The sequence below is a fragment of the Shewanella sp. NKUCC05_KAH genome (genome assembly GCF_019345585.1).
GTDB classification, from domain to species: Bacteria; Pseudomonadota; Gammaproteobacteria; order Enterobacterales; family Shewanellaceae; genus Shewanella; species Shewanella oncorhynchi.
Map to the genome: position 1 here is coordinate 1 of NZ_JAHKQZ010000004.1, position 57,671 is coordinate 57,671.

Sequence of the window (57,671 nt, forward strand, 5' to 3'; positions counted from 1 at the left end):
GCCTTGTGGAACCACCTGATCCCATCCCGAACTCAGAAGTGAAACGCAAACGCGCCGATGGTAGTGTGGGGTCTCCCCATGTGAGAGTAGGTCATCGCCAAGCGCCTAATTTAGGTTAACGTGTAGACGTTAAGCTAAAGGAGCGGTAGTTCAGTTGGTTAGAATACCGGCCTGTCACGCCGGGGGTCGCGGGTTCGAGTCCCGTCCGCTCCGCCAACATTAAGAGATAAGCCTCATCGAAAGATGAGGCTTTTTTCGTTATGGCGTTGTGGATATTTCGTGTCAGTGACGCTAATGCTTCGGGCTCGAAGCATGTGGTTATCCTCATACTCGGCTATCATGTAGATGAAATCCTTATCAGAATATGAAATTTTTGTTTTAAAGCTAAACCAATTCTATTAATTAGCAAAATTTATCCATTCCCGAAAGCATAACTGAGTCATCCTCTGTAGCTCCTTAATGCATTCAGGCTATCGAGCATTACATAACAATATCGCCATACCTATTGAAACAACGATTTGCCAATGTGTGCTGTCTCGGCCATGGCTAAGTCTGCTCTATCGGATTCAATTTGATTCAAACGGTTGCTGTCTAATGGGGCTAGGACGTGTTCCTGTAGTAGTCCAAAGCCATGCTACTTCATTTTCAAAACGATTGAGGGAAAGGATAGATAAGCGCACAGATGCAGCAAGGTGCGCTTATGAAGGAGGGCTACTGGTTGTGCTCAGAATGTTTGCGATGGAGAACTTCAAGTAGTTCATCTTCGAGTTCGAAGCGTGTTTCCATGTTATGGGCGAGCTCAGATAGGTCTTTATCGAGTTGATACAATACGAAATCGTCTTGTGTTTCCGCATATTTATCGTTGAAATCTAATGCTGCATTCGTGGTTGGCGTTATCTTGGGCAATACTTGTTGTGCGAGCGTTTTGCTTGATTCGCCATATTCACTGCAGGCATTAACGACTTTATCATAGACCTCGAAATGTCCTTCGGAGACATAGTCAACTAATAAGTCACAGAAAGATTTAACATGTTCGAACGAGGGAAGTGATTTTTCTGATTTACTGTAAGGAGGAAGCCCAGCAATTTGGCAGTAATGCACTAACAGTTTTCGACGGTTTTTTAGCCATTGATCAATAAGCTTATTTGAACCGCCCCACTTCTGTTCTGCTTTTTCGAGTTCTCTCAGCATGATGCATTCCATTTAAGTGCCAGCACATAACTCTAATGTAGGGACAAGTTGCTAATCGATCAACTCTTTTCATGCGAATTTGCGAGAATGACGAAATGGACAAACCAGCTGTTTCGTATCGAAAAATGCAAATAAAAAGCCCAACGATAGAAACCTATCGTTGGGCGAGTAAAGTTTATAGCAGGCTCGATGCGACGAGCTTCTTGATTGTTCTTGCTAGCGCAGACTTTTTATACCAAAGGCGGGGAACCGGCGCAACTTTTTTCTGTCTGAGTGTGACTTCGTTACGAATAAATGAGCAGTATGTTAGCTGGATAACATTTTCCGGTTTATGCGGTCAAATCGACGCCAATGATGGGGAATAGCTCACATAAATTTGCACATAAAGGTTACATTATTCGCGTAAATGCTAAACTACCGACCCAGCGGATCTCAATAAGACTAGGAACCAAGCCCAATGGCAGAATTAAAGAATGATCGTTATTTACGCGCCCTACTAAAAGAGCCTGTCGATGTGACCCCTGTGTGGATGATGCGTCAAGCTGGCCGTTATCTTCCTGAATATAAAGCCACTCGCGCTCAAGCGGGTGACTTCATGTCTTTGTGTAAAAATCATGAGCTTGCCTGTGAAGTCACGCTGCAACCTTTACGTCGTTATGATCTCGATGCGGCGATTTTGTTTTCCGATATCCTAACAGTGCCCGATGCTATGGGTTTAGGTTTGTATTTTGAGGCGGGTGAAGGCCCACGTTTCGAACGCCCAACAGACACTATCGATGCGATCAAAAAGCTCTCAATTCCAGATCCAGAAGATGAGCTGGGTTATGTGATGAAAGCCGTTAGCACTATTCGCCGTGAACTGAATGGTGCAGTGCCGTTAATTGGCTTTTCTGGTTCACCTTGGACCTTAGCGACTTACATGGTTGAAGGTGGTTCGAGCAAAACCTTCGAAAAAATTAAGAAGATGGCTTACGCTGAGCCAATGGCATTACACATGCTGTTAGATAAATTAGCCGATTCAGTGATCTTATACCTGAATGCTCAAGTTGCTAACGGTGCGCAATCTTTGATGATATTTGACTCATGGGGCGGTGCGTTATCGCACTCTGCTTACCGTGAGTTTTCTTTGCGTTATATGCAGAAGATTATTGATGGTCTGACACGCTTTGCCGATGGCCGTAAAGTGCCAGTGACGCTGTTTACTAAAGGCGGTGGTTTGTGGCTAGAAGCGATGGCAGAAACTGGCTGTGATGCACTAGGTTTGGATTGGACGGTAGACATTGCCGATGCCCGTCGTCGTGTCGGTCATAAAGTTGCATTGCAAGGCAACATGGACCCATCCATGTTGTATGCGCCAATTCCACGTATCGAAGAGGAAGTTGGCCATATTTTAGCGGGTTATGGTGAAGGTACTGGCCATGTATTTAACCTAGGCCATGGTATTCATCAGCATGTCGATCCAGAACATGCTGGCGCCTTTATCAAGGCGGTTCATGCGCAATCAAAGCAATACCATAAATAATTTTTGGTTTGCGAAACAGGCCCGCTTGCGGGCCTGTTTTATATCCGACATTTGAATTTGATAGCGTTGGAGCTTCTGGCGAAGGTATCTTTATGGATTAGCGTATGCGGTGGTTTCTATCGTCTGCGAGCTTAATGAGTCTTACTTTTAAACAACGACTTGAATTCCCTATATTCACATACTGATTATGTGTGAATTATCTTGATAAAAAAGTAAAACTTATAATCGTTTAATTTATAAATTTTAATTTAAATCAAAGGTATAAAATTGATTTAATTGCATGAAAATGTCTACTTTAGCAACGACTAAAGCGAAGTGATGTTTAATACTATTCGCAAATAAGATATGTTGCATGGCGCAGTGAAGGATTATGCAAGGCCGTCAATCAATTTAGTCATAACAAGCCGTGGTAAGAGATGCACATTGGCAAGAAAATAATGGTATTTATTGCGGGCTTTTGTCTCCCTGCGGTGGTAATTGTCTCCTATTGTCTTGGTTATTGGTACGACCATCGCGTCGAGCTATTACGTCAAGATAGTGCTAACCGTGAGCTTGCCAATATCCAGCAGCAGTTTCAAATTGATGTCGATCGCTTAACCTTTCTCACTAATATTTATGCCTTACCTTTGTCTCAATTAGATGAATATCAACTTAAAAAGCTTGAATCCTCGTGGCGCGATAGCTCAATGTCAGCCAATCTGAGTTGGTATATTCTACGGCAGGGTGAATTGCACCCTTTTTTCCCCAATGAACGTCCCTTTGAGAATGATAAGTTACGAGAAATCGCCAGTGCTATTGTCAGTGCCGATAAGCCCAGTGTTGCTGGCGCTTATTTGATGGGTAAGTACGCTTATGTCGTTACTTCCGTGGCTTCTGCGCCCAATGAATCTGTGCTGCTGGTACGCCAACTGACTGATAAAGACTTACTGGAATATGCTCAGGCCTTATTGGTGACTAAGGTGAGCATGAGCCATTCTCGCGACGTTACGCCAACAGTTGATGGTGCACACAGTGACGCGATAACCATTCCAAGCCTGTTAAAAGATAAGCCTGTCTACCTGCAAGTACTGTTTTCCGATGGTCCCTTTAGAGAGGTTAAATTTCAACTCGATTGGGTATCGCTCGGATTTATTCTCTTTGGTGTGTTTATTGTTGGCCTTGGTTATATTTGGCTGCGTTCGGGCTTACTCAAACCCTTTAAAAATCTGATGCATCAATTGGCGCTGGTCGATCCTATGTCCAGTGTATATCAACCCGTTACAAGCGAGGGTAATGAGGAATTAGAAGTGCTCGCCAGCCGTGTTAATAGCTTGCTGGCCAGAATTTATCAGCAAAAAGAACGCGCGAAAATCACCTTAGAATCCATTGCTGAAGCGGTGATTTTGACCGATGTCGATGCCAACGTGATTTATATGAATCCGCGGGCCGAGTTGCTTCTCGATGTTGCTAGTTGCTATGCCATAGGTCAGAGCCTTGCGAGTCTGTTAAAGGCTGGGGAGCAGTTGAATCAGGCGGTTTTTACCTGCATTCGTCTCGAAGAATCGGCACCGCAGGTCGAGAAAATCAAGCTATTAACTGCTTCGCCTCGGATTATGGAGCGCAGTATCAGCAATCTGCGCAATCACGATAAAGAAATTGTTGGTACTGTCGTGGTATTGCGGGATATCACTCAAGAAGAGTTGCTTAAACACCAGCTACAAAAAAGGGCAAATTTCGATAGCATTACAGGGCTGCTAAACCGTCAGGCATTTGATGAGCAGTTACCCCAATTTGCCGCCTCAGCTAAAACCATCGCCGTTTGTTATCTCGATTTGGAGCAATTCAAGTTGATTAACGACAGCTGTGGCCATACTGCAGGCGATCGTATGCTTGCTATGGTGGCTAAGGCAATGCAGGCTTGTCTTGGGCCACAGGAGCTATTGGCGCGCCTTGGTGGCGATGAGTTTGGTTTAGTGATTTGTAATCGTAGTGCCTTATCTGTGGCGCAATTACTGAAGCAAATGATCGCGCAAGTCTCCATGCAAGTGTTGAACGATAAAAACTGTAATTATAAAGTTGGCCTCAGCATAGGTGTTGCCTTTGGCCGAGCCCCCTATATTGATGCACAAGAGTTATTAAAAGACGCTGATATCGCCTGCATTGCCGCTAAAGCTAAGGGGGCTAATCAAATTCATTTTTACGATGATAAAGATAAAGAGCTCACCTACCAAAGAAATGCGCCTAAATGGGCGGTACGTATTGCGCAAGCGATTGAAGAAAACGAACTAATCCTGTATTACCAACCGATCCGCGGACTAGGCAGTGGTCCGCAGCGACAACGAATGGAAATCCTGTTACGAATTCAAGAGCCCTGTGGCCGCATTTTGGCGCCAGCGCAGTTTATAGCCGCCGCTGAACGTTTTAAGTTGATGCCAGATATCGATAAAGAAGTCATCCGCAAAGCTTTTTTATGGTTGTCTTTGAACCCCGTGCTTTGGCCTGATCATTGTATTTCGATCAACCTTTCGGGCAATAGTTTAGGTGCCGAAGGTATGGTGGAATATATCGCCCAGCAGCAACACATTTTTGATATTCCAAGCCAATGTATTTGTTTTGAAATTACTGAAACCACCGCGATCCAAAATCGCAATCGTGGTATGGAAATGTTGAAGCAGTTACGTAAACTTGGTTTCTCATTTGCACTGGATGATTTTGGCAGTGGTTTTGCCTCTTATGGCTATCTGCGTGAGCTGCCCGTGGATTATGTCAAAATCGACGGCTGTTTTATTAAGAATCTCGCCGTGAATGCTAAAGACTACGCCATCGTTAAATCGATTCAGGATGTTTGTCGGGTTATGGGAATCGAGACTGTTGCTGAATTTGTTGAGAATCAGGATATTATTGACAGGTTGTTGAGCATAGGCATTAATTATGCGCAAGGTTATGCGATAGGGCGCCCGCAACCCTTAGCTAATTATCGTGAGCAATATGAGATGAGGCTTGCACAACGCGCCTGAAGGATTGCGCTTTTAGCGTGATTATGCCAATTTAGCAAAAGGCGTAATTAACATAGCGATAACAAAGGAATGACTATGGATGGACTCACTGGCAAGGTCGTGATCATCACGGGTGCCTCAGAAGGTATTGGTCGGGCGCTCGCAGTGGCAATGGCGCGAATGGGCTGCCAACTGGTGCTCAGTGCGCGTAATGAAACACGTCTCGCCTCACTCGCTTTAGAAATCGCTAATTATGGTCCGCCTCCTTTTGTATTTGCCGCCGATGTCTCCAGCCCAGAACAGTGTGAAGCCTTAGTTGAAGCTGGAGTTGCGCATTATGGCCATCTCGATATTTTGATTAACAATGCTGGCATGACTATGTGGTCACGTTTTGATGAACTGACTCAGCTCTCGGTGCTTGAAGACATAATGCGGGTGAATTATCTTGGTCCTGCGTATTTAACCCATGCCGCGTTACCGCACTTGAAAGCCAGTAAAGGTCAAGTGGTGGTTGTGGCGTCAGTCGCTGGATTAACTGGCGTTCCTACTCGCAGCGGTTATGCCGCTTCTAAACATGCTGTGATTGGTTTTTTCGATTCTTTGCGGATTGAATTAGTGGATGATAATGTGGCCGTAACTGTTATTTGCCCCGATTTTGTAGTGTCACAAATTCACAAACGTGCCCTCGATGGTGCAGGTAATCCTTTAGGCAAATCTCCGATGCAGGAAGCTAAGATACTGACGGCTGAGCAATGCGCTAATATGATGTTGCCAGTGATTGCAACTCGAGGCCGTCAACTGATTACTTCACTTCGCGGTCGTTTGGGGCGTTGGCTTAAGCTGATCGCACCAGGCTTAATCGACAAAATTGCCCGCAGGGCGATCGCCTCCGGGCACTAAAGTCTTTGCCACTACAAGCTATTTGCCACTCTTATTGAGGTGCTTAATGATTGATTGTTCTGCCTCACTTTGGGTCGCTTTGTCCCCATCGATATCGATAGTCACAGTCGCGTTATGGCCCGTCATATCCTCTGCAATATGAAACCAATCTGGATGCCAGTAAAAGCTGGCTCCTTCTAGGGTTTGCCAGTTATGTACGCCTGATTTTTCACCTTGATAAATAAGATCTTTTATCGAATAACCCATATATTTACCCCATTAATTTCATGATTGTTAAAAATATAAGAAGCTAAATGGTGCACGTCATCTTAACCTAGGTGTGTGCTTTACATCACATTTTCAGGTAAACATAAACCCCGCCAGAGCGAGGTTTATGAATAGCGTTAGTATCTTAGCGAGATTAAGGTTTAGCACACTTATGGTTTGGTGCACTGGGTTGGCGAACCCACGCCTTTCCACTGTGTAGTGCCATCAGTGAGTGACAGGGGAACAAAGGTTAAACCTTGGCTCATATTGGCGGGTGGCAAGTCGGTTTCTAACTCATACATGCCCATGGGGATAGCCCCTGATGTGGCATTGGCGGCTGTTTGCGCGGTCGCAAGGCTTGAGTAGTGCAGGCCTAACATATCGAAATGGCTGCGCCAATCTTTGCCTGTGAGCTGACTCAAAGACACCAGCATAAAGTCGTTGCCCGGAATATCTTTCACCGTTTTGCCACCGTAGATACTATTGCCTTCAAACGAAAATTGGCTAAAGCCCAGTTTGCTACGATTCGCTTCCCAATCACTGGCGTTATTCGCATATTTACCGAAAATACGACTGTGTTGATACAGCAAGGTAAAGAGATTAAAGCCATTGTTCAGAGTGGTGCCGTCACTGAGCGTCATGCCGTGAGCCTTAAGCGCCATTTGGATGTAAAACGCCATGCGATAACCGTTATGGACAGCATAAGCATTGCTGGCCCAAGGCGCAGTGTATCTGTCTTCACCAGCATCGAGCACCTTACAATTGGCGCCAAACACTACGCGTTTACCACGGGTGTCTGTTGTACCTGCGGCATCGGACATAAACACATAAAAGAGATCCTTGTGGTTCATGTGACCATCGGTCACTGTGCCTGTATTGCCGTCGCGCAGATAATGGGTTTTCCACTTCACCACATAGGGGAAGATATTGTTGGAGTTTTCCCCTGCGCGGCTGCCATAACCTGCCCAGTTATCATGATCACTTGCCGCAGCATATTGCACATTGAGACGGTTAGTTTGTAGATTGTGGCCTAACTCATGGTTATCACCCCAACCCGTTGGGTCGATATTCCATGCTGCATCCCAAGGGTTACCGCTACAACCTCCACCGCATTGGGCATTTTGGTCATAATTCGCGTGTTGAATGATAGTGCGGGTATGCAGACTATTATCGATACAGTCGTCGCTAAACAGTCCTTTGCAGGCCGCTAGCACATCGGCGGGTAAGGATTCACTTAAGCTCTTGCCTTGGATCTTAAGTCCCGCAAGGGTGTAAACACTGTTGATATGGTCATCGACAATACTTTTGAGTAGCGCGTTTACATCGGGTACATCCCCGCCGATGGTGTTTAAAAAGCGGTCGCGACGCAGATGCTGCTCGGCACCATCGGTACGTAAGTCCACATGGGGTAATTCGGTATTTTGGATGCGATCGTTAAAGGCTGCTATTTCTGCAGGGTTTGAAAAATCCATAATGGTCGGATGTTTAGCCACATGCTCAGCGCTGACTTCGACACTTAACGCGCCGCCATCAGCACTCGAAGTATCGATATACAGATAAATCGGCCCGCCGTAGGGGGAAGAAAATTCAAGACTTTGTCCTTGAGCTAAGCGCAGGCGTTGCTGCGCCAACTCCAATGGACCGCGGTAGATTTTCTGCTCATAGGCACGGTTAGTATTGCGTCTGTGGTAGTTGAGTTTGATCTCCACATTTGCAGCGCTGCTATCGAGACGAGTCAGTTTAATGGTTTGTCCTGGCAGCGCATACCAGCCTGTGGTCGTCCATTGGCCTGCATAGGGCACGCTAATGGTTTTACGTTCAGTGACAGTCGCAGGATAAGCGTAGTGTGCATTGCTGCCCTTGCTGAGGTTAGCTCTGTCGGTAACATATTCACCTAAATCTGGCTGGGCTAAGTTATGGCTACGGGCATAGCTGACGGTCCAATCGGCAAACAGGGCCTGCTGCCACTGGGCGTATTCGCTGTAGGCTATGGGGTAGTCAATCTCGCTGCGATACTTATCGGCGAGCAGCAGTCCGGCCTTCATCAAGGGGAAGTCTGTTTTGGTAAACACATCGATAGCATGGGTATCTAAGGTTTCAGCATTGGCTCGATACCAATCGGCACCCGCCTTGAATGAGTCAACAAAGGCGGCAGCATTACAGCTCAAGTAATTACCGCCACAGTCGTTGAGTACTGAGGTGTCGAAGCGGCCTTCGTTAAGCTTACCGAGCAAATTATTCACTTTGGCCAGGGCGGTGTCTTCGACCAAAATGTCGGTCACACTGAGGTTATTGGTATTGAGTTTTGACCAGTAATTGCCAGAGGTAGAAAGCCCCATCTCAAGGTAAAGTGGCGACAGTATTGGGCTTTCATTACGCCAGTAGTTAGAGAGCAACAAGGGAATTCCTGCCGCTTTGGCCTTGGCGATCGCGGCTTTTATGCCTGCAAAACCGAGTGACTGACGGTCTAAGTCACTAATGATAATCAGATCCGGTTTCAGTGTGTTGATACAGTTGCTTAACTCGCTGTAGTCACAGGTATTTGCTGTATTAATGCTATGGGCTGCGGGGTAGTTGTTTGTAAGCCAAGTGCGGATCCCTTCATTATGGGGAAAGTACCAACTGTCAACCTTGCTCGGCATTTGGGCGGTCACTATGCTGAGGCCGTCTTTTTTATCGGCACCTTTGGTCAGCCAGCCTAAAAGATTTTTCAATAAAGTATCAGTTTGCGCCGAAGTGTTGACAGAAAATAGATTTCCTCCCATGGCCGCATATCTTTGCCCCTGTTGCTCGCCCGCCATCACTAACCCACGAACGGCGCTTTCCCCACTGCCATCGACATTTGATGGCAAGACTGTAAAAGTGTTCTCCGGCATAAAGCTCGAAAAGGTAATTGAGTCATGGGTTGGATGCCAAGAGATGCTGCTACCGACACCTTGATATAGCTGATTTATCTGGGCTTTACGTTTGATGTCGATATTAGCGAGTTCGGCGATGCTGAAATCAATTAACTCACTCGCATTGGCAAGCCTGTGGTCTTGGTGCTTAATGGCATTTTCGGCATTACTGATAAATGTCGGCGTGATAGTGCAATCGGCCGTCATGGCCGCAGTGGTGTAAGTCAGCACATTGAGTGTGCCACCACAGCCAGTAATGCCCTCAAGTGTAAAGCCGGTATCGGCTGTAATGCTAAAAATAGCGCTTTTGCCAGACTCCACTTTTTGGCTGCTTGGACTCAGTGCGCCACCTATTACCGATAGGCTGCTGGCGGTGTATTGCACCAGCGCGGGAGGTTGGACTGGCGGCTGAGTGGGTGTTGTCGTGCCAGTATCTTCTGAGCCGCCACCGCATCCGCTAAGCAGTATGGCAATGTAGGCATAAAGTAGTCTAATCCTCATGGGAGTCCTTGAACCTTGTGTATTTAACATTTGGTTGACATTGTATCTTGTTGCTCCTGTTTTCAATAGAATTAATTATATAATTTTATTGAAAATCATGATGTTATATTTGACGCTTGTCAAAAAACAGGCACAAAAAAACCGGCTTCTTGCCGGTTTTTTAATAGAGATATTAATTAATCTTGCTGTTCACGTGCGATTGCGCGATAACCAATATCGGTACGGAAATACACATCATCCCAGTGAATTTCATCAACCAATTTATAGGCGGCTTTTTGCGCTTCGGTGACTGTGTTACCCAGTGCCGTCGCACACAATACGCGACCGCCGTTGGTAACGACGTGGCCGTTTTTCATCTCAGTGCCCGCATGGAACACTTTGCCATTGTTATCGCCAAGGCTGAGACCCTCGATCACATCAAATTTACGATACTCATCCGGGTAACCGCCAGCGGCTAATACCACGCCCACGGCTGCGCGCTCGTCGTATTCAGCTGTCACTTTATCGAGTTCGCCACGGGTGGCGGCTAAACAGAGTTCCACTAAGTCTGACTTTAAACGCATCATAATCGGCTGAGTTTCTGGATCGCCGAAGCGGCAGTTGTACTCGAGCACTTTGGCGCTGCCATCGGGCGATATCATCAAACCCGCATACAAAAAGCCTGTGTAGACATTGCCTTCTGCCGCCATACCATCAACCGTTGGGCGAATCACGTTTGCCACAGTCCAATCGTGTACCGCTTGAGTCACCACAGGTGCTGGCGAGTAAGCGCCCATGCCGCCAGTATTTGGGCCGTAATCGCCGTTATCACGGGCTTTATGATCTTGGCTGGTCGCCATTGGTAGAATGTTTTTACCATCTACCATCACGATAAAGCTGGCTTCTTCGCCCTTGAGAAACTCTTCAATCACTACGCGCGAACCCGCTTCGCCAAACTTGTTACCGGCGAGCATGTCATCAATTGCGGCATCGGCTTCAGCTTGGTTTTGGGCGATGATCACGCCTTTGCCTGCGGCTAAACCATCGGCCTTGATCACCACTGGATAGCCTGTGGTCGCCGTTAGTTCACCTACGTAGGCTTTGGCATCGCTGATCTCGGTACAGTTTTTGTAACCCGCCGTTGGAATATTGTGGCGGGCTAAAAAATCCTTAGTGAAGGCTTTTGAACCTTCGAGTTGGGCTGCGGCCTTAGTTGGGCCAAAAATCGCTAAACCTGCGGCATTGAAAGCATCAACGACACCGATCACGAGCGGCGCTTCAGGGCCGACTATGGTCAGTTCAATCTTATTGGTTTTCGCAAAATCGAGCAGAGCAGGGATGTCGGTGGCGCTGATCGCCAGATTTTCAACATTAGGTTCTAGGGCTGTGCCCGCATTGCCGGGTGCTACATAAACGGTATCAACTTGAGCCGATTGAGCGGCTTTCCAAGCTAGGGCATGTTCGCGGCCGCCGCCACCAATGATTAACACTTTCATGGTTAAAACTCCCACACATCGCAAAGGAAAAGGCCCTAATCGCTAGGGCCAAGTTTGATTTAAGTTGTTATCAATGACGGAAGTGACGCATGCCTGTCATCACCATTGCCATGCCGTGTTCGTCCGCAGCAGCGATGATTTCAGCATCGCGCATTGAGCCGCCCGGTTGGATGATACAGCTAATACCCGCAGCCGCTGCGGCATCGATACCGTCACGGAAGGGGAAAAACGCATCGGATGCCATTACAGAGTTCACCACTTCTAGCCCTTCATCGGCGGCCTTGATGCCAGCAATTTTAGCGCTGTAAACGCGGCTCATTTGGCCTGCGCCGACACCGATAGTCATGCCGTCTTTGGCATAAACGATGGCGTTAGATTTAACGAATTTCGCCACTTTCCAGCAGAACATTAAGTCTTTCAGCTCGCTTGCAGTAGGTTGACGTTTAGAAACCACTTTGATGTCTTCTAAACCGACCATACCTTGGTCGCGATCTTGCACCAGTAAGCCACCGTTAACACGTTTGTAGTCTAAGGTTTGGGTCTTAGTGTTCCACTGACCACATTCCAATAAACGCACGTTGGTCTTCTTGGCAACCACATCGCGCGCCGCTTGGCTAACGCTTGGGGCGATAATCACTTCAACGAATTGACGCTCAACGATCGCACTCGCCGTCGCAGCATCTAATTCGCCGTTGAAGGCGATAATGCCACCGAAGGCTGAGGTTGGGTCAGTTTGATAAGCGCGGTTATAGGCATCGAGCAAGTCTTTACCTAAGGCCACACCACAGGGGTTAGCGTGCTTAACGATAACACAGGCTGGCTCGTTGAATTCTTTTACGCACTCAAGAGCGGCGTCTGTATCGGCAATGTTGTTGTAAGACAAGGCTTTGCCTTGCAACTGAATCGCGGTAGCCACAGAAGCTTCATCAATTTTAGTGTCAACATAGAAAGCCGCCGCTTGATGGCTGTTTTCGCCATAGCGTAAGTCTTGTTTCTTCACTAATTGGGTGTTGAAAGTGCGTGGGAACTTAGAATCAGCAAAGCATTCGTCCGTGCTGTGTGCAGGAACCATAGTACCGAAGTAGTTGGCGATCATGCCATCGTAACCCGCAGTGTGCTCAAAGGCCGCAATCGCTAAGTCGAAACGTGTCGCATGGATCGTGCTGCCATTGTTAGCCGTCATTTCTGCAAGTACGCGATCGTAATCGGCCGCATTAACGACTATGGTAACGTCTTTGTGGTTTTTTGCCGCCGCGCGCACCATAGTTGGGCCGCCAATATCGATATTTTCGATAGCGTCTTCTAAGGTACAACCGGCTTTAGCCACAGTTTCAGCGAAGGGATAAAGGTTAACCGCAACTAGATCGATGGCATTGATATTGTTATCGGCCATCACGCTTTCATCAAGACCGCGGCGCGCCAAAATGCCGCCGTGCACTTTAGGGTGCAGCGTCTTAACGCGACCGTCCATGATCTCAGGGTGTCCTGTGTAATCAGATACTTCGATAACAGGCACGCCGTTATCCGCTAACAGGCGAGCGGTGCCGCCAGTTGATAACAGTTCCACACCTTGGGCGTGAAGTGCTTTGGCGAACTCGAGAATTCCGGTTTTATCTGAAACGCTTAACAGCGCGCGACGAATGGGTCTGGCATTATTTGCAGCAGTCATTTGGGTACAGGGTCCAGTTATTTTAGTTTCAAGGATCTTTCGGAAAACAGAACAGCCTTAACGTTGTACTGCTTTCCAAAAGTCCCTTGGTCCTATTTTTACTTTATTAGCTAACTTTTTATCCCTTCGTCACAGCGCGCGTATTCTAGCGTAAAACTCGATTTACGGGTGTTTTTTCTGCGTGATTTCACAATATTCATATCAGAACAAAGCGGCATTGCCGTGTTGGCTTTCAGTAAAGTTAAAATTACCTCTTGACCTTGGAGTAGGCTCCAAGGTTTATACTTGCATTATTGAGTTGTATGCTGGAAATGATCCCTGAGTTGTGGGCTATTTCGCAAAGGATGAAGACATGTATCGTATTGGTGAATTGGCGGATTTATGTGAGGTGAAAGCCGACACGTTAAGATTCTACGAGAAGCACGGCCTACTCGCGCCGTCGAGCCGTACTGAGTCTGGCTATCGAGTATATACCGAGGCCGATGCTGCGCGATTACGCTTTATTTTACGGGCGAAAGCTGTGGGTTTTACCCTCAATGAAATCAGTGAATTGCTGTCAATTGAACTCGATAAATCTAACCGAGTCTGTGCCGATGTAAAAGGCATGGTTGATTGTAAATTGGCTCAAGTACAGGCCAAAATTGCTGAGCTGAATCATTTTCAAGCGAGTTTACAAAGCTTGTCTGATGCTTGCTGTGGTGGGCCACGTAGCGCCGAACATTGTTCTATTTTAGAGGCGTTGGAGTCCAGCACTGAGCGGGTACGCGTTGAGCATCACTCTCATAATGTAAATCAGCATCAAGCGCAGAATAATCACGGCAAAGCCATTTATGAAGAGTCAGGGAATTAGTTATGTTACTGAAGAATTTTATTGATCTGTTTTTAGACTCGGCGCCTTGGTTATTACTGGGCCTGATTTTAGCTGGGCTATTAAAAGTATTCGTGCCAATGGCGTGGATGCAAAAGCAGCTCGGTGGTCACGGTTTTAAAACCGTAGTGAAAGCGGCGCTGCTTGGCGCACCTTTACCTTTATGTTCTTGTGGGGTTATTCCTGCGGCGGTAGGATTGCGCCGTTCTGGTGCCTCTAAAGCAGCAACGACTTCCTTTTTAGTGTCGACGCCAGAAACGGGCGTCGATTCAATCGCGGTTTCTTATGTGTTACTTGGCCCCTTTATGGCGATCGTCAGACCGATAGCAGCGATTACCAGTGCGATTGTGGCGGGCTTACTCGTTGGTCGCGATGATGACGATGGCAAGTCAGTGGTTAAGGTAGAAACTCAATCAGATAAGCCATTAGAGGGTGAGGCGTCTTGCTGCGCCTCAAAATCAGTGGCTCAGCCAGAGATGGTAAAAGCCGAAGCGGTTAAAAGCTGCTGCTCATCGACTACGCCTGCGATAACGCCCGTAAAGTCTTCCTGCTGTGGTAATGACAATGTTGATGCACCTGCAGCCGAGCCAAAGCCGAAGATCAAAATGACGCCTATGGCGGCGCCGAGCTTAATGGCGGGTCCTTCAAGTGTTATGGCTGTTGGCGGTCAAACCATGGGATCTGCTCAAACTATGGGTTCTGTGGTCAAGGTTAACGCTGCTAAAGCAGAAAGCGTGGGGTCATGTTGTGGCAGTCAAACCACAGAGTCTGAAAAAATAGTGGTGGTGAAAAAAGGCGCTTGCTGTGGTGGCAGTGCTAAGGATGCTGAGCAGGTGAGTACTAACACTGCAGGCGATAGCTGCTGTGCCTCTACTCAAGATATGGCGACTGAATTTAAGTCGCAATCGGTACTCAGTCGTATCGGAATTGGCCTTAAATATGCGGCAACGGATTTAGTGCGTGATACTACGTTGTGGCTGCTGGTGGGCTTATTTTTCGCAGCTCTGGTACAAACCTATGTGCCGGCTGACTTTTTGGCTAAATGGGGCGATGGCATTCTGGCTATGCTAGTGATGGTGCTCGTTTCTGTGCCTATGTATATTTGCGCGACCGCATCGACACCGATTGCCGCTGGATTATTACTGGCGGGAGTGTCACCGGGTGCTGTACTCGTGTTTATGATGGCAGGTCCGGCAACCAATATCGCGACTTTAGGCATAGTGGCTAAAGAGCTAGGTAAACGTGCGCTGTGGGGCTATCTTGGCGGTGTGATTGGCGTGGCCTTAGTGGCCGGTATGTTGGTCAATTATCTGGTTAATACCTTTGGTTTTGTGGTGATGCCACAAATTGGTGAAGAGCACCAAATGTTACCTCAATGGTTAGTGGCAACCTCTGGCATAGTGCTGGCGTTACTCATGGCAAAAGTGGTCTTTGAGAAGATCCCAAGAAGCTGGGTTCGCCGCAACGATTGCTGTTCTTAGTCGATTCATATTCCGCTAAGCAATATCAAACACATAAACATCCCAGTGTTGTTGCTAACACTGGGATTTTTTATGGGATTGATTTGCAAACCTATCAGTATTTGTTTGCTTTTTTAACGTCGATAAACGTAGGCGGCCTGTCGGCTTCAGCCTTGTTAATTGATTAGGATGGGAAGGAGCTTATCTCCGCCAAGGTTAAGTTGCGCCATTTCCCTACATCGATATCTAAGGCCACTGCGCCAATTTGCGCCCTGTGTAGGGCAACCACTTTATTGCCCACGGCGGCAAACATCCTTTTGACTTGATGAAACTTGCCTTCGGTGAGCGTGAGTAGCACGGTTTTTTCATCCACTTGCTGCAGTGTTGCTGGCAGAGTGAGGGCGGTTTCGCCCTGTAGATTTAGCCCAGCGGCAAACTTTGCGGCTATGGCTGCAGTCGCTTCGCTGTCGAGTGGATCTCGCAGTTGAACACGATAGATTTTTTCGCACTGATATTGAGGCGAGATAATATTAAACGACCAGCGGCCATCGTCAGTCAGTAGCACTAAGCCTGTGGTATCAGCATCTAGGCGGCCAACGATGTGCAGGTCAAATGCGCGATCTATATCGAGCAGATGAAATAGCGAAGGGTAGGCTCCATCCACATTTGAGCACAAGGTATTAGCAGGTTTGTGCAACATGATATAGCGAGATGGGCGTGGCGTAAGCGGTTTTCCATTAAGGCTGACAGTATTATTTTCATGCACTTGCATTGCGCAGTCTGTCACGATAGCGCCATTGACTGTGATTGAGCCGCCAAGAATGGTGACTCTTGCGGCTTTGCGATCAAGATCTGTGCTTTTACAGAGGAATTTATCGAGGCGCATAGTGAAATCTCAGGAAAAACAATCAGCACAGGTGTTTAAGTAAGCTGCATTATCGCGACTTAGGGAGGATAAGCAACTGCCCTGTCTGAATGTTAAAACTGAGCGTACTGATTTTTAACGTTATGACCTTTGTGGATCATCTTGCTGTTCGCTTTGTGTTGATTTGACCGCAGATATTTTTTATTTGAGCCACTCGATGAGCATGTCGTTCATTAAGTGGCTGCTTATTAAGTCGCAGTGCAATGCATTTTATGTGACTTGTTAAGGCGAGGAAAAACTTGGCTTAGTGTTAATAAGTAATTGAGCAAAAATGTAAATACTGCTCAGAATACAGCATATTCCTAAATAAATGAGTAAGCCGAACTCCGTTTGGCCAAAACTGCTGGCAACTAATGGGCCTATCACTGACCCCACCGAATAGCTCAGCAGCATCACTTGAGTCGCTGAAACAATTTGGCTATCAGGTAAGTCGTCACAAGCTAAGCTGATTGCAATCGGGTAAAGGGCAAAAGCGCTGGCGCCAAGCAAGAGAAATCCAATAATCAGCGTCATATTTGAATGCTGAGTGAGTAGCAATAATGCTGCGACACCCAGTAGGCAAAAGCTTACTATCAAGCCACTTTTGTTAACTCGAGGAGATAAATAACTGACTAAAGGTTGTACCAGCATGCCACCTACAATGATGAGGGCCATAAATTGTCCTGTTTGCTGATCAAGCCCCATATCCAGTGCCACATAGATGGGAAGTAAACCATAGATAGGGCCAAGCAATAATCCAGAGACTAAACATCCCATAATGGCAGGCTGACTTAGGTTTTTTAGCGCAGACAATGACATTGATTGTTGTTCGCTTACCTGAGGTTGACCGCGTTTTACCAGTAGTGCGGGTAAACTTGCCGCGGCTAATAATCCCATGATCACTAGGTAAGGTAGATTGCCCTTTGTACCTAAATAATCAATGGCTAATTGTCCTAAGGCAGTGCCTCCATAAAGCGTTGTCATATAAAGTCCAAGCCGCTTAGCGCGTTGCTTTTGGGTATCGGCCATTAATAGCCATGATTCAACCACCACAAAAATCCCTGCAACCGCAAATCCCGCTATAAGTCGAGAGGCTAACCAGACTCCACTTTTAGGGATTAATATCATAGCGACAACGCTGCAAAGAAGGATATTCAAAAAAAGGATAAAGGCTTTACTGTGGCCGATACGGGCAACAACAGGAGCAATACAAGGCGCCCCCAGTAATAAACCTAAATAAAAAATACTGGCCAGTAATGGAGCAAGTGAGGTGCTGAGTTCGAAAAAAGTGAGCGACAGTGGGATTAAGCTCATTAAGTAGCCTGATGCCAAAGCAAACAAACTTAACCCTGCTACTGGGACGAAAAGGCTGGGCTTTTGAGCCGACTGAGTTAAGGCAATTTTTTCCACGGGCGGTTCCGAAAACAGACAAATAATATACAGGAGGCGGGGTTGCGGTCGCGACTTTAGGCTGGATCGCTGACAGGGTAAAGTGAGTTAGATTGACTGTGGTGGTGAATAATATTTGTGTTTACTATTCATGTAGATATTGGGTTTTCTATGTTGCCTTGTTGCAATACGTTTGTGTTGGTCGCTTGCTGTTCACTGCGTCGCAGTTTTAGTGCACATTCAACGATATCTAGATTCGATTTAGCGCTACACATTCAATTTTGTGCCAAATTGGGGGAATAATATCTAATCCTACCAATGATCAGAAGGTATGATTAATTAGTTGATTATCACCTTGGTAGAAAGTGTGGCGTGATCTATATCTCAGTTTTAAACATTAATTAAATTACAACGTGGGCAAGGTTTTGTTCGATCTTTGTCCGTTTGAAATTTTAAAACAAAGGTGTCGATCAGAATTTGGTGATTATTGTCGCTAATCGGCCGTTTGTGCGTGCTAGCTCAGTAATAAATGTTGTTGCCAAGTGATAAAATTACAAAATAAACCGCTTTGCCAAGTGTGATCTATGCCCTAAATTTGCGTCAAAATAAAATGGTATTAAGGTTGTAACCATGTCTTTAACAGATTCAAGTACTGCTCCACCTAATAAAGCTCCCGTCAGCGAGGGGCTCGATAAGAAAAAAATGCTGATCCTAGTGGCTGATATTGTGCTGTTATTTGCACTTTATTACGGTTTACCTTTCGAACAAGGGGTGAATACTGGGCTGGCCATTTTGTTCTTTGCAGCGATTCTTTGGCTGACCGAAGCGATTCATATCAGTATCACTGCGATTCTCGTTCCTATACTCGCCGTATTCTTTGGGGTGTTTGAAACCAAGGAGGCAATGAGTAACTTTGCCAATCCCATCATTTACTTATTCTTTGGTGGTTTCGTATTGGCTGCGGCCTTGCACCATCAAAAGATTGATACCCTCATAGCGCAAAAGCTGCTGCTAGCCTCTAAGGGCAAACTCAGTATCGCCTGTTTGATGCTGTTTGGAGTAACTGCGCTGCTATCGATGTGGATCAGCAATACCGCGACCACGGCGATGATGTTGCCATTGGCACTGGGGATTTTGCAGCAGCTCGACCGCGAAAAATACCACAGCACCTATGTATTCCTTCTGCTCGGTATTGCCTATTCAGCCAACATCGGCGGTATTGGTACTTTAGTGGGTAGCCCACCGAATGCGATTGCTGCGGCTCAAGTGGGCTTAAGTTTTAGTGATTGGCTGAAGTTTGGTATTCCAACCGTTATCCTCATGCTACCTATGATGTTAATTGCCTTATATTGGTATTTTAAGCCTGATCTTTCTGCCAAATTTGATGTGAATGTTGAAGCTCAGAAGCTGACATTTCAGGGGAAATTTACTCTGCTTATCTTCCTGACTACCGTATGTTGCTGGATTTTCAGTGTGCCGTTAGCCAAGGCATTAGGTGGCATCACTCAGTTTGATACCATAGTCGCCTTAGGTGCCGTCGTTTTACTCTCGGGCTTAGGTTTGGTCGGCTGGAAGAAAATTGAATCGACCACAGATTGGGGCGTACTCATATTGTTTGGTGGCGGTTTAACACTGAGCGCAGTACTAAAAACGACTGGCACCAGCGTATTTTTAGCTCACTGGATGACAGATATTTTCGGTAGCACTCACATGTCGTTGTTCGTCTTTGCTGTGATTGCTTTTGTGGTGATGTTGACTGAATTTGCCAGTAACACCGCCAGCGCTGCACTATTAGTGCCTGTATTTGCTGCGATTGCTGAGGCATTAGGCATATCGCCTGTAATGTTATCTGTGCTGATTGGTATTGCAGCTTCTTGCGCCTTTATGCTGCCGGTGGCGACACCGCCCAATGCTATCGTTTATGGTTCTGGCCATATCAAGCAATCGGAAATGGTGCGAGTGGGTATGATCATCAACTTTATCAGTATGATAGTCTTGGGTATTATCGCTCATACCTTCTGGGATATTTAACACTGATATAGTTCATGGCAACTTTGTGTTTCAACGTTGCCGCTAGAATAGTATTCGCCTTATGAAGAGCATAGGGCGGATACGCATTTTGTTTTTAGCAGAGTCGTTGTACCGAGTTTTTGGGCTTAGTGTTTCGAAGCTTACTCTATGCTTATGTTTTGCACTTAATTTGAGGTTAAGTTGCGACTAAAAGTATTTGCGCTATAAATTGCTTGATGTTGATAACGTAGATAAAAGATTTCTTTTACGTTGATGATATCAATCTGTTCAATATCATTTTTATATAATACGGGAGTGGTATCGCCTTCAGTGACAGTAACGGCTTGTAAAATAATAGGCTTATCTGTCATGGCAAAAAACACTTCTGCTTGCTGTAAATTCTCTGAAAGATAAACATAAGCTGTCTGCGGCTCGGCAGAATTATGATCACTGCGAGTAAAGGCTATCCCTTGCTCGAATGGGCGAATGCATTGCTGAGTTTCATCGTTCCAAGTCCCTCCCTTGTCGAGACAAGTATCAATTGTGAGATATTGTTGTAAACCCCATCCTGTCACCACTAGCAAGAGCACTGCGCCCAGTAAGAACATTGCTTTTTTCAATTTTCGTTACCTTTACAAATTAGCTCGGCTGAGCGTTTGTATCTTAGCTCAATCCTCTTATTTATAGGCATTTAACCATTGGTTTAACGCTGAGGAGGGCAAAGCTCCGGCTTGCTGGGCGAGTATGTGGCCTTGTTTAAAAATCATTAAGGTTGGAATAGATCGAATGTTAAATTGAGCCGCGAGGGCTTGCTGTTCTTCAGTATTGATTTTACCGAAGCGAAATTGAGGCTCCCATGTCTTAGCTGCTGCAGAAAATATGGGCGCAAAACTTTTACAGGGCCCACACCAGCTGGCCCAAAAGTCGACGACAAGGGGAAGCTCTGATTTATTGGCATGGTTGGCAAAGTTTGTGCTATTGAGTTCAATTGGCGCAGCCGTAAAGACACTGAGCTTACATTTACCGCAAGTGGGTTGTTGGTTTAAACGCTCATCGGGAACGCGGTTTAACGTATCGCAATGGGGGCAGGCAATAATCATGGTAAAGCTCCAAAATAAAACGTTTATACGACTTATATATTGGGCTAACCGACAGTAATTTAAAGGGCGAGTGATGATGTTATCGCCCATGATGACCTTATTATTAAGGATTAAGCAGTGAACCGAGCTGCAGAAATGTTTAGATTGCGCCGACAAGCCCGCTCGTCGGTGATAAAATCCTGCGCAAAGTTGAATATCACGCCCTAAGTGCGAACAAGAAAAGAGAATGAAGATATGACTGAATTAGAAGTAATCGACCTGCAAGTGGGCGAAGGAAAAGAAGCGGTAAAAGGCGCGCTGATCACCACCCAGTACCGTGGTTTTTTACAGGATGGTACCCAATTCGATTCATCCTATGATCGTGGTCAAGCGTTTCAATGTGTAATTGGTACTGGCCGTGTGATTAAAGGCTGGGATCAAGGTATTATGGGGATGAAAGTCGGTGGCAAACGTAAGCTGTTAGTCCCAGCTCACTTAGCCTATGGCGAGCGTCAAGTGGGGGCACATATCAAACCAAATTCTGATCTCACCTTTGAGATCGAATTGCTCGAAGTGCTGACTCGCGACTAAGCGTGACAGGACTGCGAGAGTCTGTGTAAGCTCAATAGAGCCAATATGATTCTGGCTCATTTTGCACTCCTCGCTATGTTGCTTCGACATTGGGTGATTTACACTGGACTCAATTTTCCCACTTAAAGGAAAGAGATTTGTCGTGGCTTCGGATACTGCAGCAGAGTTAATTGCGCAACTTCAGGCTGAGATCGCTCAGCTAAAAAGTGAAAACGCTCATTTAGCAGCGTTGAATTATCGTGCCGAAGAAAAACTCTTTGCGGCCCTCGATGGTAATGGTTTATGTTTATGGGAACAGCATATTCCAAGCGGAAATTTAACCATATTTAACATGCGCTGGGGCGAAATGCTCGGGTTTAGTCCTGAAGAGTTTGCCGCCCATGTTGATATCTGGAAAAGTAAATTACACCCAGAAGATAAAGAATGGGTGATAAAAGCTTTTGAAGATCATGTGAATGGTCAAGCCGATTACTATCAAGCAGTTCACAGAATGCTACACAAAGATGGCAGCATAACCTGGGTGTCCGATCGTGGGCGTATTGTCGAGCGCTTAGCTGATGGAACACCACTGCGAATGATGGGCAGCCATATCGATATTACGCAAGAAAAGCGCTACGAAATAGATTTAGCCCGCTTAGCCCACAGTGATCCACTCACCAACTTAATGAATCGCCAAGCTATTGCTAAAGTATTCGATGAATCCTCGCAACCAGATATTCGCGGTGCGTTATTTTTTATCGACCTTGATGGTTTTAAAGCGTTAAATGACCGTCACGGCCATAAGTTTGGTGACAGCCTGTTGATGCACGTTGCGCATACTTTGGTATCTCACGCAGGTGAATTCGCGCAGATCGCACGGTTAGGTGGCGACGAGTTTGTGATATTACTGCCGTCATTTGATCGTGAATCTTTAGGGGCGCTCGCACAATCATTGCTCGATGTTTATCGAGATAAATTCCTGCTAGAAGGTTGTGAAGTGGAGGTAGGCCTGAGTATCGGTATTGATATATTTGGCTATGGTGATAGTTTTGCCGAGAGTTGTGATCGCGCGGATGCCGCCATGTATCGCGTGAAACACCAAGGAAAGCATGGATATTGTTTTTATCAGTCGTCGGAATAATGTTCCAAGCCTGCTGATCTTAGTAATACTTAATTTAGATTTGATTACAGTGCCTTATTCGAACAAAAAACCACCTTTAATGGTGGTTTTTTGTTTTTTAGCTTTTTAAGCGTAGTGCCATCAGCTTATGGAGTTACAAAATTAAATGGTTGATGGCAACTGACACAATAGTTTTCAGATTTTTTGTGTACATGGTGGCACTTACTGCAATCAGTTTCGGTGTCGAAGTGGCGATTTTTATGGGGATTGGTTGGTTTTACATCCGCCGTTTTTTCCGCTAATTTCTTAGTGTTGTGGCATTGTACACACTTGAGCATAGGGACTGCTTGTCGTTCTTCTGCACCATGGCAGCTTGCACATTTAAGGCCTTTCGCCATATGAGTTTGATCGAGTAAAGTACTCTCTTTAGCGAACGCGCTGCCAGCGAAAATACCCAAAATAATAGCCAATATAATTGTTAAGTTTTTCATTGTTTGATCCCATTATTCATTTCACAGGATGCCAAAATGTGAGGCATCCATTATTGATGACTATGTGTTCTATAGCTTTGCTACATATTTGCCAGCTAAATAGCCGAAGGTGTAGCAGCGACCTAAAGACAAGCCAAATACCGTTAATGGGTAGTCAACGCCACCGTAGAAACCTGCTCCTAGGTTACCAACAATGAATAAACCTGGAATTTCCTTACCATCGGCATCAAGTACTTGGTGGTTGTCGTTAACGAGAATTCCTGAACATAAAGTAGAAATACGCATACGACGGTGAATACCGTAAAACGGTGGTTTGAGCACTGGTACCATTTTGCTTCTAGGTTTACCGAAGTCCTCATCTTTACCTTTTTTGCACAGCTCGTTATAACGGTTAACGCTGGCAACAAAGGTTTTTGGATCGCACTCTAACTTCACAGCCAATTCTTCTAATGTGTTAGCTGAATGGGTGTTGATCAAAGAGGGAAATACTCCTGTTTTCTCACCAGGAACTTCAGGCATATAAACTTTAAGCTCTTCAGGAGAATAGAGGTGGCCAGGCCAATCCTTCGCTTGCGTCATATAGTCAGAATCAAATACTTGTGAGTAATGCCCCGCATTCTGCTCATCTTTCAAGTAGTTATTCATTAGAGACATCTCAACCTTCTCATTCACAAAGCGCTCACCTTTACGGTTTACCGCTAAGAATGGCATGTCACACATGGAAGCCGGGCCGGCATCGAAGTCGTGCAACATTTTGGTATGTCCAACAGGTTCAATAACGCCGCCAGCCCAATAGGCCATAGCAAAACCGTCACCGGTACGATCCATTTGTTTACGTTCAAAGTTTTTCAGTTCGGGGATGAAGAAGTCACACATGGCTTTGTTATTTTGATAGTCGCCAGAGGACAGAATGACACCTTTCTTCGCCATGTATTTGTGGTACTTACCATCACGAGTTTGAGCAATGACGCCGATGACTTTTCCTGACTCATCTTGGATTAATTGTTGTGCAGGAGTATTAAAGAAAAACTTAACGCCTGCTTTTTCCGCTGTTTTAGCTAATGCGCGCATAGCATCACCCGTGGTGTAGGGTTTAGGGCCGCAGAAAGAAGTGATAAAATTTAAACGGTCATCAGTATCAGCAATTCCGCGAATACCGTGCTGCACTTTGGTACCTTGGTCAACAATCTGGCCGCCACCTTGTTTCACTCTATCGATAACCCAAGTGACAGCTTCACCTGAATTGTAAGCCCATTGCTTAAGAAGACCGGGATGTGAACGGTGCGCGTTATCCGCCATTAAACGGCTAACTAAAGCTTCAATTGCTGATTTATCACTGTTTTTCAGGTCAATCCCTGAACCAGTGTTTCCTTGAGAGACAGGGATGGCTTGCTTTTGTAAACACGCAACGGTTGCACCACTTTCTCTGGCTGATAGAGCCGCAGGCACACCAGAAGCTCCAGCACCGACGACGACGACATCAAAGGTTTGGGTTGTTGCAATATCTTTATCAGCAATAGGTTTTGGCTTAGGTAGAAAATTGAGCGTTGCGCCGCCAATTTCGCCATATTCAGTGCCAACTTGAAGTGGTGCCGCACTCGCTGAAGCAATACCAAGACTTGCAAAGGCTAAGCCACCACTTCCCACTGCAGCTCGAGTTAGGAAACTTCTTCGAGATATACCATTTTGCAGGACGCTAGCAGTGTATTGATCGATTTCTTTCGGTTTCTGTGAATGCTCTTTACTCATTTTGATACTCCTTGGGTCCTCATTGCTAAGGTCGATATGACATCGTTAGCAACGACAATGGATCTGGCCATAACCGCATGTGATTTGTTTGCTTTAAAAACTAGAAGTGCAGTTGTGTGAAAGTGATTAAATTCTCATTCATTAACAACATACGTTTAAATGTATGACATATGACAATAAACCAAAAGAGGTATTAATTACATCTTTGCAGTGCTTCACAAAATGCTGGAGTTTTGAGCTGTTAATATGATTATTCTTTTTGAAACAAGCTAATGTAGAACTTTCTTTATTAAATAATGCAGTGAATTTTTTGATGAAGATAATTTTCTTAAATACAGTGATCAAAATAAAATATGTGTTGTTAAGCTATTTCACTACATATATTTAGTGTTCCAGGTTTGCGGGAGTTAATTGTGGTAATGAGGCGTTAGAGTCATCGTTATTTCTGCATCCGCTAAATAAGACACATGAAATAGCCATGGCTGGAATAATTAAGAAATTATTTTTTCCATTTTTGATCTCAATAATTAAGTCAACGCATTCACCGCAACGTTTAAATGGAGATGAGAATTTTGCGGTGTAAAAACCGGGTGTATCGAACAAGGCTGATACACCCATATAAGTTTTGGTGCAGGGGAGCTAAAACGGATGAACTATTTACCTAAGGCAAATTTATAAGTGACATATAAACGCAGATCGTCAAGATCTTCAGCTTGATCAAAATCGACCATGGCATAACGCGCCTTAAGACCTAGGCCCGATAACATGCCTGAAAATTTATAGGCGATTGAAAAGTTTGTTTCATTAAAATCTGACGCAGTCCCCTCTGGCACATCGTACTGCCCATAGAAGGCATAGGCTTCTAATCCACTCGCCCCTAATTTTTCAAAGTCATAGGCCAGCTTTAACGCGTTGACCTCTTCATTCGCCCGTGCAGATTGATATACCTGTTGAATGACCACTTTTTCATCGCCCCATGGGGTCAGCACTGTGTCATCCCCGGTTTTGGCGTACATATAAGTGAGATCTGCCCCCGCCAATTTGGCGCCTAGATGGAAGCCATATTGATAGGTATCGAGTGGGCCGCCGGTTTCTTCACCTATTGCCTGTTGAGTTAAATAGGAAGGTGTTAAGTACAAATTCGTTGGACCAACATCAGCGGCTAATTTCACTTTGGCATAGGTTTGATTGAAAACATCTTCCATGCTGTAGTGCCAAAGATGGGCTTCAGTTTGGACTGTCTTAAAGGGCAATTGATATTTAGCACCTAGGGCATAAACTGGGTTATCGGCAACATCTGCCACAATACCCGCTCTTGCTAATTCGCTTTGTACCGCCTCTTTTACGGATACGAAGCTATTGTCAGACCACCCCATGGAATCTGTAATATAGAGTGCTGATAACGTTAGATTATCAACACTCTTATTTTCTGCTGAAAAGCCGCGAAAAGTTCGTGGGATCGCACGAATGTCATGGGGATTCATCATTGGTGTGCGCAGTTCTTGTGCACCTAATTTGAATTGAGTATCCCACCAATTACCTTGGACAAAATACTCCTGTAAACGGTTGACGTTGTCATGGTCGCCAGCGGCATCGCGAGCAACTAGGCCGTAGACATCATCTGAATCATTGGTCCAAATGGGATTTGCAGATGCGAAGCTGGTCCCAAAACTGAGGCCATTCACTTTTGCGGTATTGTAATAAAACAGTCCGCCAAATGACGTATCGTGTTTAGTGTTCGTCGTATTATCAAAGTCACGGGTAAAATCGAATAAGCGTAATTCCCCTTTTAACGTACCTTGGCTAAACATTTGATCAATGCTGGTATCTGCTGTAGCAGGAATCGCTAGCGTAGATAGCACAAGCAAAGATAAATAAGATTTTTTCATCATCATCATCTTCCCTATTATTAGTAAGCCCTGATCAGAATTGTCTGAGCTAGTTAAAGAAATTATGTTTAACATTCTTAGGTTAAATGTATGACGTATGACTAATGTCGACAACGAAGTTAGGATGAATATGAGAAACTAGTTACGAAATTCGCACAGATGTTACTTGGATCAACAAATGTGAATGTTTTTTAATCACTAATGTAGGAAAGATGAGAGTACTTTTTCTGCGTTAATGCGGTTTTATGCTAGTATGGCGACACTAAGCATATTTGGGATAATCAAGTGCATATCTTCAAGCCAATTAAGCAGATAAGAGCATCGAGTGAAGTCGGGCAGCAACTGAAAAATGCTATTTTAGATGGCGAATATAAGGCTGGCGATAAATTACCCTCTGAGCGCGAATTAATAGAATTATTTCAAGTTAGTCGCACTGTGGTGAGAGAGGCGATCAAAAGCCTCGAAGCGGGTGGATTAGTGGAGATTCGCCAAGGTGCAACAGGTGGCGCATTTGTTAAGCACTTAACCTTTGAACGTTTAAGTGATGCTTGCCAAGATTTATTTCTAATGGGGAAACTTTCCCTTCCTGAACTGTGTCAAGCACGCATGCTGATTGAACCGCAAGTGGCTAGAATGGCTGCTAAAAATTGCACTCCAGAGCAAGCTAAAGCTTTGCAAGAGGCGAATAGTCATGAAAGTGACTCATTGGCTTATCCCGAAACTGTCATATTGCGATCTCAAGTACATTATTTGCTCGCTGAAATGTCTGGAAATCGCTTTTTAGAAGCGATCGTAAAATCCTTGTTGGTTTTATTAAGTAATCAAACGACTAAGTTTCAGCCACCGACTGATGAAATTCATCCTTTAGGCTTGCATGATGTCATTGTCGAAGCGGTTATCGCAAAAGATGGGGCGAAAGCTGAGGCTGAAATGTTTGCACACCTTGAGGATTTTAATCAGCGCCTAATAGAAATTGAGCGTAAATATATGGATAAACACGCTTAAGGCAAAGAGCCGCAACCCCAAAGTTCAACCGCGGCTGTTTGTTTGTTGGGTACGCCAATCCAATGACTCATGGCTTGGCATTGCACTTTTCCTGAGATTTGAGTGAAGCAAAGTTCAAAATCCCCTGCTTCGGGCGTGCGACCTAAGCGCAACACAGGTAAAATGGGCTGCTTGGGCTGATAATGCCAGCTGCCATTTTTAAGATAGGCATCATCTGGGATTTCCATTCCTGCACCCGTACCTTTCACTCTTGCTTCGACCAACACTAATCCTTGTGGGGTGACGTTATAGTCTTCCTCCCAGCGAATTTTTTCTATGCTATGGTTCCATGCCAAGGTGAAGTTGTCTGTGGGCACTTGGGCCCACAGTGTGCCAGCTAGGCCTAAACACAGGCCTAGCATCTGTTTACCTTCAAAGACTGATTAACGACCAATAATCTCAAGAGCTTATCCTTGCTCTGCGAGACGTTTAAGTTTGCGTGCTCGCCAGCTGTGTTGCACGATAAATAGCAGCGCGAGCCCAAAGCCAATTTCATCACTCAACGGCGTAGCAAGAATTAAGCTAGCACCTGCAAGGAAGCCGATAACGCGTTCCCACCAGTAGAGTTTTTGTAATAGATATCCGGTAAAGATGACGCCCCAAATACCAATACCCACAGTCGCTTTTAGCAAGACAAACCCAGTGGCTAACCAGCTATCACCTTGAAGCATCAAAGCGGGATCGTAAACCGCCATAAAGGGGATCACAAAACCTGCAATGGCGATACGGATTGCCCAAAGGCTGATCTTAAGGCCTGATTCCTTAGCGATTGGTGCTGCGGCAAAACAGGCTAAGGCAACGGGAGGCGTGAGATCGGCCATGATGCCGAAATAAAATACAAACATATGCGACACAATCAGTGGAACACCTAGGTCGAGTAATGCGGGAGCGGCAATCGAGCTAGTAATAATGTAGTTAGGGATTGTGGGGATCCCCATGCCGAGTACTAGGCAAGTGACCATAGTTAACACGAGTGATAAGAACAAGTTATCTTGGCCAACGGCGAGAATGTAGCTCGCGAAGGTCGAGGCAATTCCTGTCAGTGACACTATGCCGATAATCACACCGACTAAAGCGCAGGCGATACCCACAGGCACTGCATGACGGGCGCCTTCTACCAGTGCATGCAAGCAGATGGTGAGAGTATCTCTGCCACCTTTAATAAACCAACAAATGGCGACTAATAAGGCGATAACCCCAAATACGACCCCGATCCCGAGTTGGAAGAAGCCAGCGCAAAGGATGCCAAGGGCAATCCAAAATGCAATGCGCATTGCCATTGAGGAAAGCCGCAGTACTATGGCTGAGCCTAAAATTACTATCGATGTGAGGGCGAGTCCCACCATGCCTGAGAACAGCGGCGTTCTACCCGAAAACAGCAAGTAGACTAAAATAAACAAGGGGATAAGGAGATACCAACGCTCTTTAATTGCCGCCCATGGATTAGGGCACTGATCTTTAGGCAGGCCACAGAGATTGGCGCGTTTGGCTTCTAAATGCACCATCCAAAATACGGAGCAGAAATAAAGTAGCGCAGGGATCAATGCCGCTTTGGCTATCTCGATAAAGGGGACGTTAATGGTTTCGGCCATAATAAAGGCCACCGCGCCCATGATCGGCGGCATGATTTGGCTGCCCATACTCGATGTCGCCTCTACCCCGCCGGCGAAGGCTGGGCGATAACCGAATCGTTTCATGAGTGGAATGGTAAATTGGCCCGTTGTGACCACGTTGGCAACACCTGATCCTGTAATCGTCCCCATCAATGCCGATGACACTACTGCAACTTTTGCAGGACCGCCGAGCTTGTGGCCAAATAATCCCATGGCAAAGTCGGTAAATAAACGGATCATTCCGGCTTGTTCTAAAAAGGAACCGAAGAGAATAAACAGGAATATATACGTCGCCGACACATAGGTTGGTGTGCCGTATAGCCCTTCGGTACCGAAGGCTAATTGATTGATGATCTGATCGAATCCATAGCCGCGGTGCATTAAGTCACCGGGTAAATATTGGCCAAATAAGCCATACATCAAAAAGATGCTACAGATAATAGGTAGCGCCCAGCCCATGACTCGGCGCGCTGCTTCAAACACTAATACGATCAAAGTGATACCTATCACTATATCCGCATAGGTCAGATCGCCTGAACGTTGAATTAAGTCGGCTTCGAAATACCACTGATAAGCCGCTGTGGCCATGCCAGCTAGACCGAGTAGCCAAGCGAGTGGCTGCCAAGGCTGAGATTTTCCTCTAGCGGGATAACTTAAAAAAACCACTAACAGTAAAAAGCCCACATGGGTGGCACGCAGTACTTGAGTCGAGACGGGATGAAAAGCGGCAGTGATGATTTGAAAAATAGAAAAAATTAGGGCTGTATAAAATAGAGCCTTGGGCCAATCGCCAGTATTTGCGCTGAGACCTTGTTGGGGATCACTCATATTATGCCTCACAGCATTAGACTACAGAGATGATATAAACGAGATGCCGTTATTTAACGGCATCTCAATTGCTTAGTTTGGAATAGGATGCACAGATATCAGTAAAACTTAGAGTGCACCAACTTCTTTGTAATAACGTTCTGCACCTGGATGCAGTGGTATTGGCAGATTTTTCGTCGCTTTATCTACGCTGATGGTCTTCGCGGCGGAGTGCGCGTTACCGAGTCGGTCTAAGTGCTCGAACATGAGTTTTGTCATCTGATAGGCTAAATCATCCGATACACCGCTTTGAGTCACCAGTAAATTTTGAATGGCGACGGTAGAAACGTCGGTGGTTTGGCCTTCATAGGTGGATGCTGGGATCACGCCATGTTGATAGGCGGGATTGTTAATCTTAGCGATCACATCTTCTGGAATTTCAACAAAGTTGATTGCCATAGTCGCAGCTAAGTCACGGATAGCAGCCATGCCGAGACCGGAAGATTGTAAAGTGGCGTCTAATTGACGATTTTTGATTAGCTCAACGGATTCGGCATAGGGTAAAAACTCGACTTTCCCCATGTCTTCGTAACTTAGTCCCGCAGCCTTGAAAATCGATCTGGCATTGAGTTCTGTCCCTGATTTAGGGGCACCCACTGAGATACGTTTTCCCTTTAAATCGGCCAAGGTTTTAATACCAGACTCTTTATTGGCGACGATTTGAATGTAGTTAGGATAAGCCGAGGCAAGTACTCGGATTTTATCCAGCGGCGTTTTAAAGCCTGCATCAATATCACCTTGATATGCTGCTGCGACTGAATCACCTAAAGCGAACGCTAATTCACCACGACCCGCTTGCAATAAATTGAGGTTTTCTACTGAGGCTTTAGTTGCTTGAACTGAGGTTTTAGAACCTTCGATTCCTGTGCCGTAGAGTTGCGACAGCGCAACGCCAATAGGGTAATACACACCACTGGTGCCGCCTGTGAGAATGTTGATAAAGGCGGGGGCAGCAGCCATAGCGGCAGCACTGAGTGTGAGAGTCACTGCTGCGCCGACGGCGACAAAACGTTTTTTGATTTTCATTATGAAATATCCTTATTTTTTATAGTGTTATGTAGGGTCTTTCGAGCGGTAAATACCGTAATCAGCTCAATATAACTACATAAAACCTGGAAAAGGTCAATTAGGCTATAGTCGATAGCTGCTACTTTTGTATCACAAAACTGAGATCTGGGACTGTTTTGAGCAAGGTTGTATTGTGAGGTAAAACTTGGTTGGTTCAATGAAGCGGGCAATAAAAAGGGCTAACCTAAGTTAACCCTATTTGTGTTATTAGAGGACAAACCTCCTAATAACAAGACACTATTTAGTGTTATCTAAGAAACCTTTAGTTGCGTTTTTCGCATGTTTTGCTGCTCTTTTCTCTTTAGGAGACATCAGCGGTTGTTTCTTCGATTCTTTACGGTTTTTTTGCTCTTTACTCATATAAAACTCCATGTACTCTTTGGTTATTCATCAGGCTAATCATGTAAGCCGTACTTAATTGAACCTATTCCATGACGTCCTGATTGAAGCGAAATTTTTATCTCGAATTACAACATTTTAAATTACAAATATCTAAAATCATTGATAATTATCTGTGAATTTATTTGCCTCAATGAGCGATTACAGCAAAATAATCTTATCACCGAATTCCGTACCATGATCCATCTATCACTTAGAATAATTAATGCTAATGCTAGCGTTAACCTGTATAAGAAATATGCGAACAAGGACACAGTACCTCTATTTTCGTCATTGTTTGTGGTTTTAGTGGGCCCTAATTGGAGGCTTAACTAAGTACCATATGCCTAACGTCGGCTCGATTTACCTAACATGCCACCTAATATACCGCGCAAAATTTGTTTACCTAATTGGCTGCCAACCGTGCGTGCCGCTTGTTTTGACAAGGTTTCAGCTAACCCTTGGCGGCGCTTATTGCCAAAAATGAGTTCACTGAACCAACCTTGTTCTTCGGCTTTTTGGCCCGTTTGAGCATCACTTGCTGTGGATGTGGTGTTGGTGGCGTTACCAACTCGTCTTTGGTTAAGGCGTTCGTAGGCCGATTCGCGGTTGATTAACTGATCGTATTTACCTCCAATCGGGCTTTGGACACGGACTTGTTGTAACTCCTCACTTGTGGCGGGTCCCATGCGGCAACGTGGCGGTGCGATGAGCGCGCGCTCGACCATAGTTGGCACGCCTTTGTCGGCTAACATAGACACTAAGGCTTCACCTACAGCGAGCTGGGATATGACGTCGCTAACAACCAGTTTGGGGTTAGGCACAAAGGTTTCGGCGGCGGTTTTAACGGCCTTTTGATCCCTTGGCGTGTAAGCTCGCAGGGCATGTTGAATACGATTACCTAATTGTCCGAGAATTTCGCTTGGGACATCATCAGGAAATTGCGAGCAAAAATAAACGCCTACGCCTTTTGAGCGAATTAGGCGCATGATCTGTTCGACGCGTTTTAATAGACTCGGTGGGCAACCCTCAAAGAGTAAATGCGCCTCATCGATAAAAAACACTAGCTTAGGTTTTTCGGGATCGCCGACTTCGGGCAGATTCTCAAATAATTCTGAGAGTAGCCAGAGTAAAAAACTTGAATATAAACGGGGTGTTAAAATCAGTTTGTTTGCTGCTAATAAATGGATAATGCCGCGTCCTTGCAAATTAGTGCGCATTAAATCTTCAAGCTGTAACGCGGGTTCACCAAAAAAGTCTTTGCCACCATCGCGCTCTAATCCTAGTACCGAGCGTTGAATCGCTGCGAGGGATTGGGCGCTGATTAAACCATATTTGGCGGAGATTTCTTTGCGTTCCTCGGCAACTAAGGCCAGCATGGCCCGCAGATCATCTAAGTCGAGCAGTAATAACCCTTGGTCGTCCGCTAGCTGAAAGACTATGTCTAAAATACCGCTCTGGGTGTCATTCAATTCTAAAATTCGGCCGAGTAAGGTTGGGCCCATTTCGCTGATGGTGGTACGCAGCGGGTGGCCTTGAACGCCCGCTAAATCCCATAACACCACAGGGTTGGCTTCGTTGTGATAATCCTCAATGCCAATTTGAGTTGCCCTTTGTAATAGCTTTTCACTTGGAGTGCCGGCCATAGCTAGACCCGAGATATCGCCTTTAACGTCTGTGATAAAAACTGGCACGCCTTGGCGTGAAAAACCTTCGGCAATACTCATCAGCGACACGGTTTTGCCTGTCCCTGTGGCACCGGCAATTAACCCATGGCGATTGGCATACTTAAGATTTAAGTGAACCTGTTGTTCACCTTTTCCTATTAATAGCGTATTCAAAGGCATTCCTTAATGTTAACGGTAGGGCTTATATTGGAATCGTTGCAGCATCCTTATTTTAGCCACTGTGTATTTAATCCACTTTAGTGTCGTCGTTCATGCGTATAAAAATTCATCATTGAGTGTTGGCCTTAGCGTAATTTATGTCAACATGGGGCCTGAATAAGCTTGATATCACTTAGCAAAAATGTGTGATTGGCAATATGGGCGTTACCTATGAATGAGGTGTGTTATTTGGGTCATTCACTGAGGCGTGCTTGATGGTGAAATTCCCTTTGATTATGCTGCTCTTGTTCTTTACTGTGCTGACATCTGCTTGCGCCGAATTAGAGTGTTCTGCCAGAACTGATGTCGATCCCTATGAGCCCATGCGAGATAAACAGCGCTGTGTTGCCGAGGCGGATAAAAATCTCGACGAGTACCAAAAGGCAAAAGCAGCGGAAGAAAAACAACGGCTGAAAACGGCCATAGAACAAGCCACTCAAAAATCGTTAATTTAGAAAGGATATCTATGAAAGGTGCGGGCGGAACACAGGGCGGGACGGGACAATTTTTTATGGGTCTTGCCATGATGTGTGGCGGATTTTATTTATTGTTCAATGCAATACAGGTGAGCTCTAGTTTTGGACTGGGCTATGGCTTATATCGAGTGAATGCCTTTGGGCAAGGCATGTCGATCACCACTGGCATGGTGATGCTACCGTTTATTATCGGCATTGTGATGGTGTTTTTTGACGCTAAGAGTAAGTTAGCTTGGCTGCTGAGTTTAGGTTCGCTAACGGCCTTGATTGTAGGGGTTATCAGCTCGATTCAATTCCACTTTAAATCTATGTCGGCCTTTGAACTTATCGTGATCCTCGTTTTGGCCTTTGGTGGTTTAGGATTGTTTTTACGTTCACTGAAAGACGCGCCCACAAGCGATACACAAGCGAAATAATCACTAGGCTCTTAAGCACTAGGCGCTAGAGTGCAAATACGAAATCAGAGTTGTGCATCTAAGCGACTTTAATAGCGGTTTAATGAAAGTTTTAACTACAGAGTGAAGGAATGCGATGCGCTGGCGTGACACTGACAGAAGCTCCAATATCGAAGACAGACGCGGCCAGCAAATGGCATCTGCGGGTGTGCCGAGTGCCTTGTTACTCAGGTTCTTGCCCTTTTTGCTGAGAACTAAACTTGGCCGCGTGGTGTTGCTCATCGGCGGCATTTATATTGCTTTTCAGTATTTTACCGGTGGTCTGTCACTCGACCCAAATACTCAATCTCATCTTAGCCAAGCTCAATCTAGTTCAACAACAGCGGTACAGGATGAAAATGCCCAGTTTGTGGCGGCCATTTTAGGCACCACAGAAACCGTTTGGGGCCAGTTGCTCAAGGGGCAATATCGAGAGCCTAAGTTAGTGCTTTATCGCAATATGACCTCCACTGGCTGCGGTATGGGACAGGCGCAGTCTGGGCCTTTCTATTGCTCCGCCGATAGCAAGGTGTATATCGATCTTAGCTTTCTTGATGAGCTTAAAACCTTAGGCGCGCCCGGTGATTTTGCCTTTGCCTATGTGATTACCCACGAGGTAGGCCACCATGTGCAAAACCTGCTGGGCACTAGCGCTAAGGTGCGCCAAGCCCAGCAATCTGGCAGTAAAGTGCAAGTAAATCAATTGAGTGTCGCACTTGAATTGCAGGCGGATTGCTACGCAGGGATTTGGGGGCATTATGTCAATCAACAACTTAACTTACTTGAAGCGGGCGATTTAGCGGAAGGTATTGCCGCCGCCAGTGCTGTGGGTGACGATCGTCTGCAAAAGATGGCGGGTCGCGCCGTACAGCCTGATGCTTTTACCCACGGCAGTTCGGCGCAGCGGGTGAAATGGTTTAAGACAGGGTTTGATTCGGGTAATCTCGCCAGTTGTAATACCTTTGCGGCGAAGTGATTTTGTGTGATATCTCAAATACGTACCGAACAGAAATGCAAGGATAATTGAGTGGCCTTTAACGATACCTTTAGATTGAGCAGCCACGCGGTTATCACTAATGCGCAGGGACAAGTACTGTTGCTTAAGGCCAATTATGGTAATTTTGCTTGGGGTTTGCCCGGTGGCGCACTCGAGCCCGGTGAAACGATTCACGAGGCCTTGGTGCGCGAATGCCAAGAGGAATTGGGGTTAAGTGTGCGGGTTAACTATTTGAGCGGCGTGTATTATCACAGCGCCTATCAATCCCAAGCCTTTATTTTTCGTTGTGAACTGCTATTGCCTGATGGGCCTGATGTGGCAAAAAATGTGGCAGAAGACGAGTCTCTGCCAATCCAATTAAGCCACGAACATTCAGAGTTTGCCTTCCACGATATCGACACCCTTAGCGCAGTTCAGCAGCAAAGAATTAAAGATTGCCTTAATTTCAACGGGGTTGTCATGAGCGCAAAGTTTTAATGCTTTACTGGCAAACCGCTGGCCGTTAATCGGCTTGGGTTTGCGCGAGTAAGGTTTCTAAGCAGTGTTCCTTGATCCCGTAATAGGCTTTAATGTCAGCTATTTGCGCGAGGATTGCGGCGCTGTCTTTCTGATTGTGTTGTGGCTTTTTAACGGCCAAAATCATCTTATTTTTATTGGTATGTTCTAGGCTGATAAATTCAAACACCTTAGTCGCATAACCGTTGGCTTCCAAAAATAGCGCACGTAATGAATCCGTCACCATTTCAGCCTGTTGGCCCATGTGCACCCCATATTGCAGCATAGGTTTGAACAATTCTGGGCTGTGCATCTGTGGGCGAATTTGTTTATGGCAGCAAGGCGAACACATGATGATGTCGGCATTGGCGCGAATACCATAATGAATCGCATAGTCAGTGGCGATATCGCAGGCGTGGAGCGCGATCATCACATCGGTTTGTTTAGGTGCGTGGGTTCTCACATCGCCGCAGACAAACGACAATCCTTGATGATCCAGCGTTGCCGCTGTTTCATTACATAAATCGGCCAAGGCTTTGCGTAATTCCACCCCAGTCACTTGCGCATCGTTGTGAAGGCTGTGGCGCAGGTAATCATGGATTGCAAAGGTGAGATAACCTTTACCTGAACCAAAATCGACCACATTGATCGGTTGGTCATTCTTGTGGGGTGAGGCTTCGAGTGCTTGGCTGAAAACCTCAATAAATTTATTGATTTGCTTCCATTTACGCGACATCGCAGGGATAAGATTATGTTGGCTGTCCGTCACACCTAGCTTGGTCAGGAAAGGCCGTTCGATACCCACAAAACGCTTTTTCTCACGGTCATGTTCTAACGGCGCTGCGACGGTTTGTTTAACGTTATGTGTGCTGATTTGGACTTTGCCTTTTTTGCTGATCTCAAGCTGAACTTCTGCCTGCGCCGTGGCTAAGTGGGCACTCTTAAAATCGCTACCGAGTAACAGTTTTATGCTGGCTAAGCCTTCGTCATAACTCAGGTTTTTAGTGATGTGATTCGTCTGATGTTGATACACAAACGACAGCATAGGCTCATTTTGCAAACTAATCGGCCGAATCGTAATGCGCTGCAGGCTTTTATCTGCCCCTCGGTACTTACTCAACAATAGTTTGATCAGACTATTCTTCGCCAAGCTGTCAGCTAAAAGCTGGTAAAAATCATCAAAAGAATTAAGCGCTGAATGGGACATGATTGTTTCCGAAAAAGTAACCAAGAAAAACAGGGTGAGTATTCTAACCGCGATCCGCCGCTACCTAAAGTTATTCTCATCGAGAAAGGGGTTTGGGGCAGAGCTTCGCTGCTGATCTATCTGTTGAAATTCGTAATCTTGTGTAGGTTTTTGGCAAGCGGGATTTTGTCCCAACTCTTGTTTGAATTATTTAATCAAAGTCAAAGTCAACGTCGTGGGGCTTCACCCCACACCCGACCAAGGAGGACTGCTCGTCCTATCCTCCTTGGATGCTCCATGACGCCCCCAACGGAGTTGAAAGCCCCTTGTGCTCATTGCCAAATTTGCTATCGCTTCCGAAGGATGCGTCCCTGCACCTGCGAAAGCTAGCTCGCCATCCATGGCGAGACTCACGCAATTTGTCATTTCGCCCTGCGGCAACTCCGAGGGGATGCGTATTCCGTCGATTTTTGAGTTGTCTGTTGGCCACTTAAAGCATTGAAGAGTTGTGGATGCCCTGTTTCACTCTATTACGTAGCAAAATTTAACAATGGGTGTCTTGATAAACTCGTGCTGTTTGCTGGATATAAAACGCTTGTTGGACTTGGCCGTTGCCACATCCCCGAAGAGTACCCGTTAACGGGTACCTAACTAAAGATCAACTTAACGGTGATTTAAATTTAACAATGGGTGTCTTGATAAACTTTATGAGTACTTCTTTGCATACTCATAGCTATTCCATATAATTAATGAAACACGCTTAAGTTTATGTTTTGGAATGGTTATTCCTGCTGGAACGGTTAGCGCTTTTTTTACATCAGTGATATCTAAAGATGCGAACTTAGCGCAAATTTCTTTAACCATATTTTTCCCAGTTGAAGATGGAGTGTTATCATGATTGAACCACCAATTTAGAGTGTTAAAATCATGGTGATTTGTTGAAAACATTTGTTCAGAATCGATGATTACTAATTCATGGTTTTTTGTGAATAACCTGTCAGATATTTCATTGGCACCTAAGAGGTACGCGAGAAATTCGCTCTTAGGCCAATCTAAAATATTCGGGATATTAATGAGATATAAATCCTCTATGGTACATATTGGGGCTACCATCAATTGATGATAAGGGCAGCTATCACTACATGGTTCAATCGAATGTTCCTCTATAAACCAATGAGCACTATGTACATCACCAGCTTGCCCACCAAGAAGGGTTGCGCTTTCAGAGTCTAGAACCATATATGTGGAGGACTGGCAGGATATTCCCATTGATTGAGCTATGCGAGCAAAAACGATTTCTCGGTAAGCATAGAAAGAGCCTCTAAGCTTTGTAAGCCAGCGATTTCCATTTAAATCAGTTCCAATCCAAAACTCTTTTAAATCTTGATCGTGTGGACTGAAAGTTTCCCAATTCCATCCTACTGTAGAAATAATTTTTGGTAACTCAACGATTAATGGGAATGCATTTGTCATGAATGTCTCTGTTGGAATTTTTGTCGATTAGGTGTTATTCAATTATGAGTGCTAATCAAATAATTCAACGAGTTATATCATAAATTAGTGTTACTCAGGGCTTATTGGTCAGAATAAATCAGGCCACCCAAGATAAAACAAGAACATAATGAACTTTCTGTTAGCATTCAAGGGCAATTAACGAGCTACCCATCTTTAAATTTGCAGAGTGCATGCTTGTAAGAAGGGGTTCAGATTACTGTAGGGGTTGGCAAGATTAAGCACTGTCATGGAAGTGACCGTTGACGGCATGGATGCCGTCGTCGAGCCCTCAGGGATGAGTTAATGGCGTGTCACTGGAATGACAGTGCTTAATCGCTGAAACAGAATGATGAACACCCTCTTTAAGAATAATTAATACAGCCTTACCCTTCTTTAATACCTACCCTAAACAAAGATCTAATGGGCGCTGTTACCTAAAAGCTGGATAGTGCTTAATCAATGTCGTCATTACAACACAAGCGCAAAGCAAGATGCGGCAACTTGTCATTCGTCTAGTGGCTCTTGTATTGTGGATCAAACGCGCAGGCGGGTTTTCTTCTGTTATAATGCCTCCTCGATTTTTTGGAGGCGAGAATGGACGTATCTTCTTTACTAGACGGCCTGAATGACAAGCAGCGCGAGGCTGTCGCGGCACCGCAATCTAGCATGTTAGTGTTGGCGGGCGCGGGCAGTGGTAAAACTCGGGTGTTGACCCACCGCATTGCGTGGTTGATGCAGGTTGAACAGCAGAGTCCTTACTCGATTCTTGCGGTGACGTTTACCAATAAAGCTGCTGCTGAGATGCGCGAGCGAGTTGAAAAAGTCGCAGGCACAAATATGGGCCGCATGTGGATTGGCACGTTCCACGGCTTGGCGCATCGCTTGTTACGCACTCACTTCCAAGATGCGGGTTTACCGCAAAGCTTCCAAATTCTCGATTCTGATGATCAAGTGCGTTTGATCAAACGTATTCTAAAAAGCCTAAATTTGGATGAGAAACAATATCCTCCACGCCAAGCTCAGGGTTATATCAATGGTAAAAAAGACCAAGGATTACGCCCTAAGCATATCGATGCGGGCGGTTTTCCGCTTGAGCAGAATCTGCTAAAAATCTATCAGGTTTACCAAGAGTCTTGTGACCGCGCTGGTTTAGTCGATTTTGCCGAAATCCTATTACGTGCCCATGAGTTATGGCTCAATAAACCGCACTTATTGGCCCATTATCAAGACAGATTCAAGCATATTTTGGTGGACGAGTTCCAAGATACCAATGCGATCCAATATGCGTGGATCCGCGTGCTTGCCGGTCAAACTGCCAATGTGATGATAGTGGGTGATGACGACCAATCGATTTACGGCTGGCGTGGTGCTCAGGTTGAAAATCTACATAGATTCTTAAAAGATTTCCCGACGGCGACCACGATTCGCCTCGAGCAAAACTATCGTTCTAAGGGCAATATTCTTAAAGCGTCCAACGCCTTAATCGCCAACAACCCAGAGCGTATGGGCAAAGAGTTATGGACGGATGAAGCCGATGGCGATCCGATTTCGCTCTATTGCGCCTTTAATGAAATGGACGAGGCGCGCTTTATCGTCGGTCGAATTAATGATTGGCACGAAAAGGGCGGCAACCTCAGTGATTGTGCGATTTTATATCGTTCTAACGCTCAGTCGCGGGTATTGGAAGAAGCCTTGTTACACAAAGGCTTAGCCTATCGCATTTACGGCGGTTTACGCTTCTTCGAACGCCAAGAAATTAAAGACGCCATGGGTTACCTACGGCTGATTAATAACAAAGACGACGATGCGGCTTTTGAGCGCGTGGTGAATACGCCACCCCGTGGCATTGGCGATCGCACTTTGGATATTTTGCGCTCCACGGCGCGCCAGCATGAGTTAACCCTGTGGCAGGCGAGTGTGCGTTTGCTCGACGAGAAAGTGCTTGCGGGTCGCGCAGCAAATTCTGTGCGTGGTTTCATGGACTTAATCATGACACTGCGTGAAGACACCCAAGATATGGTGCTGTATCGCATGGCCGATACAGTGATCCAAGCGTCGGGCCTTAAGGCCATGTATGAAGCCGAAAAGGGTGAAAAAGCCCACGCTAGAATCGAAAACTTAGAAGAACTTGTCACGGCGGCGCGTACCTTCGAAATGCCAGAAGAGCTGGAGGACATGGGCGAACTTAACGGTTTCCTATCCCACGCGGCGCTCGAAGCGGGCGAAGGCCAAGCCGATGCCTTTACCGATGCGGTGCAGCTAATGACGCTGCATTCTGCCAAAGGGCTAGAGTTCACTATGGTGTTCATGGCGGGTGTCGAAGAAGGGATCTTCCCGAGTAAAATGGCGCTCGAAGAGGGCGATAGACTCGATGAAGAACGCCGTCTCTGCTATGTGGGCATGACCCGCGCCATGGAAAAACTCTACATAACCTATGCGGAATCGCGGCGCATTTATGGCCGCGAAGATTACGCTCGGCCGTCGCGTTTTATCAAAGAGATCCCGCCGCAATATGTGGATGAAATCCGCCTCAAGGCGCAGGTTTCAACGCCGATGGCGAATAATCGTTTTAGCGCCCCAAAATCGGCTGCGACAAACGATACCGGTTTTAACGTCGGCCAAAGAGTCAATCACCCTAAATTTGGTGAAGGTAAAGTGACCAACTTTGAGGGCAGCGGTGCCCAAGGGCGAGTACAAGTGAGCTTTACTGACTTTGGCAGCAAGTGGTTAGTGGTGGCTTACGCTCGGTTAGAGGCGCTTTAATACCTGCCCTGAACGCGATGAATGTCAGCTTTTTATGACACGCTTTTAGGGCGTAAATTCGCATCGGGAGAAGCATGGGTATATGATGCTAATCCTGAAACCGAGTGGAAACTTGAGGGTATTGGGAGTACCTAGTTAATGAATTTAAAGCAGAAGTGGGATGTGTATTCCCGTCTTACTCGAATCGACCGTCCCATAGGTACGCTATTGCTGATGTGGCCATGCTTGATGGCGCTGATGTTAGCGGCGGGTGGTATGCCCGATCTTAAGGTATTGATCATCTTTATTATTGGCGTGGTGATCATGCGTGCCTGTGGCTGCATTATTAACGACTATGCCGACCGCGATCTCGACTCTTTTGTGGAACGCACTAAATCTCGGCCGCTGGCCAGTGGCGAAATCAGCACGAAAGAAGCCTTGATACTGTTCGTCGTTTTAGGTTTATCTGCTTTTGGTTTAGTCTTATTACTCAATGGATTAGTGGTTAAATTATCCGTTGTTGGTATTATCCTCACTATCATTTATCCCTTCACTAAACGCATCACCAATATGCCGCAGATGTTTCTAGGCGTGGTGTGGAGTTGGTCTATCCCTATGGCTTACGCCGCGCAGACGGGTGAAGTACCCATCGAGGCTTGGTGGTTATTTGCGGCCAATTGGTTTTGGACTGTCGCCTACGATACCATGTATGCCATGGTCGATAGGGATGATGATTTAAAGGTGGGCATTAAATCCACTGCAATTTTGTTCGGTAAATATGACCGCCAAATCATAGGTTTATTTCAGCTTGCTGCGCTGGCTTGTTTTATCGCCGCCGGTTGGAGCGCCGATCGTGGTTTACTCTATGGCCTAGGTTTACTGACTTTTGTCGGCTTTAGTACTTACCAGCAAATGCTGATCTTTGATCGCGAACGAGCCCCTTGTTTTAAAGCCTTCCTCAATAACAATTGGGCGGGACTCGCATTATTTGTTGGGCTGGGCGCCGATTATTTAGTTTAGTGAGCATCATTTTTGTTGTGGAAGATCCTGATGGATCATCCACTGATTCTGTGGCGCTAATATTTGTTCTAAATCAATCTGGTGGATGTTGTCTTGGGAGATAACCTTGATAACTGGGCTCACTCTGTGGGGATAAGGCGCACCTTCGAGTGCGCGCACCGCCAGATCGATGGCAATCCGAGCCTGCAATACTGGTGAGTCGCTGACCGTCGCGAGTAACTGTTTTTTCTGCACTAATTCTATGGTCTGTGCATTCGAGTAGAACGCGATGACCTTTCCCGTTTTATTCCTACGCCCGTCTAAATAGCGCGCCGCGAAAGTGGCGGCAACTGCATTGGCGATCACATAATCTACACTTTGTTTAGTAAGCACTTTTCGCACTAAATCAGCTTGAATAAATAACTCCGTAGTGCCAAACCCTCCTTCAATTGTGTCGAACTCTTGTTTGGCTGCCGCCCGCCTAAATCCTTGTTCCGCCGCCATAACCCAAGAGGCGTCCTTAGGTCCTGGAAACCAAGCAACTTTAAGTTTCGCAGGCGCTTTATCGACAGGGTCTCGTTGCTGCGATGCAATATACTCAATCGCCGCCGCAGACATATCTTCAAAGCTGACTAAGGAACGACTCGTGAGTTTGTCGGTCGCGATACCATTCACTAAATCAATAACAGGAATGCCCACAGCAGAGAGTTGTTCGATATCCGCAATCAGTCCGTCAGCCGTATTTGCAGCAATAATATAGGCTTGAGCTTTGAGAACTTGGCAATCATAGAGTTGTTGTTTTTGTTGCTCAATATTGTCATATCCTCCAGCATCATAAATGCCGAGAGTTACACCTTGGCGTTCGGCTTCCTGTGATAACCCAAAGGCGACACCCCACCAATATTGGTCTTTACCATGGGGAAGTAAGGCGCAGATCCGCCATGGTTTATTGGCTTGAGTGAGTGGTGTGTATGCCGTTTTTTTGCCATCAGCAATCACATCGGCGGGATACCAAGTTGCCTGCACTGCAAAGGCGAAACTATAGAGGATTAAGGTGAGGCAAATCCTGAGGGAGTGAGCGAAGAATGCAGTAAAGTGCATAGGATCATCATGTTAAGTTAACAATAGATTAAGCATAGATGAATGATCCATAGTTGCTAAGTCGATGCTAAATAAAGCTGATTTATTCTTAATAACCAGTGTCATGAAGTGTTATGGCACTTTTATGATGGGCTGCAGAGTGGTTGAAATTGTAGGGTCGTCTTACATTAGCAGGCTTTACGCTTTGACTTGTTTACTGAATGCTTAAGTTTACATTTCACGCTTAAGGCTTAATTGCCACAGCTGGTTTTTGCCATAGTGCTTAGTCTATAGTCATTGGCTTATAGTGGTTTTTTATGATCAATTTCATGCTTAGGTAACAAGGAATCGTTATGTTTATTCCGTCAGGATTTGCACGGGTTAGCCCGTATATGATGATCGCTGATGCCGATAGTTTAGTGGTTTTTTTACAGCAAGCCTTTGATGCTAAAGCGCTACATATTTCCCGTCGGGCTGATGGCAAAATAGCTAATGCACAGATGCAAATCGGCGACTGTTTATTTATGTTGAGTGAGGCGAGTGAAGCTTTTCCGCCTATGCCCGCATCCTATTATTTATATGTGGAAAATGCCGATAAAACGGTATCTCAGGCACTCTCCGCTGCGGGTGAATTAGTTATGGAAGTGGCGAATATGCCCTATGGCGATCGCCAAGGTGGAGTGCGGGATCCCGTGGGCAATCTGTGGTGGATCTCCCAGCGTTTAGCCGCGGGGCCATATCAGGATTGAGCATCAAGTGATAACAAGTCAAAGGAGGTGATGTATGCCGTGCAAGTTAACCCGATTATTTGGAATCGAATTACCGATTATTCAAGCGCCGATGGCGGGTGTTCAGGGCAGTGCCTTAGCGATAGCTGTATCGCAAGCGGGTGCGTTGGGATCTTTGCCCTGCGCCATGTTATCCCTCGAAGCCTTAGATACCGCCTTGACACATATTCGCACCCAGACGACTAAGCCCATCAATGTAAACTTCTTTTGTCATCACGAACCTGAACCGCAAGCAGCGAAACAAGCCGCATGGCTTAATCAACTCGCGCCTTATTTTTCTGAGTTGGGTGTCAATTCTGATAGCCAAACCGTGGGGGCACAACGCGCGCCATATACCAGCACCCAGGCTGAAGTGTTAGCTAAATTTAAACCTGAGGTGGTGAGTTTTCATTTTGGCTTACCGAATGAAGATTTGTTGCTGGAGATAAAGTCTTGGGGTTCAAAAATCATTTCGACAGCGACAACTGTAGAAGAAGCCCTATGGCTAGAAGCGCGTGGCGCGGATGCCATTATTGCGCAGGGTTTAGAGGCCGGAGGTCACAGGGGGCATTTTTTATCCGATGATTTAACCGAGCAGTTAGGCACTTTTAGTCTATTGCCGCAAATCATTGCCGCCGTTGATATTCCTGTTATTGCAGCGGGTGGCATAGTCGATGCAAAGACAGTGCGCGCTGCCATGGCGATGGGCGCTTCGGCGGTGCAAGTGGGGACGGCATACTTACTCTGTCCCGAATGCACCACCAGTGATATTCACCGTGCCGCCCTGCAAAGTGAGGCAGCACAGCATACGGCTCTGACTAACTTATTCACTGGTCGACCCGCCCGTGGAATTATGAATCGTTTTATGGCAGAGCTTGGCCCCATCAATAATGCCGCACCGGATTTTCCGCTCGCCTCAAGCGCCGTCGCAGTATTGCGAAGCGCCGCTGAACAACAAGGATTTGGTGATTTTAGCCCACTTTGGTGCGGCCAAAATGCAACCGGCTGTCAGGCTATTCCCGCCGCAGAGCTGACGAGGCAATTGGCGTTAGGTTTGATGGTCTAAGATATTGTTGGATAGGTTATTAATACTCATTGGTATGCTCATCAAGGCTTACATTTAATATGGCTAAATTAGCGGCTTGTTAGTTTATACTCGTCGTTTAAAGGTTGGTTGTTGGTGAGACTGCCGCTTCTTTTAAATTATGTTTTTTCTGTACAAATGGCTGCAAATCACTAGCCCTATAGTCGTGGGTGCGAGTGATCTATAGATTTAAGGAAAACAATATGTTGTTACGTAAAATCATTGTTATGTGCCTTGCCGTTATGAGTTTTGCTACGTTTGCGGGCAATAAAATCTATCAAGATATCGCACTTAAAACCTATCCAGATCAGCAGCAAGTGACTTTAGCCAGTGTTGCGGGTGACAAGCCGATATACCTAAAGTTTTGGGCAACCTGGTGCCAACCTTGTATGGAGCAAATGCCGCATTTTGAAGCCCTGCAGAAGAAATATCAGGACAAGATTAATATCGTCGCGGTGAACATCAATATTAATGAAGAGCAACCTAAGATTGCTGACGTTATCGCGCGTTTCGGGCTCACTATGCCCGTGTGGTTGGATAATGAAGGGGAGTTAGGTGTGGCTTTAGGTTTGGTCGGTACACCCTATAGTGTATTAATCAATCGTGCTGGTGATGTGGTTTACACTAGCCATGAGTCTGATGCCAATTTAGATAAATTTATCGATATGTTGGCGAATGGCCAAGAGTTGACTGCACAGATAACGGAGGCACCCAGTGCTGAACAAACAGCTAAGTTACTGAAACCTTGGGAACAAGGTGAGCATTTACTTTTTTTCACCGCAACATGGTGTGATTGGTATTTAGCTGATAGCCGCCCAGAAATGTCTAAAGAGTGTATTGCCGTTCAAAAAGGTTTAAATAATCTCGCGCAAAAAGTGCCTAATAAATCGTGGCACGGTGTGGTCAATCACTTGTGGACAGACAATAAAGCGCTCGAAGATTTTAAGCAGCTTTATCAAACTCAAGTCGATTTTAGTATCGATGAATTAGGTGTGTTATTTAATCATTTTAAAATCCGCAATATTCCTACTTTACTGTGGGTTAAGGATGGTAAAGTTATTCAGCGTATTTCCGATTTTAGCCAGCCAGAGAAAGTAGTTGAGCAGCTTTCGGCTCAATAAGCTCATTCCAAATGTTAGGCCTTTGATAGATATCTAAAGGCCTTTTGTCTTCAAAGATTGAATAGATACACAGCTCAATATTCGGTGTTAAAGTCATTGCCCATGGGAAGCACTGCGCAATAAACTGATTCGTAGAACGAGTTGGTTAAGCGTTAACCTTGTCTGGTAATGCAGAGTGTTTTCCATTTTATCGTTGAATTTTATTGTGGGGGGTTTTAGCACTATGACGCCGATTTTCAGTAATGCCGCTATTGGTCGTAGTTTGTTGGTTTTGCTCTTGTGTGCTGGCGTATTCTTTTTTATCGATTTTTTAGTGCCCGCCTTAGCTGCATTGATTGTGTGTTTTTCAAGTTGGCCTCTCTATCAAAAACTATTGGCAAAATGCGGTGGTCGCTCGGCGTTGGCGGCAACCATTGCCCTATGTTGTATTGTGCTCGGGCTGATTATCCCGCTGGTGTTTGTATTTTCCTATGCGTTACAAGAGATTAGGACTTGGGTTGATTGGTTGGTGTTTACTAACCAACATGGTTCGCCCGTGCCCTTGTGGATCAAAGATTTACCTTGGATGGGTGAATGGTTAACCCTGCAATGGCAGCAGTTTATTGGTGAACCCCATGAATTAGGCCAAATTATCAGTGCCATTAGTGGCCAGAATTTGAGTGGCATTTCCCGTTGGGTGCTGCAATTGGGTTGGAATACTTTAGGGTTGTTATTGACCTTACTTTTTATGCTGATCACTTTGTTTTTCCTCTATAAAGATGGTCCGCAAGTGGCTAAACAGTTGGATATCGTGGGTGAGCGAGTGCTGCCTGCTCGCTGGCATAGTTTTTCCCGTGTGGTGCCAGCAACAGTCAGTTCTACCGTGATAGGTATGACGCTTATCGCAATTGGTGAGGGCATAGTGCTGGGGATTGCCTATTGGATTGCGGGAGTACCTTCGGCCGTGGCTTTTGGGGTGTTAACCGCCTTTATGGCCTTGGTTCCTGGCGGCGCGCCAACCATGTTTACCTTGATTTCACTCTATCTTGTCGGCACAGGCGATATGACGGCGGGTGTCGGTTTGTTTCTTTGGGGCAGCATAGAGTTGTTTATTGTTGATAAAACCCTGCGGCCCAATCTTGTCGGTGGGCCGATTAAATTGCCTTTCTTACCGACTTTTTTCGGTCTGATCGGCGGCGTAAAAACCATGGGTTTTGTCGGTTTGTTTGTTGGTCCAGTATTGATGGCCCTGCTGGTGGCCATTTGGCGTGAGTGGTTAAGGGAAGAGCCCGAAACGATACCATTGGATAAACAGGCAGATAGATAGTCGCTAAAGCATCATTTCTCTAAGGTATTTTTGCGCTCATCGGTGTAAAACCACCAAGGTTTAGGTTCTTCACCTGCCATAAAACGGGTGATGGAGATAAACACATCGAGCATACAGGGGTCGTGTCTCTGGCCCGTTTTGTCGCACAGCGTTTGATACAGCTCGTAGGGGTTTCTATCTAACAGCTGCTCAGGCTTATCTATGCCGAGCAAACGTAAATCCGCCGCACAGGCTTTGCCAATATTGGGTAAATCAGTCAATTGCTTAACCTCGGCACGCACAACTTTTGCTGGATTCATTTTTATCTCTTGGGGTGTAGTCATACTTGATAGATTAGCCTATTGGCCCACAGTTAACCGCGTTAGCCTGTTAAGATATTTCACCTTCCTTGGCAAAATCTGTATTGCACTTCTAACGCTTTATTAAGGTTACAGTTTTTCTATATCAACATTTAAGCTATTAAGATGTTCAAGCAAAGCTGGATTGACATTATTATCCACTTTTCCGCCTAAGTACTTACCAAAGAAACGTTCAGTCGCAATTATCGCGGCGAGCTTGTTCGCACGTTTGATAAATCCATGACCTTCATCTTTGGCGAGTAAGTATTCAACGGGTAACGATTTTTGGTACATCTTTTTCGCAATATTATCTGATTCAACTTGAGTCACTCGCGGATCATTCGCTCCTTGGATAAGCATCAGCGGTGCTCTTATGTTATCGACAAAATTAATTGGGGAGCGGTTCTCCATATCTTGTTTTTGTTCAGGAATTAACGGGTCTCCCACTGATTCAAACCATTGACCTAAATAGGGGCGCCAGTAATCGGGGAAAGACGCCATTAGCGTGACTAAGCTTGACGGCCCCACATAGGCGATCACGGCTTGGTAAAGATCTGGGGTAAAAGTCGCGCCGGATAAAGCCGCATAACCACCGTAAGATGCGCCAAAGATCCCCAAGCGATTTTTATCCGCAATCCCTTGTTCGACCAAGTAATTTGCCCCATCAGTCAGGTCATCTTGCATACTGCCAGTGCCCCAATTGTTATTGCCTAAGTTGAGGAAGTGTTTGCCAAATCCTGTCGATGCGCGAAAGTTTGGCTGTAACACGGCATAACCACGGTTGGCATAGAACTGAGCAATCGCATGGAAGTAACCAGAGTCTAGCGCCCAGTAGTCCCGAGCCCAAGGGCCGCCATGGGGCAGAATGATGGTGGGTAAATTGTGCTGGTTTCCCTTTGGTAATGTCAAATAAGCCTGAATTTTTACACCATCCCTTGCGGTATAGACTAGGGATTGTCTGGGTGATAGCAGTTCTGGTTGTATGCTTGGAGGAATATCTGCGAGTAAGTGGATATCACCATTAATGGCATTGTATTGGTAATCTAAGCTCGATGCCCTATCGCTCGCGACGTTGATCTGCCAGAGATTATTTTTCTCGTTACGTTCGGTAATGGTTATTTCAACATCTTGATTAAAATGCCTATTGATCACATCCCAGTGCTTAGCAAACTCAGTATCAAGTGGATAGGTTCTTAAGCGACCGCCGTAATAGGAAATGGCTAAAGGTTCACCAGCATCGTTAAACAATACCTGATAAACATCCGCTTCATCGTTAGGATCTTTATGTAAGGTTTCATATTTTCCCGTCATAAGATCAACTTTGAGCAGTTGTTGTTTATCCCGCTCACCGATGTTGGCACTGATATAGGCGAGTTTTTTCGCATCGTTTACTTTTAAGATATCAATGCTTTCACCCTTAGCTGTGTGGATTATTTTACGCCAAGTGCCATCAATGAGTGTGTAGAGGCTATAGCTGTTATCTAGATTAGTGCTACTGCCAATAACGGGATGCCCTTGTTTATTAAACTTCATTTGCACCAAGTTTAAGTGGTTTTCAAAAATAGGCGTTAGCTTGCCATCATGGGTGTTGAGCCAATAGATATCCATCCGACTCGATTCATCGTGGTTCGCCATCACAACCAGCTGCTCAGGGTTATCCTTAGGCTGTTCCATGACGCTGTATTTCACCTTGTCATTGTGCGTGAGTTGCTGCTCTTTTGGCGCTATTTTGCCTTGGGGAGTTTCAAAGCTGAGTTTAAAAATTTGGGTGTTTTCATTCCCCCCTTTATCTTTCATAAAAAAGAGTTCGTTACTGTTTGATGACCATTCAAATTCTTTAATAGGTTCAATGGACTGCGTTAAGAGTGTCGCACTTGCAAGATCGCTTTTATCCGCCATTACATAAATATTGCTCGCACCTTGGTATTCCTTTGTGAAGGCTAACCATTTACCGTCGGCGGACATTTTTAAATGGTGAATATTTTGCTCATTGAAAAAATCTTCGATGGGAATGAGCGGCACTTGGGCTTGCTGGCTGTTAAGCCTATCCGTATTGGCTTTTTGCTCAGTGGTTGAGGCTGAACAGCTTGCGAGTAGCATAGCGGCAATAGCAGCACTGCATAACTGGCTTGTGAAGGAGGATAATCGCATTGTTGTAACCTTGAGTTGTTAGAAGTGACATCATGTTAATACGAAAATTAATTATCGTAAAACAATAAAATTATATTTCTTTGCAATATATTTTACCGAGCGAGTATACTAGCCAAGGTTAAAGAGCACTGGGATTGGATTAAATTTAGGATTGAGTGATGAATAAAAACATAGAAAAGTTAATAAAAATCAGTGCATTTTTCCGGTGGGTGATTTTGTTGGCCGCTACGATTGTGGTGGTGTATCTGGGTTATAGCTACTTAGTCCATGATGAGATACGTTTTGGATCGAATAATGGATTGTTCCAAGCGCTATGGGTATCGCCTGATGCGAGTCAAACCCTGTTGCTGTTAATGTTAAGTCCATTGTTTATCACGTTTTTACTGGGTGTTTATTGGCTGCAAAAATTATTAGCCTACTATCAAGACGGCTTGTTTTTTAGCGACGAAAGTATGCATTGTTATCTGTGGTTGGTTTGGCTTAAGGTTGCCGCCTTAGTGATAGAGATACTGCAAACCTTAGGCGTAGGTTACTATCACAAGTCGCTTTTTGAGGATACCCGTATCGACTTGGCGCTCGATTTTGGCAATATCACCACGATTTTATTGATGTTGCTGATTGTTTATTTGCTTAAAGCTGCCCGAGATTTTGAGGCAGAAAACAAAGAGTTTGTGTAATTTTGGACATTATCGTTAATTTAGACGTCATGATGGCGATACGGAAGGTGAGTTCTAAGGAGCTTGCCAAAGCGGTTGGCATTACCGAAGCGAATTTATCCCTGCTAAAACGCGGCAAGGTGAAAGGCGTGCGTTTTGAAACACTGGCGAGTATTTGTGAGTACCTGTCGTGCCAGCCTGGGGATATTTTAGAATATCGTAAGAGTGATACATCGGACTGAGTTCTGCCGTTTTAGCCTTGTTCAACGCATCCTAGGACGCACTTAGTTAAGTGCTTTCCTAGGCTTGCCGTGGTTAGGCTTTAACCAGTGTTGTCAGATCCGCTGGGCGATAGTAAACCGATTTTAGTACCTTGCCTTGGCGAACCACTTTACCTGCCATTTCCACATCTTTAGCGCATTTCGCTATGATGAAATCACCTTGCTGACTACCGACAATTTCAACACCTTGCTTGGCATAGAAGGCAATGGTCTCGGCCAGTTCTTGCTCGTTACGGCACACTTTACTCATATTGCTCGAGTGGACTTCATCCCAGCAGCTAATAAAGTCGATTTCACGGTTTTGAGCCACGCAAAGCAACAAGTCAATCAGGTAACTGATTTCGAGTCTGTCGGTCATGGCCTGTGCGCCTAAATGCACCAAACGCCCCATTAACACATATACAGAATCGACTATGGCATCGGCCTGTTCGATACGGCTATCGGCTTCTGCAAGTTCAGTTAACTCCTCAATAATCAGTGAAGTATGTAAGGTATCGGCCTTGTCATCTAAAGAATCAACATCATTAACGGGCAAGTCGAAGGTGCTACGAAACTCACTGATATCACGATATAAGTGGTCATAAATAGGTTGAGTTAAGCGGGTGAGTTTCATCTGATTTGCCTTGAAATAAAGAGTTTGGCGGCAATTTTAAAGAAATGCGTCGCAGAATACAAAGATGGGGTAGAGATAAAAATACCCGCAGCCAAATAGACGGCAGCGGGTTTCGGTAAATTTTGGCGGATGACCGAATGGAGAAATATATTGTGAGTCTGTGTTACTTGGTGATTATTGGCCGTATTTTGCAATCAGTTGATCAAGATAAGGGCCAACGTCTTTATCAGCCCAATCGAGATATCCCCGCACAAAACCGACAAGATTACCTTTAGCATCAAAAATATAACTGGCGGGTACGACATTCGCGGGAATGATTTGTTCTATGTTTTGCTCCGGGTCAAGCCAAGTGGCATAGCCGCTAAAGCCATGTTGGTTAAGAAAAGGGCGTACATCTTTAGATTCTTCATCGATAGAGATTGGAATGATGGCGATATTCTTCCCTTGATACTGCTGCTTAAGCTTTTGGAGTTCTGGAATTTCCCTTAAACAGGGTGCACACCAGGTTGCCCAAAGATTGACTAAAACCAATTTTCCTTGGTGCTGTTTTAGGGTTTGGGTTTGTCCTGATTCATCAATAAAGGGAACTTCTGGTACGCCGCGTGCGTGCTGCATTTCTATAAAACCAGTCATCACAAGGGGCTTAGGGAGGGGCTCTCCTGTACTGTAGAGTTTATTGTCTAGTGAGTGGGCTGAGCTGCTATTAGAAAACAGACCCAAACACACGAGTAGAACAAAGGGAAAATAGTGTAATTTCATCTGGTTATCCTTTACTTTTAAATAGTCGTTTGTGTTTTTCTACGGGTTACCAATGCGAGACACAACCCAACACCAAGCACTAATAACAGCAGTGGCCCAAACCAAAGTGCGAAGGTGGAGGCTTTAAATTCAGGTTGATAACGGATTTTTTGACCATAGCGTTGCACCATAAAATCGATAATCTCATCTTGGCTTTGCCCCTGTTCCAGCATCGAGAATATTTGTGCTTTGAGCTCGTGGGCGATTGGCGCCTGTGATTCAAATAGGCTTTGATTCGTCGCCATAGGGCAACGCAGCACTTTACTGATATCTATTGCCTGTTGTTGGTAGGAAAGGCTTGATATGGGCTGAGCTTGCGCTACGGATAAGCATGGGATATCTATCCCACATAAGGTGATAGGGAGCAGTAAGACTAAAAAGCGCAATATTGGATTCATTAGGCAAGTGTCTCCTGTGGTTCGTGATGGGATAGGTTACCTAAGGTTGTTAAATCAGCTTGGTAGCTAAAATGGCGAGTAGGCCAAGCGGCAATCGCCCCACCTAGCATCATTAATAGCGCACCAAGCCAGATCCAACTCGCAAGGGGTTTATAGCTGATGCGGATAAGGTATTCGCTGTCACTTAATTGCAGCCCCATAGACACATAAATATCCCGCCAGAATCCATGATCGATACCCGCGTGGGACATTTCCATCCCATTGCTTTTAAAGGTTTGCCGTTGTGGTGTGATATAGCTTAAAACCCGTTCACCATTCGCACCATCGCGGATACTGATATTGGCCTGAATGGCGGTAAAGCTGTTTGTTTCAACATTCTCAGTGCTTTCATACACTAAGATATAACCCGCCAACGGTTTACCTTGGCCAGGGCCCATTCTGAGGAGGGCTTCCTGTTCAAAAAAGGAGACGGATGTTGCACCAATAATAGTGATAGCCACCCCAAAGTGGGCGAATAGCATGGCTATAAACCCTTGTTTTGATGACTTAACTGGAGGATTTAAGTCGTGCTCATTGCGGTTTTGGGTTAATTGCCGGGCATATATTCGTCTACCTAATCCCGAGGCTGCCAATATCGTGAGCAATAAACACACTAGCAACCAAAGTGCTGCGGCAGTGCCAAGGAGTAAAAATAAGCTACTGCCCGAGGCGGCCTGTAAGCTTACCCAGCCAGCGACGGCTAATATCACTAGGCTAGGAATGAGCAGGGAAGTAATACGAGTCTTTGAGGCATTTTGCCATTGCGCTATTTGCCATTGCACTATTTGCCATTGCACTAAGGGCGCAATGCCCATTAACAGGACAAGCAAGAAAGTGAGGGGGACAAATATAGCGTTGAAATAAGGGGCACCCACTGAAAGTGTACCTAAATCGAGTAGCTCATAGATCAAAGGGTAAAATGTACCGAGTAATACGGAAAAGGCTGCTACGACTAAGATAACGATCCCGAGCAGTAACAGCGTTTCCTTACTGAAAAGCGCGAAAGCCACATCCTGTTTTAAATGGTGGGCTTTGAGTGCAAAAATGAGTAACGCAGCCCCAACAAAAATCACTAATAAGCAGAGGATTGACATGCCACGGGTCGGATCGGCGGCAAAGGCATGTACCGATTGCACTATGCCGGAGCGCACCAAAAAGCTACCGAGTAAACTGAGTGAGAATGCCAATAAGCACAGCAGTAAAGTCGTGAGTTTAAAGCCATGAGTACGTTGAGTGAGAATGAGGGAATGGACTAATGCTGTTGCCACAAGCCAAGGAATAAAGGAGGCATTTTCGACAGGATCCCAAAACCACCAACCACCCCAACCCAGTTCGTTATAGGCCCACCAAGATCCAAAGGCATTGCCACCCGTTAGAAACACCCACGCTAATAATACCCAAGGTCGTAAATAGTTAATTTGACGAGTATTAAAACCACCACCGAGCAGTGATGCTAACGCTGCAGCAAAGCAAACAGTGAGGCCAACATAACCAAGAAAGAGCATGGGCGGATGCAGTATGAGCCCTATGTCTTGCAAAATGGGGTTAAGATCTCGCCCTTCAATCGGAATGTTAGGTAATAAGCGGGCAAAGGGATTAGAGGTAAAGAGTAAAAATAAGTTAAAACCAAGGATCACTAATGCCAAAATGGCCAACAGCCTCGCAAAATACAGGGCGTCTTGGTATTTATCGCTGGCCTTATCCTGAGTGCAATCCGCCATCTTTATGCGATAACTGATGATCGCGCCCCAAAGGGTAATCGCAAATATCCAAAACAGCATTGACCCTTCGTGGCTGCCCCAAACGGCGGCCACTTTATAACCCAAGGCTAATTGGCTATTCGAGTGGTTTGCGACATAAGCAACAGAAAAATCATCAGTAATAAAGCAATAAATTAAGCAAAGAAGTGAAACGAAAACTGAGGTAAATATGGCTCTAAAGAGTGTCGGGCTTAATCCCACCAGATAGGCATTATTCTGCTTAACACCGATTAAGGTCAGTGTTGCAGAAAATAATGCCAATACGCTACTGATGATCAGTAATATATGTCCAATTTCTGGAAGCATAGTTGTCATTTATTATGCCTTAGAATAATGTGGTCGCGGTAATATAGTGTTTACAGTTGGCTATTTTACCAGTGTGATTTTCACATGCTGATTTTTATTAAATTAGCTCAGAAACTTGAGTTATTTTCTTGTGATTTTAAATGTACATATAAGTTCTTCGTAGTAAAAGTCAGTTTAATCACAAGCTTTAATCACTGTTGATTTTAAGATTAGTCGAGTTTTGTATTTAATAATGTGATCTTATCCGTTATTAAATTATTCCTTTTTACGCTTGATGTTTTTTGAAAAGTAAAATGAATTTTTAGTTTTTTTTATAACTGAAATGTGCTTTTTAATTTCTAAAAAACAAATGACATTAATTTTGTAAGCTATTGTATTTTATTTGTTTTTGTTGATTTTATTCATCTTGATTTATCAGCGCAAATTTAGTGTGCTCTAGCTCTGATTTTTAATGGTTTTTTGCCTCCACCATGCTGTAACTGGTCAATTGTTTATGTCGTTCAGTGAGCAATTAGGTTCAGTGGAAAATATAAAACTAATGATAATTAGGAGTGAATGATGAAACGATGGAAATCCAAAATAGCACTCAGCGTGCTGTTTTGTTTAGGTACTATCGTCAGTGTGGCCGGAATAGCATCCGATGCTAAACCGGGCGAGGTAAAGCCTGGCTATGGTAATAAACAACAGAGTGCGGAAGCTCAGGGAATTATGGCTAATCCCGATCTAACACTAGAATCCCGTGGTGTAAGAACACTGCAGGATTATATTGTTCAGGAAAAAGAGTTGTTTGATTTTCTTTTTGAAAATCATCCGGTATTTAAATATGCCGAGCAAGGTCGTTTAAAAGGAACCTATAAGGTCAGTGACCGTGGTGAAGAATACTTACACGGTGGTGATAGCCAAAAATATAGCCAACATCAAGAGGGCAATCGCCCTATGGCATTGCAATATCGACTCGGTGCCAAGTCGATTTTGGATTTCCCAAATAAGTTTGTTGGTCCTGAAAAATGTGGTGAGTGCCACGGTCCACAATATGAAAAGTGGAAACGTTCACGCCATTCAAAAACCTTACGTTTCCCGGGGAGTCATCCCGAAGTCGATAACGATTTAAACAAAACCATGTATGGCACTAAGGATACTTCTATCCTGCCAGACGGCATTACCCCTGATGCAATTTATGCGACGGTGGGAACACCAAGAACCAAATACGGCTTTATCGATAGCTACTTAGTACGCGGTACTTTCCATGTGAAAGACGGTTTACTCAAAGATGGTACTGGCACTATGGTCGCCGGTGGTAATCAATTCTCCCGTGGTTGGGCTGAATGGTTAACCCCTGAAATGGCGAAGAAAATTCAGAAAGTTATTCCTGAATTTCCAACTAAAATGGAAGATTTTGGCGCGAGTGGTTCACACCAGTGGGGTATGAGCTCCTATGGTGCTAAATACGAGAAGGAATTCTTATTCCAACCTGCGAGTTCCTATTGCGAAATGTGCCACACCTTTAAGTTTGATTTTAAAACTAAAGATGAGTTTTTTGCAGCCCTTGGTAATCCTAAAGAGCTACAAAAACATACAGTGTCACTCGGTATTACCTGTGAAGAGTGTCATGGCGCAGGTGGTCATTTAGACGGCGGTATCGGTGGTGGTATGCCTTCTAACTGTGAGCGTTGTCACCAGCGTTTTAACTTCGTAGAAGAGCTTGCGCAAACCCCACAGGGTAAAGAAAAACTGGAATATGCCTTTAACGTGAAGATGAAATCTTCGTGCCCATCTTGTGGTACAGAAGGTTCGCAAATGTTTGCCTCATCTCACTACGATAAGGGTATGCGTTGTTCTACCTGTCATGATCCACACGAAGTGACTGATGGTGATTGGAAATCCGGTATTACTAAACCAAAACTCATCAAAGAATGTACCGATTGCCATACGGCACAGGCTGAAATTGCTAGTAATACCAAGACCCACAGTAAACAAACTTGTCAAAGCTGTCACATGCCAAACATGGGTAGTTGTGAAAACTTCACCGCGATCCAGTTCCCTGATATGGCCGGTTTCGACAACGTTCGTAAGTCGCACATGTGGAAAATCGATGTCGATCCATTGCGTAAGACGCTTAACCCACCTGAAGGTAAGTCTCGCGACTCATCCACTAAGGGCTGGACTGTGGCGAAGGACGAAAATGGCCATAACTACCTCGATCTCATGTGGACCTGTGCTCGTACTTCCGCTTCTGATCACGATGTAGTGGATAACAAAGGCTGCCATAGCCAATTCCAATCTAAGTTGGGTGAGGGTCTGCACTTTAAAGATCAACAGCAAATCTACGGCAAAGTTCAGAAGTGGCAAAAACCAGTGAAAGAAACCTATGCCAAAGTAGAAAAAGCCC

General features: G+C 45.3%; 48 protein-coding genes, 1 tRNA gene and 1 rRNA gene (1 of these 50 running past the window's edge). 24 read left to right on the forward strand and 26 right to left on the reverse strand.

Annotated features, from left to right (window positions below; all coding sequences use genetic code 11):
• Positions 1–103, forward strand: a 5S ribosomal RNA gene (gene rrf / locus KO533_RS04930); the annotation flags it as partial.
• Positions 104–139: 36 nt separating this feature from the next.
• Positions 140–216: transfer RNA gene (locus KO533_RS04935), tRNA-Asp, on the forward strand.
• Positions 217–711: 495 nt separating this feature from the next.
• Here the strand turns inward: KO533_RS04935 and rsd are convergent.
• Positions 712–1,191, reverse strand: coding sequence for a sigma D regulator (rsd, locus tag KO533_RS04940; RefSeq protein ID WP_113941703.1), 480 nt, complete (start codon positions 1,189–1,191; stop codon positions 712–714).
• 457 nt (positions 1,192–1,648) lie between these two features.
• Here rsd and hemE point away from each other — a divergent pair, with 457 nt between their 5' ends.
• The 3 genes from hemE (at position 1,649) to KO533_RS04955 (ending at position 6,588) form a co-directional block, all read left to right on the forward strand.
• Positions 1,649–2,713: a uroporphyrinogen decarboxylase gene (hemE, locus tag KO533_RS04945; protein WP_006079904.1), complete on the forward strand. Its 1,065-nt coding sequence runs from the start codon at positions 1,649–1,651 to the stop codon at positions 2,711–2,713.
• A gap of 416 nt (positions 2,714–3,129) precedes the next feature.
• Positions 3,130–5,709 carry an EAL domain-containing protein gene (locus KO533_RS04950; protein ID WP_219253112.1) on the forward strand — a complete coding sequence of 860 codons (2,580 nt, stop codon included), beginning with the start codon at positions 3,130–3,132 and terminating at the stop codon, positions 5,707–5,709.
• Positions 5,710–5,784: 75 nt separating this feature from the next.
• Positions 5,785–6,588, forward strand: a complete 804-nt coding sequence (locus KO533_RS04955; protein ID WP_219253114.1) for an SDR family oxidoreductase — start codon at positions 5,785–5,787, stop codon at positions 6,586–6,588.
• Positions 6,589–6,606: 18 nt separating this feature from the next.
• Here KO533_RS04955 and KO533_RS04960 read toward each other — a convergent pair whose 3' ends face one another.
• The 4 genes from KO533_RS04960 to purH all read right to left on the reverse strand — a co-directional run bounded on the left by KO533_RS04960 (position 6,607) and on the right by purH (position 13,376).
• Positions 6,607–6,834, reverse strand: coding sequence for a hypothetical protein (locus KO533_RS04960; RefSeq protein WP_105250390.1), 228 nt, complete (start codon positions 6,832–6,834; stop codon positions 6,607–6,609).
• Positions 6,835–7,004: 170 nt separating this feature from the next.
• Positions 7,005–10,232 (reverse strand): ImpA family metalloprotease, encoded by a 3,228-nt coding sequence (locus KO533_RS04965; protein ID WP_219253116.1) that lies wholly within the window; start codon positions 10,230–10,232, stop codon positions 7,005–7,007.
• 176 nt (positions 10,233–10,408) lie between these two features.
• Positions 10,409–11,707 (reverse strand): phosphoribosylamine--glycine ligase, encoded by a 1,299-nt coding sequence (gene purD / locus KO533_RS04970; RefSeq protein WP_219253118.1) that lies wholly within the window; start codon positions 11,705–11,707, stop codon positions 10,409–10,411.
• A 70-nt stretch (positions 11,708–11,777) separates the two neighbouring features.
• A complete protein-coding gene (gene purH / locus KO533_RS04975) occupies positions 11,778–13,376 on the reverse strand; it encodes a bifunctional phosphoribosylaminoimidazolecarboxamide formyltransferase/IMP cyclohydrolase (RefSeq protein WP_219253120.1) in 1,599 nt (532 codons plus the stop codon).
• A 352-nt stretch (positions 13,377–13,728) separates the two neighbouring features.
• Here purH and zntR point away from each other — a divergent pair, with 352 nt between their 5' ends.
• Positions 13,729–14,226, forward strand: coding sequence for a Zn(2+)-responsive transcriptional regulator (gene zntR, locus KO533_RS04980; protein ID WP_219253122.1), 498 nt, complete (start codon positions 13,729–13,731; stop codon positions 14,224–14,226).
• A 2-nt stretch (positions 14,227–14,228) separates the two neighbouring features.
• Positions 14,229–15,725, forward strand: a complete 1,497-nt coding sequence (locus tag KO533_RS04985; protein ID WP_219253124.1) for a permease — start codon at positions 14,229–14,231, stop codon at positions 15,723–15,725.
• Between the two features lie 163 nt (positions 15,726–15,888).
• Here KO533_RS04985 and KO533_RS04990 read toward each other — a convergent pair whose 3' ends face one another.
• Together KO533_RS04990 and KO533_RS04995 are read right to left on the reverse strand one after the other, a co-directional pair.
• Positions 15,889–16,590: a pseudouridine synthase gene (locus tag KO533_RS04990; RefSeq protein ID WP_219253126.1), complete on the reverse strand. Its 702-nt coding sequence runs from the start codon at positions 16,588–16,590 to the stop codon at positions 15,889–15,891.
• A 261-nt stretch (positions 16,591–16,851) separates the two neighbouring features.
• Positions 16,852–18,018: an MFS transporter gene (locus tag KO533_RS04995; protein WP_219253128.1), complete on the reverse strand. Its 1,167-nt coding sequence runs from the start codon at positions 18,016–18,018 to the stop codon at positions 16,852–16,854.
• A gap of 609 nt (positions 18,019–18,627) precedes the next feature.
• Between KO533_RS04995 and KO533_RS05000 the strand changes: the two genes are divergently transcribed.
• The gene (locus KO533_RS05000; RefSeq protein WP_168827785.1) at positions 18,628–20,028 is read left to right on the forward strand and encodes a DASS family sodium-coupled anion symporter; all 1,401 of its coding nucleotides are present in this window, start codon (positions 18,628–18,630) and stop codon (positions 20,026–20,028) included.
• A 164-nt stretch (positions 20,029–20,192) separates the two neighbouring features.
• Here KO533_RS05000 and KO533_RS05005 read toward each other — a convergent pair whose 3' ends face one another.
• Positions 20,193–20,627 (reverse strand): hypothetical protein, encoded by a 435-nt coding sequence (locus KO533_RS05005; RefSeq protein ID WP_219253130.1) that lies wholly within the window; start codon positions 20,625–20,627, stop codon positions 20,193–20,195.
• A gap of 57 nt (positions 20,628–20,684) precedes the next feature.
• Positions 20,685–21,107, reverse strand: a complete 423-nt coding sequence (trxC, locus tag KO533_RS05010; protein ID WP_219250987.1) for a thioredoxin TrxC — start codon at positions 21,105–21,107, stop codon at positions 20,685–20,687.
• A 234-nt stretch (positions 21,108–21,341) separates the two neighbouring features.
• Between trxC and KO533_RS05015 the strand changes: the two genes are divergently transcribed.
• Positions 21,342–21,677, forward strand: a complete 336-nt coding sequence (locus KO533_RS05015) for an FKBP-type peptidyl-prolyl cis-trans isomerase (RefSeq protein ID WP_011845636.1) — start codon at positions 21,342–21,344, stop codon at positions 21,675–21,677.
• A gap of 142 nt (positions 21,678–21,819) precedes the next feature.
• Positions 21,820–22,797: a sensor domain-containing diguanylate cyclase gene (locus tag KO533_RS05020; protein WP_219253132.1), complete on the forward strand. Its 978-nt coding sequence runs from the start codon at positions 21,820–21,822 to the stop codon at positions 22,795–22,797.
• A gap of 125 nt (positions 22,798–22,922) precedes the next feature.
• On the opposite strand, the gene KO533_RS05025 is transcribed toward KO533_RS05020, so the two are convergent.
• From KO533_RS05025 to KO533_RS05035, 3 genes are all read right to left on the reverse strand, one after another.
• Complete coding sequence (locus KO533_RS05025) at positions 22,923–23,267, reverse strand: cytochrome c3 family protein (RefSeq protein WP_105250378.1); 345 nt, start codon at positions 23,265–23,267, stop codon at positions 22,923–22,925.
• Positions 23,268–23,336: 69 nt separating this feature from the next.
• Positions 23,337–25,016, reverse strand: coding sequence for an FAD-binding protein (locus KO533_RS05030; protein ID WP_219253133.1), 1,680 nt, complete (start codon positions 25,014–25,016; stop codon positions 23,337–23,339).
• A gap of 653 nt (positions 25,017–25,669) precedes the next feature.
• Positions 25,670–26,908 carry an OprD family outer membrane porin gene (locus KO533_RS05035; RefSeq protein ID WP_212599580.1) on the reverse strand — a complete coding sequence of 413 codons (1,239 nt, stop codon included), beginning with the start codon at positions 26,906–26,908 and terminating at the stop codon, positions 25,670–25,672.
• Between the two features lie 282 nt (positions 26,909–27,190).
• Here KO533_RS05035 and KO533_RS05040 point away from each other — a divergent pair, with 282 nt between their 5' ends.
• Positions 27,191–27,910 (forward strand): FadR/GntR family transcriptional regulator, encoded by a 720-nt coding sequence (locus tag KO533_RS05040; protein WP_219234794.1) that lies wholly within the window; start codon positions 27,191–27,193, stop codon positions 27,908–27,910.
• On the opposite strand, the gene KO533_RS05045 is transcribed toward KO533_RS05040, so the two are convergent.
• The 5 genes from KO533_RS05045 to KO533_RS05060 all read right to left on the reverse strand — a co-directional run bounded on the left by KO533_RS05045 (position 27,907) and on the right by KO533_RS05060 (position 33,716).
• On the reverse strand, positions 27,907–28,311 hold the full coding sequence (locus tag KO533_RS05045; RefSeq protein WP_219253134.1) for a DUF1850 domain-containing protein: 405 nt from the start codon (positions 28,309–28,311) through the stop codon (positions 27,907–27,909). The genes KO533_RS05040 and KO533_RS05045 overlap by 4 nt on opposite strands.
• Before the next feature lie 45 nt (positions 28,312–28,356).
• Complete coding sequence (locus KO533_RS05050; RefSeq protein WP_219253135.1) at positions 28,357–30,390, reverse strand: TRAP transporter permease; 2,034 nt, start codon at positions 30,388–30,390, stop codon at positions 28,357–28,359.
• 108 nt (positions 30,391–30,498) lie between these two features.
• On the reverse strand, positions 30,499–31,455 hold the full coding sequence (locus KO533_RS05055) for a TAXI family TRAP transporter solute-binding subunit (RefSeq protein ID WP_105250372.1): 957 nt from the start codon (positions 31,453–31,455) through the stop codon (positions 30,499–30,501).
• A gap of 279 nt (positions 31,456–31,734) precedes the next feature.
• A complete protein-coding gene (locus KO533_RS22745; protein ID WP_105250371.1) occupies positions 31,735–31,857 on the reverse strand; it encodes a hypothetical protein in 123 nt (40 codons plus the stop codon).
• Positions 31,858–32,222: 365 nt separating this feature from the next.
• Positions 32,223–33,716: a helicase HerA-like domain-containing protein gene (locus KO533_RS05060; RefSeq protein ID WP_219253136.1), complete on the reverse strand. Its 1,494-nt coding sequence runs from the start codon at positions 33,714–33,716 to the stop codon at positions 32,223–32,225.
• A 260-nt stretch (positions 33,717–33,976) separates the two neighbouring features.
• Between KO533_RS05060 and KO533_RS05065 the strand changes: the two genes are divergently transcribed.
• From KO533_RS05065 to KO533_RS05080, 4 genes are all read left to right on the forward strand, one after another.
• Positions 33,977–34,216 (forward strand): hypothetical protein, encoded by a 240-nt coding sequence (locus KO533_RS05065; protein ID WP_105250369.1) that lies wholly within the window; start codon positions 33,977–33,979, stop codon positions 34,214–34,216.
• 11 nt (positions 34,217–34,227) lie between these two features.
• Positions 34,228–34,653 carry a hypothetical protein gene (locus KO533_RS05070; protein ID WP_006084327.1) on the forward strand — a complete coding sequence of 142 codons (426 nt, stop codon included), beginning with the start codon at positions 34,228–34,230 and terminating at the stop codon, positions 34,651–34,653.
• Positions 34,654–34,768: 115 nt separating this feature from the next.
• A complete protein-coding gene (locus tag KO533_RS05075) occupies positions 34,769–35,647 on the forward strand; it encodes a neutral zinc metallopeptidase (protein WP_219253137.1) in 879 nt (292 codons plus the stop codon).
• A gap of 51 nt (positions 35,648–35,698) precedes the next feature.
• Entirely contained in the window at positions 35,699–36,145 is a 447-nt protein-coding gene (locus KO533_RS05080) for an NUDIX domain-containing protein (protein ID WP_105250367.1), read from the forward strand.
• Between the two features lie 25 nt (positions 36,146–36,170).
• Here the strand turns inward: KO533_RS05080 and KO533_RS05085 are convergent, their stop codons facing one another.
• Together KO533_RS05085 and KO533_RS05090 are read right to left on the reverse strand one after the other, a co-directional pair.
• Positions 36,171–37,370, reverse strand: coding sequence for an SAM-dependent methyltransferase (locus KO533_RS05085; protein ID WP_219253138.1), 1,200 nt, complete (start codon positions 37,368–37,370; stop codon positions 36,171–36,173).
• Positions 37,371–38,054: 684 nt separating this feature from the next.
• Positions 38,055–38,822: a hypothetical protein gene (locus KO533_RS05090; protein WP_219253139.1), complete on the reverse strand. Its 768-nt coding sequence runs from the start codon at positions 38,820–38,822 to the stop codon at positions 38,055–38,057.
• 615 nt (positions 38,823–39,437) lie between these two features.
• Here KO533_RS05090 and uvrD point away from each other — a divergent pair.
• Together uvrD and ubiA are read left to right on the forward strand one after the other, a co-directional pair.
• Positions 39,438–41,606, forward strand: coding sequence for a DNA helicase II (gene uvrD, locus KO533_RS05095; protein WP_219253140.1), 2,169 nt, complete (start codon positions 39,438–39,440; stop codon positions 41,604–41,606).
• 138 nt (positions 41,607–41,744) lie between these two features.
• The gene (gene ubiA, locus KO533_RS05100) at positions 41,745–42,605 is read left to right on the forward strand and encodes a 4-hydroxybenzoate octaprenyltransferase (RefSeq protein ID WP_168827752.1); all 861 of its coding nucleotides are present in this window, start codon (positions 41,745–41,747) and stop codon (positions 42,603–42,605) included.
• A gap of 6 nt (positions 42,606–42,611) precedes the next feature.
• On the opposite strand, the gene torT is transcribed toward ubiA, so the two are convergent.
• Positions 42,612–43,685 (reverse strand): TMAO reductase system periplasmic protein TorT, encoded by a 1,074-nt coding sequence (gene torT, locus KO533_RS05105; protein WP_219253141.1) that lies wholly within the window; start codon positions 43,683–43,685, stop codon positions 42,612–42,614.
• 332 nt (positions 43,686–44,017) lie between these two features.
• Between torT and KO533_RS05110 the strand changes: the two genes are divergently transcribed.
• From KO533_RS05110 to KO533_RS05125, 4 genes are all read left to right on the forward strand, one after another.
• Complete coding sequence (locus KO533_RS05110) at positions 44,018–44,413, forward strand: VOC family protein (protein ID WP_219253143.1); 396 nt, start codon at positions 44,018–44,020, stop codon at positions 44,411–44,413.
• Positions 44,414–44,447: 34 nt separating this feature from the next.
• On the forward strand, positions 44,448–45,497 hold the full coding sequence (locus KO533_RS05115; protein WP_219253145.1) for a nitronate monooxygenase: 1,050 nt from the start codon (positions 44,448–44,450) through the stop codon (positions 45,495–45,497).
• 221 nt (positions 45,498–45,718) lie between these two features.
• A complete protein-coding gene (locus tag KO533_RS05120; RefSeq protein ID WP_219253147.1) occupies positions 45,719–46,636 on the forward strand; it encodes a redoxin family protein in 918 nt (305 codons plus the stop codon).
• 223 nt (positions 46,637–46,859) lie between these two features.
• Positions 46,860–47,942: an AI-2E family transporter gene (locus tag KO533_RS05125; RefSeq protein ID WP_113939224.1), complete on the forward strand. Its 1,083-nt coding sequence runs from the start codon at positions 46,860–46,862 to the stop codon at positions 47,940–47,942.
• Positions 47,943–47,953: 11 nt separating this feature from the next.
• On the opposite strand, the gene KO533_RS05130 is transcribed toward KO533_RS05125, so the two are convergent.
• Both KO533_RS05130 and KO533_RS05135 read right to left on the reverse strand, forming a co-directional pair.
• A complete protein-coding gene (locus tag KO533_RS05130) occupies positions 47,954–48,241 on the reverse strand; it encodes a helix-hairpin-helix domain-containing protein (protein WP_219253149.1) in 288 nt (95 codons plus the stop codon).
• A gap of 129 nt (positions 48,242–48,370) precedes the next feature.
• Positions 48,371–50,431, reverse strand: a complete 2,061-nt coding sequence (locus tag KO533_RS05135) for a prolyl oligopeptidase family serine peptidase (RefSeq protein WP_219253151.1) — start codon at positions 50,429–50,431, stop codon at positions 48,371–48,373.
• A 158-nt stretch (positions 50,432–50,589) separates the two neighbouring features.
• Between KO533_RS05135 and KO533_RS05140 the strand changes: the two genes are divergently transcribed.
• Both KO533_RS05140 and KO533_RS05145 read left to right on the forward strand, forming a co-directional pair.
• Positions 50,590–51,108, forward strand: coding sequence for a DUF2975 domain-containing protein (locus tag KO533_RS05140; RefSeq protein ID WP_063883683.1), 519 nt, complete (start codon positions 50,590–50,592; stop codon positions 51,106–51,108).
• A 2-nt stretch (positions 51,109–51,110) separates the two neighbouring features.
• Positions 51,111–51,329, forward strand: a complete 219-nt coding sequence (locus KO533_RS05145; protein ID WP_063883682.1) for a helix-turn-helix transcriptional regulator — start codon at positions 51,111–51,113, stop codon at positions 51,327–51,329.
• 73 nt (positions 51,330–51,402) lie between these two features.
• Here KO533_RS05145 and KO533_RS05150 read toward each other — a convergent pair whose 3' ends face one another.
• From KO533_RS05150 to KO533_RS05165, 4 genes are all read right to left on the reverse strand, one after another.
• The gene (locus KO533_RS05150) at positions 51,403–51,981 is read right to left on the reverse strand and encodes a nucleoside triphosphate pyrophosphohydrolase family protein (protein ID WP_105250355.1); all 579 of its coding nucleotides are present in this window, start codon (positions 51,979–51,981) and stop codon (positions 51,403–51,405) included.
• A gap of 174 nt (positions 51,982–52,155) precedes the next feature.
• Complete coding sequence (locus tag KO533_RS05155; protein WP_105250354.1) at positions 52,156–52,740, reverse strand: TlpA disulfide reductase family protein; 585 nt, start codon at positions 52,738–52,740, stop codon at positions 52,156–52,158.
• Between the two features lie 17 nt (positions 52,741–52,757).
• Positions 52,758–53,177 (reverse strand): cytochrome c-type biogenesis protein, encoded by a 420-nt coding sequence (locus KO533_RS05160; protein ID WP_219234778.1) that lies wholly within the window; start codon positions 53,175–53,177, stop codon positions 52,758–52,760.
• Positions 53,177–55,291, reverse strand: coding sequence for a heme lyase CcmF/NrfE family subunit (locus KO533_RS05165; protein WP_219253153.1), 2,115 nt, complete (start codon positions 55,289–55,291; stop codon positions 53,177–53,179). Before KO533_RS05165 ends, KO533_RS05160 begins: the two co-directional genes overlap by 1 nt.
• Positions 55,292–55,840: 549 nt before the next feature.
• Here KO533_RS05165 and sirA point away from each other — a divergent pair.
• Positions 55,841–57,671, forward strand: partial view of a dissimilatory sulfite reductase SirA gene (gene sirA, locus KO533_RS05170; RefSeq protein WP_105250351.1) — the 5' portion only. Its footprint extends 233 nt past the window's final position; 1,831 of the gene's 2,064 nt are visible here — the first part of the coding sequence; the start codon lies at positions 55,841–55,843; its stop codon lies off the right edge, out of view.

Coding starts and splice junctions, on each gene's coding strand:
- rsd (WP_113941703.1), bottom strand. CDS start 1,191: ATGCTGAGAGAACTCGAAAAAGCAGAACAGAAGTGGGGCGGTTCAAAT.
- hemE (WP_006079904.1), top strand. CDS start 1,649: ATGGCAGAATTAAAGAATGATCGTTATTTACGCGCCCTACTAAAAGAG.
- KO533_RS04950 (WP_219253112.1), top strand. CDS start 3,130: ATGCACATTGGCAAGAAAATAATGGTATTTATTGCGGGCTTTTGTCTC.
- KO533_RS04955 (WP_219253114.1), top strand. CDS start 5,785: ATGGATGGACTCACTGGCAAGGTCGTGATCATCACGGGTGCCTCAGAA.
- KO533_RS04960 (WP_105250390.1), bottom strand. CDS start 6,834: ATGGGTTATTCGATAAAAGATCTTATTTATCAAGGTGAAAAATCAGGC.
- KO533_RS04965 (WP_219253116.1), bottom strand. CDS start 10,232: ATGAGGATTAGACTACTTTATGCCTACATTGCCATACTGCTTAGCGGA.
- purD (WP_219253118.1), bottom strand. CDS start 11,707: ATGAAAGTGTTAATCATTGGTGGCGGCGGCCGCGAACATGCCCTAGCT.
- purH (WP_219253120.1), bottom strand. CDS start 13,376: ATGACTGCTGCAAATAATGCCAGACCCATTCGTCGCGCGCTGTTAAGC.
- zntR (WP_219253122.1), top strand. CDS start 13,729: ATGTATCGTATTGGTGAATTGGCGGATTTATGTGAGGTGAAAGCCGAC.
- KO533_RS04985 (WP_219253124.1), top strand. CDS start 14,229: ATGTTACTGAAGAATTTTATTGATCTGTTTTTAGACTCGGCGCCTTGG.
- KO533_RS04990 (WP_219253126.1), bottom strand. CDS start 16,590: ATGCGCCTCGATAAATTCCTCTGTAAAAGCACAGATCTTGATCGCAAA.
- KO533_RS05000 (WP_168827785.1), top strand. CDS start 18,628: ATGTCTTTAACAGATTCAAGTACTGCTCCACCTAATAAAGCTCCCGTC.
- trxC (WP_219250987.1), bottom strand. CDS start 21,107: ATGATTATTGCCTGCCCCCATTGCGATACGTTAAACCGCGTTCCCGAT.
- KO533_RS05015 (WP_011845636.1), top strand. CDS start 21,342: ATGACTGAATTAGAAGTAATCGACCTGCAAGTGGGCGAAGGAAAAGAA.
- KO533_RS05025 (WP_105250378.1), bottom strand. CDS start 23,267: ATGAAAAACTTAACAATTATATTGGCTATTATTTTGGGTATTTTCGCT.
- KO533_RS05030 (WP_219253133.1), bottom strand. CDS start 25,016: ATGAGTAAAGAGCATTCACAGAAACCGAAAGAAATCGATCAATACACT.
- KO533_RS05035 (WP_212599580.1), bottom strand. CDS start 26,908: ATGATGAAAAAATCTTATTTATCTTTGCTTGTGCTATCTACGCTAGCG.
- KO533_RS05045 (WP_219253134.1), bottom strand. CDS start 28,311: ATGCTAGGCCTGTGTTTAGGCCTAGCTGGCACACTGTGGGCCCAAGTG.
- KO533_RS05050 (WP_219253135.1), bottom strand. CDS start 30,390: ATGAGTGATCCCCAACAAGGTCTCAGCGCAAATACTGGCGATTGGCCC.
- KO533_RS05055 (WP_105250372.1), bottom strand. CDS start 31,455: ATGAAAATCAAAAAACGTTTTGTCGCCGTCGGCGCAGCAGTGACTCTC.
- KO533_RS22745 (WP_105250371.1), bottom strand. CDS start 31,857: ATGAGTAAAGAGCAAAAAAACCGTAAAGAATCGAAGAAACAACCGCTG.
- KO533_RS05065 (WP_105250369.1), top strand. CDS start 33,977: ATGGTGAAATTCCCTTTGATTATGCTGCTCTTGTTCTTTACTGTGCTG.
- KO533_RS05070 (WP_006084327.1), top strand. CDS start 34,228: ATGAAAGGTGCGGGCGGAACACAGGGCGGGACGGGACAATTTTTTATG.
- KO533_RS05075 (WP_219253137.1), top strand. CDS start 34,769: ATGCGCTGGCGTGACACTGACAGAAGCTCCAATATCGAAGACAGACGC.
- KO533_RS05085 (WP_219253138.1), bottom strand. CDS start 37,370: ATGTCCCATTCAGCGCTTAATTCTTTTGATGATTTTTACCAGCTTTTA.
- KO533_RS05090 (WP_219253139.1), bottom strand. CDS start 38,822: ATGACAAATGCATTCCCATTAATCGTTGAGTTACCAAAAATTATTTCT.
- uvrD (WP_219253140.1), top strand. CDS start 39,438: ATGGACGTATCTTCTTTACTAGACGGCCTGAATGACAAGCAGCGCGAG.
- ubiA (WP_168827752.1), top strand. CDS start 41,745: ATGAATTTAAAGCAGAAGTGGGATGTGTATTCCCGTCTTACTCGAATC.
- torT (WP_219253141.1), bottom strand. CDS start 43,685: ATGCACTTTACTGCATTCTTCGCTCACTCCCTCAGGATTTGCCTCACC.
- KO533_RS05110 (WP_219253143.1), top strand. CDS start 44,018: ATGTTTATTCCGTCAGGATTTGCACGGGTTAGCCCGTATATGATGATC.
- KO533_RS05115 (WP_219253145.1), top strand. CDS start 44,448: ATGCCGTGCAAGTTAACCCGATTATTTGGAATCGAATTACCGATTATT.
- KO533_RS05120 (WP_219253147.1), top strand. CDS start 45,719: ATGTTGTTACGTAAAATCATTGTTATGTGCCTTGCCGTTATGAGTTTT.
- KO533_RS05125 (WP_113939224.1), top strand. CDS start 46,860: ATGACGCCGATTTTCAGTAATGCCGCTATTGGTCGTAGTTTGTTGGTT.
- KO533_RS05130 (WP_219253149.1), bottom strand. CDS start 48,241: ATGAATCCAGCAAAAGTTGTGCGTGCCGAGGTTAAGCAATTGACTGAT.
- KO533_RS05135 (WP_219253151.1), bottom strand. CDS start 50,431: ATGCGATTATCCTCCTTCACAAGCCAGTTATGCAGTGCTGCTATTGCC.
- KO533_RS05140 (WP_063883683.1), top strand. CDS start 50,590: ATGAATAAAAACATAGAAAAGTTAATAAAAATCAGTGCATTTTTCCGG.
- KO533_RS05150 (WP_105250355.1), bottom strand. CDS start 51,981: ATGAAACTCACCCGCTTAACTCAACCTATTTATGACCACTTATATCGT.
- KO533_RS05155 (WP_105250354.1), bottom strand. CDS start 52,740: ATGAAATTACACTATTTTCCCTTTGTTCTACTCGTGTGTTTGGGTCTG.
- KO533_RS05160 (WP_219234778.1), bottom strand. CDS start 53,177: ATGAATCCAATATTGCGCTTTTTAGTCTTACTGCTCCCTATCACCTTA.
- KO533_RS05165 (WP_219253153.1), bottom strand. CDS start 55,291: ATGACAACTATGCTTCCAGAAATTGGACATATATTACTGATCATCAGT.